Source organism: Bacillus sp. MM09(2025) (genome assembly GCF_050496725.1).
Taxonomy (GTDB): Bacteria; Bacillota; Bacilli; order Bacillales; family Bacillaceae; genus Bacillus; species Bacillus pumilus.
Window position 1 is genome coordinate 2246091 of the sequence record NZ_JBNWEN010000004.1, and the last position, 57480, is coordinate 2303570.

General features: G+C 42.0%; 51 protein-coding genes, 17 tRNA genes and 3 rRNA genes (2 of these 71 running past the window's edge). 56 read left to right on the top strand and 15 right to left on the bottom strand.

Annotated elements, in window-relative coordinates:
- The 5 genes in view from ACQYAC_RS17485 to ACQYAC_RS17505 are tightly spaced (at most 60 nt apart) and all read left to right on the top strand, a layout consistent with a single transcriptional unit that may run on beyond the window.
- Window positions 1–1010 carry the 3' portion of an ABC transporter ATP-binding protein gene (locus ACQYAC_RS17485; protein WP_061407158.1) on the top strand. Its footprint begins 13 nt before the window's first position, so 1010 of the gene's 1023 nt are visible here — the last part of the coding sequence; its start codon lies off the left edge, out of view; the stop codon is at window positions 1008–1010.
- Window positions 979–1956 carry an ABC transporter ATP-binding protein gene (locus tag ACQYAC_RS17490; RefSeq protein WP_429943788.1) on the top strand — a complete coding sequence of 326 codons (978 nt, stop codon included), beginning with the start codon at window positions 979–981 and terminating at the stop codon, window positions 1954–1956. Before ACQYAC_RS17485 ends, ACQYAC_RS17490 begins: the two co-directional genes overlap by 32 nt.
- Complete coding sequence (locus ACQYAC_RS17495; RefSeq protein ID WP_429943789.1) at window positions 1931–3517, top strand: ABC transporter substrate-binding protein; 1587 nt, start codon at window positions 1931–1933, stop codon at window positions 3515–3517. Before ACQYAC_RS17490 ends, ACQYAC_RS17495 begins: the two co-directional genes overlap by 26 nt.
- A 60-nt stretch (window positions 3518–3577) precedes the next feature.
- Window positions 3578–4579, top strand: coding sequence for an ABC transporter permease (locus ACQYAC_RS17500; RefSeq protein ID WP_003217874.1), 1002 nt, complete (start codon window positions 3578–3580; stop codon window positions 4577–4579).
- A 17-nt stretch (window positions 4580–4596) separates the two neighbouring features.
- The gene (locus ACQYAC_RS17505) at window positions 4597–5493 is read left to right on the top strand and encodes an ABC transporter permease (RefSeq protein WP_061407165.1); all 897 of its coding nucleotides are present in this window, start codon (window positions 4597–4599) and stop codon (window positions 5491–5493) included.
- Between the two features lie 29 nt (window positions 5494–5522).
- On the opposite strand, the gene ACQYAC_RS17510 is transcribed toward ACQYAC_RS17505, so the two are convergent.
- Window positions 5523–6596 (bottom strand): FUSC family protein, encoded by a 1074-nt coding sequence (locus ACQYAC_RS17510; protein ID WP_058015788.1) that lies wholly within the window; start codon window positions 6594–6596, stop codon window positions 5523–5525.
- Between the two features lie 246 nt (window positions 6597–6842).
- Window positions 6843–8138: a glutamate-1-semialdehyde 2,1-aminomutase gene (locus tag ACQYAC_RS17515; RefSeq protein WP_429943790.1), complete on the bottom strand. Its 1296-nt coding sequence runs from the start codon at window positions 8136–8138 to the stop codon at window positions 6843–6845.
- 129 nt (window positions 8139–8267) lie between these two features.
- On the opposite strand from ACQYAC_RS17515, the gene bcp reads away from it, so the two are divergent.
- Together bcp and perR are read left to right on the top strand one after the other, a co-directional pair.
- Window positions 8268–8735 carry a thioredoxin-dependent thiol peroxidase gene (gene bcp, locus ACQYAC_RS17520; RefSeq protein WP_012009346.1) on the top strand — a complete coding sequence of 156 codons (468 nt, stop codon included), beginning with the start codon at window positions 8268–8270 and terminating at the stop codon, window positions 8733–8735.
- Window positions 8736–8892: 157 nt separating this feature from the next.
- Window positions 8893–9330: a peroxide-responsive transcriptional repressor PerR gene (perR, locus tag ACQYAC_RS17525; protein WP_012009347.1), complete on the top strand. Its 438-nt coding sequence runs from the start codon at window positions 8893–8895 to the stop codon at window positions 9328–9330.
- A 34-nt stretch (window positions 9331–9364) separates the two neighbouring features.
- Here perR and ACQYAC_RS17530 read toward each other — a convergent pair whose 3' ends face one another.
- On the bottom strand, window positions 9365–9712 hold the full coding sequence (locus ACQYAC_RS17530; protein WP_003217804.1) for a YgzB family protein: 348 nt from the start codon (window positions 9710–9712) through the stop codon (window positions 9365–9367).
- 189 nt (window positions 9713–9901) lie between these two features.
- Between ACQYAC_RS17530 and ACQYAC_RS17535 the strand changes: the two genes are divergently transcribed.
- From ACQYAC_RS17535 to ACQYAC_RS17645, 23 genes are all read left to right on the top strand, one after another.
- Window positions 9902–10780 (top strand): nucleotidyltransferase-like protein, encoded by an 879-nt coding sequence (locus tag ACQYAC_RS17535; protein WP_003217861.1) that lies wholly within the window; start codon window positions 9902–9904, stop codon window positions 10778–10780.
- A 317-nt stretch (window positions 10781–11097) separates the two neighbouring features.
- Window positions 11098–12646 (top strand): 16S ribosomal RNA (locus tag ACQYAC_RS17540).
- A gap of 182 nt (window positions 12647–12828) precedes the next feature.
- Window positions 12829–15759 (top strand): 23S ribosomal RNA (locus ACQYAC_RS17545).
- A 109-nt stretch (window positions 15760–15868) separates the two neighbouring features.
- Window positions 15869–15984 (top strand): 5S ribosomal RNA (gene rrf, locus ACQYAC_RS17550).
- Together the 16S, 23S and 5S rRNA genes with 16 tRNA genes alongside form the textbook arrangement of a ribosomal RNA operon.
- 9 nt (window positions 15985–15993) lie before the next feature.
- Window positions 15994–16068, top strand: a tRNA-Asn gene (locus tag ACQYAC_RS17555).
- A gap of 4 nt (window positions 16069–16072) precedes the next feature.
- Window positions 16073–16163, top strand: a tRNA-Ser gene (locus tag ACQYAC_RS17560).
- An 18-nt stretch (window positions 16164–16181) separates the two neighbouring features.
- Window positions 16182–16256 (top strand) — tRNA-Glu (locus ACQYAC_RS17565).
- A 32-nt stretch (window positions 16257–16288) separates the two neighbouring features.
- A tRNA-Val gene (locus ACQYAC_RS17570) sits at window positions 16289–16364 on the top strand.
- Between the two features lie 15 nt (window positions 16365–16379).
- Window positions 16380–16456: transfer RNA gene (locus ACQYAC_RS17575), tRNA-Met, on the top strand.
- 48 nt (window positions 16457–16504) lie between these two features.
- A tRNA-Asp gene (locus tag ACQYAC_RS17580) sits at window positions 16505–16581 on the top strand.
- 18 nt (window positions 16582–16599) lie between these two features.
- Window positions 16600–16675: transfer RNA gene (locus tag ACQYAC_RS17585), tRNA-Phe, on the top strand.
- Window positions 16676–16681: 6 nt separating this feature from the next.
- Window positions 16682–16754, top strand: a tRNA-Thr gene (locus tag ACQYAC_RS17590).
- Between the two features lie 15 nt (window positions 16755–16769).
- A tRNA-Tyr gene (locus tag ACQYAC_RS17595) sits at window positions 16770–16854 on the top strand.
- A gap of 13 nt (window positions 16855–16867) precedes the next feature.
- Window positions 16868–16941, top strand: a tRNA-Trp gene (locus ACQYAC_RS17600).
- 30 nt (window positions 16942–16971) lie between these two features.
- Window positions 16972–17047 (top strand) — tRNA-His (locus tag ACQYAC_RS17605).
- Between the two features lie 9 nt (window positions 17048–17056).
- Window positions 17057–17128: transfer RNA gene (locus ACQYAC_RS17610), tRNA-Gln, on the top strand.
- Window positions 17129–17135: 7 nt separating this feature from the next.
- Window positions 17136–17210 (top strand) — tRNA-Gly (locus ACQYAC_RS17615).
- Between the two features lie 5 nt (window positions 17211–17215).
- A tRNA-Cys gene (locus tag ACQYAC_RS17620) sits at window positions 17216–17286 on the top strand.
- 13 nt (window positions 17287–17299) lie between these two features.
- Window positions 17300–17388: transfer RNA gene (locus ACQYAC_RS17625), tRNA-Leu, on the top strand.
- Window positions 17389–17424: 36 nt separating this feature from the next.
- Window positions 17425–17506 (top strand) — tRNA-Leu (locus ACQYAC_RS17630).
- 326 nt (window positions 17507–17832) lie between these two features.
- The gene (locus ACQYAC_RS17635) at window positions 17833–18627 is read left to right on the top strand and encodes a phosphotransferase (RefSeq protein ID WP_180309342.1); all 795 of its coding nucleotides are present in this window, start codon (window positions 17833–17835) and stop codon (window positions 18625–18627) included.
- 113 nt (window positions 18628–18740) lie between these two features.
- Window positions 18741–19175: a hypothetical protein gene (locus tag ACQYAC_RS17640; protein WP_429943791.1), complete on the top strand. Its 435-nt coding sequence runs from the start codon at window positions 18741–18743 to the stop codon at window positions 19173–19175.
- A 67-nt stretch (window positions 19176–19242) separates the two neighbouring features.
- Window positions 19243–19944, top strand: a complete 702-nt coding sequence (locus tag ACQYAC_RS17645; protein ID WP_429943792.1) for a hypothetical protein — start codon at window positions 19243–19245, stop codon at window positions 19942–19944.
- A 30-nt stretch (window positions 19945–19974) separates the two neighbouring features.
- Here the strand turns inward: ACQYAC_RS17645 and ACQYAC_RS17650 are convergent, their stop codons facing one another.
- From ACQYAC_RS17650 to ACQYAC_RS17670, 5 genes are all read right to left on the bottom strand, one after another.
- Window positions 19975–20520 carry a histidine phosphatase family protein gene (locus ACQYAC_RS17650; protein ID WP_429943793.1) on the bottom strand — a complete coding sequence of 182 codons (546 nt, stop codon included), beginning with the start codon at window positions 20518–20520 and terminating at the stop codon, window positions 19975–19977.
- A 61-nt stretch (window positions 20521–20581) separates the two neighbouring features.
- Complete coding sequence (locus tag ACQYAC_RS17655; protein ID WP_306011893.1) at window positions 20582–20773, bottom strand: hypothetical protein; 192 nt, start codon at window positions 20771–20773, stop codon at window positions 20582–20584.
- 133 nt (window positions 20774–20906) lie between these two features.
- Window positions 20907–21176: a hypothetical protein gene (locus tag ACQYAC_RS17660; protein WP_429943794.1), complete on the bottom strand. Its 270-nt coding sequence runs from the start codon at window positions 21174–21176 to the stop codon at window positions 20907–20909.
- Between the two features lie 65 nt (window positions 21177–21241).
- Window positions 21242–21931, bottom strand: coding sequence for a DUF1963 domain-containing protein (locus ACQYAC_RS17665; protein WP_429943795.1), 690 nt, complete (start codon window positions 21929–21931; stop codon window positions 21242–21244).
- 18 nt (window positions 21932–21949) lie between these two features.
- Complete coding sequence (locus tag ACQYAC_RS17670; RefSeq protein ID WP_169056161.1) at window positions 21950–22753, bottom strand: DUF2262 domain-containing protein; 804 nt, start codon at window positions 22751–22753, stop codon at window positions 21950–21952.
- 502 nt (window positions 22754–23255) lie between these two features.
- On the opposite strand from ACQYAC_RS17670, the gene ACQYAC_RS17675 reads away from it, so the two are divergent.
- On the top strand, window positions 23256–25196 hold the full coding sequence (locus tag ACQYAC_RS17675) for an LTA synthase family protein (protein WP_429943796.1): 1941 nt from the start codon (window positions 23256–23258) through the stop codon (window positions 25194–25196).
- 155 nt (window positions 25197–25351) lie between these two features.
- Window positions 25352–25918 carry a signal peptidase I gene (lepB, locus tag ACQYAC_RS17680; protein WP_060595832.1) on the top strand — a complete coding sequence of 189 codons (567 nt, stop codon included), beginning with the start codon at window positions 25352–25354 and terminating at the stop codon, window positions 25916–25918.
- A 41-nt stretch (window positions 25919–25959) separates the two neighbouring features.
- Here the strand turns inward: lepB and ACQYAC_RS17685 are convergent, their stop codons facing one another.
- A complete protein-coding gene (locus ACQYAC_RS17685) occupies window positions 25960–27255 on the bottom strand; it encodes a homocysteine synthase (protein WP_429943797.1) in 1296 nt (431 codons plus the stop codon).
- Between the two features lie 772 nt (window positions 27256–28027).
- Between ACQYAC_RS17685 and ACQYAC_RS17690 the strand changes: the two genes are divergently transcribed.
- The 7 genes from ACQYAC_RS17690 to ACQYAC_RS17720 all read left to right on the top strand — a co-directional run bounded on the left by ACQYAC_RS17690 (window position 28028) and on the right by ACQYAC_RS17720 (window position 32648).
- Window positions 28028–28240, top strand: coding sequence for a hypothetical protein (locus ACQYAC_RS17690; protein WP_003211695.1), 213 nt, complete (start codon window positions 28028–28030; stop codon window positions 28238–28240).
- Window positions 28241–28355: 115 nt separating this feature from the next.
- The gene (locus ACQYAC_RS17695; protein WP_169056164.1) at window positions 28356–29102 is read left to right on the top strand and encodes an ABC transporter ATP-binding protein; all 747 of its coding nucleotides are present in this window, start codon (window positions 28356–28358) and stop codon (window positions 29100–29102) included.
- Complete coding sequence (locus tag ACQYAC_RS17700; RefSeq protein ID WP_429943798.1) at window positions 29080–30546, top strand: hypothetical protein; 1467 nt, start codon at window positions 29080–29082, stop codon at window positions 30544–30546. Before ACQYAC_RS17695 ends, ACQYAC_RS17700 begins: the two co-directional genes overlap by 23 nt.
- Window positions 30530–31435: a PqqD family protein gene (locus ACQYAC_RS17705; protein WP_061407189.1), complete on the top strand. Its 906-nt coding sequence runs from the start codon at window positions 30530–30532 to the stop codon at window positions 31433–31435. The genes ACQYAC_RS17700 and ACQYAC_RS17705 overlap by 17 nt, the downstream gene beginning before the upstream one ends.
- Window positions 31432–31713, top strand: coding sequence for a hypothetical protein (locus tag ACQYAC_RS17710; RefSeq protein WP_058014465.1), 282 nt, complete (start codon window positions 31432–31434; stop codon window positions 31711–31713). Before ACQYAC_RS17705 ends, ACQYAC_RS17710 begins: the two co-directional genes overlap by 4 nt.
- A gap of 80 nt (window positions 31714–31793) precedes the next feature.
- On the top strand, window positions 31794–32447 hold the full coding sequence (locus ACQYAC_RS17715; protein WP_429943799.1) for a hypothetical protein: 654 nt from the start codon (window positions 31794–31796) through the stop codon (window positions 32445–32447).
- Window positions 32448–32574: 127 nt separating this feature from the next.
- Window positions 32575–32648 (top strand) — tRNA-Gly (locus ACQYAC_RS17720).
- Between the two features lie 98 nt (window positions 32649–32746).
- On the opposite strand, the gene ACQYAC_RS17725 is transcribed toward ACQYAC_RS17720, so the two are convergent.
- On the bottom strand, window positions 32747–33343 hold the full coding sequence (locus ACQYAC_RS17725; RefSeq protein WP_429943800.1) for a hypothetical protein: 597 nt from the start codon (window positions 33341–33343) through the stop codon (window positions 32747–32749).
- Between the two features lie 83 nt (window positions 33344–33426).
- Between ACQYAC_RS17725 and queG the strand changes: the two genes are divergently transcribed.
- The 10 genes from queG to ACQYAC_RS17775 all read left to right on the top strand — a co-directional run bounded on the left by queG (window position 33427) and on the right by ACQYAC_RS17775 (window position 44080).
- Window positions 33427–34575, top strand: a complete 1149-nt coding sequence (gene queG / locus ACQYAC_RS17730) for a tRNA epoxyqueuosine(34) reductase QueG (RefSeq protein WP_429943968.1) — start codon at window positions 33427–33429, stop codon at window positions 34573–34575.
- Window positions 34576–34636: 61 nt separating this feature from the next.
- Window positions 34637–35539 carry an amidase domain-containing protein gene (locus tag ACQYAC_RS17735; protein WP_429943801.1) on the top strand — a complete coding sequence of 301 codons (903 nt, stop codon included), beginning with the start codon at window positions 34637–34639 and terminating at the stop codon, window positions 35537–35539.
- A 43-nt stretch (window positions 35540–35582) separates the two neighbouring features.
- On the top strand, window positions 35583–36056 hold the full coding sequence (trmL, locus tag ACQYAC_RS17740; RefSeq protein ID WP_003211950.1) for a tRNA (uridine(34)/cytosine(34)/5-carboxymethylaminomethyluridine(34)-2'-O)-methyltransferase TrmL: 474 nt from the start codon (window positions 35583–35585) through the stop codon (window positions 36054–36056).
- A gap of 169 nt (window positions 36057–36225) precedes the next feature.
- Window positions 36226–36933, top strand: coding sequence for a YrpD family protein (locus ACQYAC_RS17745; RefSeq protein ID WP_306011902.1), 708 nt, complete (start codon window positions 36226–36228; stop codon window positions 36931–36933).
- 377 nt (window positions 36934–37310) lie between these two features.
- Window positions 37311–39206 (top strand): PrkA family serine protein kinase, encoded by a 1896-nt coding sequence (locus ACQYAC_RS17750; protein ID WP_058014461.1) that lies wholly within the window; start codon window positions 37311–37313, stop codon window positions 39204–39206.
- A gap of 139 nt (window positions 39207–39345) precedes the next feature.
- On the top strand, window positions 39346–40509 hold the full coding sequence (gene yhbH, locus ACQYAC_RS17755) for a sporulation protein YhbH (RefSeq protein ID WP_003211440.1): 1164 nt from the start codon (window positions 39346–39348) through the stop codon (window positions 40507–40509).
- A gap of 364 nt (window positions 40510–40873) precedes the next feature.
- On the top strand, window positions 40874–41506 hold the full coding sequence (locus tag ACQYAC_RS17760) for an HlyD family efflux transporter periplasmic adaptor subunit (protein ID WP_058014460.1): 633 nt from the start codon (window positions 40874–40876) through the stop codon (window positions 41504–41506).
- A gap of 39 nt (window positions 41507–41545) precedes the next feature.
- Window positions 41546–43165: a DHA2 family efflux MFS transporter permease subunit gene (locus tag ACQYAC_RS17765; RefSeq protein ID WP_058014459.1), complete on the top strand. Its 1620-nt coding sequence runs from the start codon at window positions 41546–41548 to the stop codon at window positions 43163–43165.
- Between the two features lie 17 nt (window positions 43166–43182).
- A complete protein-coding gene (locus tag ACQYAC_RS17770; RefSeq protein ID WP_012009378.1) occupies window positions 43183–43707 on the top strand; it encodes a flavodoxin family protein in 525 nt (174 codons plus the stop codon).
- A gap of 13 nt (window positions 43708–43720) precedes the next feature.
- Window positions 43721–44080 (top strand): hypothetical protein, encoded by a 360-nt coding sequence (locus ACQYAC_RS17775; RefSeq protein WP_058014458.1) that lies wholly within the window; start codon window positions 43721–43723, stop codon window positions 44078–44080.
- 114 nt (window positions 44081–44194) lie between these two features.
- On the opposite strand, the gene cspB is transcribed toward ACQYAC_RS17775, so the two are convergent.
- Window positions 44195–44395: a cold shock-like protein CspB gene (cspB, locus tag ACQYAC_RS17780; protein WP_003212277.1), complete on the bottom strand. Its 201-nt coding sequence runs from the start codon at window positions 44393–44395 to the stop codon at window positions 44195–44197.
- Window positions 44396–44612: 217 nt separating this feature from the next.
- The gene (locus ACQYAC_RS17785) at window positions 44613–45698 is read right to left on the bottom strand and encodes a GGDEF domain-containing protein (RefSeq protein WP_058014457.1); all 1086 of its coding nucleotides are present in this window, start codon (window positions 45696–45698) and stop codon (window positions 44613–44615) included.
- A gap of 98 nt (window positions 45699–45796) precedes the next feature.
- Here ACQYAC_RS17785 and ACQYAC_RS17790 point away from each other — a divergent pair, with 98 nt between their 5' ends.
- On the top strand, window positions 45797–46177 hold the full coding sequence (locus tag ACQYAC_RS17790) for a hypothetical protein (RefSeq protein WP_429943802.1): 381 nt from the start codon (window positions 45797–45799) through the stop codon (window positions 46175–46177).
- 34 nt (window positions 46178–46211) lie between these two features.
- Here the strand turns inward: ACQYAC_RS17790 and ACQYAC_RS17795 are convergent, their stop codons facing one another.
- Window positions 46212–46610: a hypothetical protein gene (locus tag ACQYAC_RS17795; protein WP_061407202.1), complete on the bottom strand. Its 399-nt coding sequence runs from the start codon at window positions 46608–46610 to the stop codon at window positions 46212–46214.
- 154 nt (window positions 46611–46764) lie between these two features.
- Between ACQYAC_RS17795 and ACQYAC_RS17800 the strand changes: the two genes are divergently transcribed.
- The gene (locus ACQYAC_RS17800; RefSeq protein ID WP_180309329.1) at window positions 46765–47271 is read left to right on the top strand and encodes a YhcN/YlaJ family sporulation lipoprotein; all 507 of its coding nucleotides are present in this window, start codon (window positions 46765–46767) and stop codon (window positions 47269–47271) included.
- Window positions 47272–47427: 156 nt separating this feature from the next.
- On the top strand, window positions 47428–48303 hold the full coding sequence (locus ACQYAC_RS17805; RefSeq protein ID WP_429943969.1) for a hypothetical protein: 876 nt from the start codon (window positions 47428–47430) through the stop codon (window positions 48301–48303).
- 29 nt (window positions 48304–48332) lie between these two features.
- On the opposite strand, the gene ACQYAC_RS17810 is transcribed toward ACQYAC_RS17805, so the two are convergent.
- Window positions 48333–48977, bottom strand: coding sequence for a spore coat protein (locus tag ACQYAC_RS17810; RefSeq protein WP_429943803.1), 645 nt, complete (start codon window positions 48975–48977; stop codon window positions 48333–48335).
- Between the two features lie 144 nt (window positions 48978–49121).
- On the opposite strand from ACQYAC_RS17810, the gene ACQYAC_RS17815 reads away from it, so the two are divergent.
- The 3 genes from ACQYAC_RS17815 to ACQYAC_RS17825 all read left to right on the top strand — a co-directional run bounded on the left by ACQYAC_RS17815 (window position 49122) and on the right by ACQYAC_RS17825 (window position 56105).
- Entirely contained in the window at window positions 49122–52502 is a 3381-nt protein-coding gene (locus ACQYAC_RS17815) for a CheR family methyltransferase (protein WP_429943804.1), read from the top strand.
- A gap of 86 nt (window positions 52503–52588) precedes the next feature.
- Window positions 52589–55492 carry a 5'-nucleotidase C-terminal domain-containing protein gene (locus ACQYAC_RS17820; RefSeq protein WP_429943805.1) on the top strand — a complete coding sequence of 968 codons (2904 nt, stop codon included), beginning with the start codon at window positions 52589–52591 and terminating at the stop codon, window positions 55490–55492.
- A 46-nt stretch (window positions 55493–55538) separates the two neighbouring features.
- A complete protein-coding gene (locus tag ACQYAC_RS17825; protein ID WP_429943806.1) occupies window positions 55539–56105 on the top strand; it encodes a class D sortase in 567 nt (188 codons plus the stop codon).
- 36 nt (window positions 56106–56141) lie between these two features.
- Here the strand turns inward: ACQYAC_RS17825 and ACQYAC_RS17830 are convergent, their stop codons facing one another.
- Window positions 56142–57050 carry an RluA family pseudouridine synthase gene (locus ACQYAC_RS17830; protein ID WP_180309325.1) on the bottom strand — a complete coding sequence of 303 codons (909 nt, stop codon included), beginning with the start codon at window positions 57048–57050 and terminating at the stop codon, window positions 56142–56144.
- Between the two features lie 109 nt (window positions 57051–57159).
- Between ACQYAC_RS17830 and ACQYAC_RS17835 the strand changes: the two genes are divergently transcribed.
- Window positions 57160–57480, top strand: partial view of a DUF5365 family protein gene (locus ACQYAC_RS17835; RefSeq protein WP_426972419.1) — the 5' portion only. The gene runs 30 nt beyond the window's last position; the window shows 321 of its 351 coding nt (coding positions 1–321); its start codon is at window positions 57160–57162; the stop codon falls past the right edge of the window.

Below are 57480 nucleotides of genomic sequence, written 5' to 3' on the forward strand. Positions count from 1 at the left end.
ACGTGCTGCTAGATGTCAAACAGCTGTCCATTGCATTTCAGCAAAAAAAGCAAAAAGTACCCATCGTCCATCACATATCGTTCTCGATTCAAAAAGGAGAAACCTTAGGAATTGTTGGCGAATCTGGCTGCGGGAAAAGTATCACATCTATGTCATTAATGGGGCTGAACCAGCAAACAGAGACAACGGGAGAGATCCAATTCGAAGGGCAAAACCTGTTGTCGCTTTCAGAAAAACAGTGGCGAGAAATAAGAGGAAATGACATTTCGATGATATTTCAGGAACCAATGACTTCTCTGAACCCATTAATGACCATCGGCAAACAAATGACAGAAGCCCTTTTCACACATCAAGCAATCGGTCAAAAAGAAGCAAAAGCGAAGGCGGTTGATCTGCTTCAGACCGTCGGATTGAAGCAAGCCGAATCATTGCTTAAAAAATACCCGCATGAATTATCAGGCGGCATGCGTCAGCGTGTGATGATTGCGATGGCGATGCTTTGTCACCCAAAGCTCATGATCGCAGATGAACCAACAACTGCACTTGATGTGACCATCCAAGCGCAAATCCTTCGCCTGCTCAAAAAGCTGAACGAAGAGATGGACACCGCGATCTTATTTATTACCCATGATCTAGGCGTTGTACGGCAAATATGCCAGCGAGTCATGATTATGTATGCTGGTCGAATCGTAGAAGAAGGAACCGTTGACCGTATTTTTCAAAAACCTCTGCATCCCTACACAAAAGGTCTTTTCGCCTCAGTTCCATCGTTCAAAGAGAAAAAAGAAAAGCTCATCTCTATTGCAGGTCATGTACCGAAGCCAGGGACCATTCGATCCGGCTGTCAATTTGCCGCGCGCTGCCCCTATCAAATGGCGCAATGTCTTGAAGAAGACCCCGTTTTACAATCCATTGAACAGGATCACCGCGTGGCGTGCTTTCTAATGGAAGGAGGAGAAGACACTGAGTCACCCACTCTTGCAAGTGAATCAGCTGACAAAACGGTATGACACAGCCGCTTTTTTTTCTAAACATAAACAATCGACTTTGGCTTTAAATCAAGTGTCCTTTCACGTGAAGGAGGGGGAAACACTTGGCATTGTTGGTGAATCAGGCTGCGGGAAATCAACACTTGGCAAAAGCTTAATGAGATTAACTGAACCGACGTCAGGCTCTATTCAACTGAAAGGGCAAGAGGTCACTCTTTTGAAAGAAAGAGAGATGCGTTCTTTAAGAAAAGACATTCAAATGATTTTTCAAGATCCATATGCTTCATTAAATCCACGAATGAAAATCAAAGATATTTTAGAGGAACCACTCATTGTTCATCGACATGGGACGAAAGCAGAAAGACGGAAGTGGGTAAAAGAGATGCTGCATATTGTCGGTTTTGATCCTTCCTACGGGGAGCGTTATGCGCACCAATTTAGCGGCGGACAAAGGCAGCGTATTGGGATCGCTAGAGCACTCATTACCCATCCAAGTCTTGTCATTGCCGATGAACCGGTTTCAGCTTTAGATGTATCCGTTCAAGCGCAAATTTTAAATTTGATGCTTGAATTGCAAAAGACGCTTTCTCTGACGTATCTATTTATTTCTCACGATCTTGGCGTTGTCAGGTATATGAGCGACCGAATCGCCGTCATGTATGCTGGCCGCATTGTCGAGATGGGGCCTGCCGAAGATGTGTTTCACAGCCCGCTTCATCCCTATACATCGCTGCTTCTGAAATCCATTCCACATATGGATCACGTGCTAGAGACGCAAGATGTGGCAGCAGAAGAGTCTGCAATGACGCCAAGCGGCGGTTGTCCTTTCTACAAAAGGTGTCCAAAAAGGTGGGAGAAATGCTTGAAAGCAGCACCTGCTTTGTATGAGGAGGAGCCGGGGCATGCGGCGGCGTGTTACTTATATCAAAAGGAGGAACACAATGAAGAAGACATGGTTGTTCAGTAGTTTCATTTTTGTGCTGATGCTTGCACTGTTTTTAGGGGGATGCTCGTCCTCTCCGTCATCAGAAGAGAAGGCAACAAAAGATACTCTCGTATTTGGCAGAGGAGGAGACTCCACTTCACTAGATCCAATCACAACAACTGAAGGCGAAACCTTCAAGGTCACAGAGAATATGTTTGAAAAGCTCCTGAATTATGGTGAAAAAGACACGACCATCCACCCAGGTCTCGCAACAGACTGGGATGTTGCAAAGGACGGAAAATCATACACATTCTACTTAAGAGAAGGTGTGAAATTTCACGATGGCACAGACTTTAACGCAGAAGCAGTGAAATTCAACTTTGACCGCTGGATGAATGGTGATGCAGAAAAATTTCCTTACTATGGCATGTTTGGCGGCTATAAAAAAGATAAAGGACATGTCATTAAAGACATCATCGTCAAAGGTGAGCATGAAGTAGAATTTCAGCTAAAGCGCCCACAGGCGACATTTCTTAAAAACATTGCCATGTCACCGTTTGGCATCGCAAGTCCTGCGGCTGTTGAAAAAAGCGGCGATTCCTTTCGCGAGAATCCAGTAGGAACAGGACCATTCAAATTTAAAGAGTGGAAACAAAACGACCGTATCGTATTAGAAAAGAACGAAGATTACTGGCAGAAAGATAAACCAAAACTGAATCAAATCATCTTCCGCTCGATCCCAGAAAACTCGGCTCGCTTAAATGCCTTGAAAACAGGCGAAATCGATTTGATGGATGGTGTGAATCCGTCAGATTTAGATGGCATTAAAACGGATAAAGCACTCCAGCTCATTGAAAGACCATCAATGAACGTAGGCTATATCGGACTGACTGTCACAAGAAAGCCGCTTGATAACAAGCTTGTTCGTCAAGCGCTCAATTACGCGGTCGATAAAGAATCCATTATTAAGTCATTTTATGGCGGACTTGCCGAACCAGCAAAAAATCCTCTTCCGCCAGCTTTAGAAGGCTACAATGACGACATTGATCCGTATCCGTATGATCCTGAAAAAGCGAAGGAACTTTTAAAAGAAGCGGGCTTTCCTGACGGCTTTCGCATCAAGCTTTGGGCAATGCCTGTACCGCGTCCATATATGCCAGATGGGATGAAGGTAGCAGAAGTCATTCAATCAAACTTTGAAAAGGTCGGCGTCAAAGCAGAAATTGTGACATATGACTGGGCGACCTATTTAGATAAGGCAAGTAAAGGAGAAGCGGATGTGTTCTTGTTAGGCTGGACAGGGGACAATGGCGATCCTGATAATTTCATCTACACACTTTTGGACAAAGACAGCATTGGCGGCAACAACTATACATTCTTCGAAAACGATAAAATGCACGACATCCTCATTGAAGCGCAAACAGACACAGATCAAAAGAAACGAAATGAGCTATATCAAAAAGCGCAGGAAATCATTCATGATGAAGCACCTTGGATTCCATTGGTGCATTCGATCCCTATGCTTGCAGCATCTAGTGATTTAAAAGGCTACCAGCCGCATCCAACTGGTTCAGAAGCTTTGACTGACGTGTATTTCGAATAAGCAAATAAGGGAGATCTTGTATCTCCCTTATTCAAACAAAGAAAAGGCGGTGAAAGCTGTTTGTTTGCTTATTGTATGAAGCGGGCAGGAATGCTCATCCCAGTATTGATCGGAATGACATTGGTCGTGTTTTCAATTATACGGTTTATTCCAGGGAACCCAGCACAGGTTATCTTAGGACAGCGGGCAACGAAAGAAGCAGTAGAACAGTTAACCATCCAGCTCGGTTTAAATCAGCCTTGGTATGTTCAATACGGACATTACATGCTCGGCCTTTTAAAAGGAGATTTAGGGACTTCGATACGAACAGGAGCGGCTATTGCCCAGGAAATGAAACCATACTTATTTGCGACGTTAGAATTAACCTTTTTTGCCATGGTGCTGGCGATCGTTGTGGGGGTAAATGCCGGAATCATCAGTGCTTGGTTTAAGCATTCTTTCTTTGATTATGTCGCGATGTTTATTGCACTCATTGGAGTGTCCATGCCGATTTTCTGGTTAGGCTTAATGGGGCAGTGGCTGTTTTCGATTGAATTAGGTATTTTACCGACAACGGGCCGTGAAAACGTCAGAAATCCAGTGGAGTCAATCACCTATATTCATACGCTGGATACGCTTTTGCAAGGCCGGTTTGATCAATTCACTGACAGCATCAAGCATTTGATCTTACCAAGTACAGCACTTGCCACAATTCCTGCTGCGATTATTGCAAGGATAACAAGGGCAAGTATGCTGGAAGTGCTTCATTCAGACTTTATTCGAACAGCAAAAGCAAAAGGTGTACGTTCATTTTTCATCATTTATCAGCATGGATTGAAAAATGCGCTTATTCCGATCTTAACGATTATTGGTCTTCAGACAGGCCTCTTGCTAGGCGGAGCCATTTTAACAGAGACCATTTTTGCATGGCCGGGCATTGGGCGGTATATATATGACGCCATTAGCTATCGTGATTACCCAGTCATTCAAACAGGCATTCTCGTCGTTGCGCTCATATTTGTCCTGATCAATTTCATTGTGGACATCTTGTACGCGGTCATTGATCCAAGGATTAAATATTAGGGAGGGAGAGTGATCACATGGAAGCACAAAAAGAGCTTGAACCACCTCAACCAAAAGAAGAACGCTCTCAATCATTGATTCTTGAATCGATGAAGCTGTTCTTTCAGCACAAGCTGGCGGTCATTGGCAGTGTGATTGTCTTTTTATTTCTGATCTTAGCAATATTCGCACCGCTCATTGCTCCTTTTGGAATCAATGAACAATCTCTCGGTGAGCGATTTAGTGCACCATCAGCTGCACACTGGTTTGGTACAGATGATTTCGGCAGAGATATATTCTCAAGAGTTGTGCATGGCGCGCGGATTTCCTTATGGGTTGGTTTCTTCTCGGTTCTCGGGTCTGTCATTTTAGGCACACTGCTTGGATTGATTGCAGGCTATGGCGGTAGAGTGCTAGATGCTGTGATCTCGAGAGTGTTTGATATTTTACTCGCTTTTCCTAGTATTCTACTGGCGATTGCGATCGTCTCCATCTTAGGCCCCTCCTTACAAAATGCCCTTATTGCCATTGCGATTATTAATGTCCCAACCTTTGGACGGCTCGTTCGTTCAAAAGTGCTGAGTATTAAACAAGAAGAATACGTGCTAGCAGCAAAGGCGGTTGGGATGTCACACCGCCGCATCGTGCTGCGTCACATTCTGCCAAATAGTATGGTGCCGGTCATCGTACAGGCGACGCTTGCAATCGGAACAGCGATTATTGAGGCAGCAGCTTTAGGTTTTTTAGGATTGGGTGCACAGGCACCAAGCCCAGAGTGGGGGAAAATGCTTGCCGATGCGAGACCTTATCTCGTTCAAGCCCCTTGGACATTGATTTTCCCAGGTGTCGCGATCATGCTGACAGTTTTAGGTTTTAATCTGATGGGAGATGGATTACGAGACACACTGGATCCTAAAATGAAGAAAATAAAATAAGACCGATTCTTGGAATCGGTCTTTTCTGTTTATGCTTCTTTTTCTTCTGTCTCAATTTCACTGTCTTTTGGGTGATACGTTTGGAAGCTTGTAATCAATGTATCTAAATGCTCTAGTTCATCACGGTATTCGATGATGCTGGACATAACATTTAGCATATTGTAATCGAGCAAGTCATTTTCTTGGTTTTGCTGATGCTGGATAAATGATTTCGTTAACGTTTCAAGACGAAGAGAGCATTCATTTTGAAATTCATCGTCCTGCGGTTTCATTTTACCGACGAATTTCATCAAGGTGCGCTCATGCCAATACAGTAAGTAATCAATTTCATCTGTTAAGCTTTCCCTGAAATGCTCTGGCATCAAATGAATTTCATTTTCTAATTTATGAAGCTTTTTCAGCAAGTAAAGAGCGCGATTCGATGCCATAATGGCCTGTCTAAACAAAACGAGCTTTCTTGATTTTACATAGGTTGTTTTCTTTAAATAGCTTCGTTCCTCTTTGTATAACAAGTAAATGTGATCTAATTTGATCATGCGTTCTTTTATTTGATCGATGTCATCCTTTAAAGTGGAATGATCAGTAGACTGTCTGGAGCTCAGACGGATCCATTTTAAAATCTCCTCCGTATTTTCCATAATGTGATGAACAAGCTTTGTTTCATACTTTGGCGGCAGGAAGATTAAATTCACTAAAAATGAAGAAAGAACTCCTAACACCACAGTAGCTGTTCGAATTAAGGCAAAGGAAAGGAAATGATCCCCTGCACTTTCTAAAATCGCAATGACGGTTACAAGTGCAATTGGAATCGTGTGTTCAATCTTCAGCTTTAAATTAATGGCGATGACCATGACGGCGGTTAAACCGATAATGACTGGTCCAGTGCCAAAAAGCAGACCGAACGTAATGGCAAGTGCTGCTCCGATAATATTGGCTTGCACTTGATCAATAATCGTTAAAAAAGATCGATAAATAGATGGCTGGATAGCAAATACAGCTGCAATTCCCGCGAAGACGGGCGTTGGCAACCCAAGCCATGTTGCCAGGTAAAGCGCGAGTACAATGGCAATACCGGTTTTTAAAATACGGGCTCCAAGTTTCATTGGTTTTGTCCCTGCATTCCTTTCTTTTAGATAATAGATGATCACTCGTCATTTATTATAAATATTTTGATGAACAACTAAGTAATATACAGCGGTCTTCCGAAATATTCAAGTGATTTTTGAAAGTTCATGAAAACATCAAAAGAAGGTATTGAGAAGAAATGTAACAGATTCACACGCTTTTGACAAACAAGAGCTGATAAATAAAAAAACAGGCGCATCTTTTTACGCCTGTTTTTGACCCTATTATGATTGTTTCAACTGTTCAAACGCATGATCTACTGCTTGTAGCGTCTTAGAAATATCTTTTTCAGTATGTGCGATCGTTAAGAACCAAGCTTCATATTTAGAAGGAGCGAGGTTAATCCCTTGCGAAAGCATTAATTTAAAGAAGCGGGCGAACATTTCGCCATCCGTATTTTCAGCCTGCTCATAGTTTACAATGGTTTCTTTTGTGAAGTAGACAGTAAGAGCCCCTTTTAAGCGGTTCACTGTAATATCTACTTGATGTTTTTTGGCATGGGCTAAAATGCCTTCTTCTAGCATCGCGCCAAGCTGATCAAGACGCTCGTAAACACCATCTTGTTTTAACACTTCCAAGCAGGCAATACCAGAAAGAATGGATGCAGGATTTCCTGCCATCGTGCCAGCTTGGTAGGCTGGTCCAAGAGGAGCGACTTGCTCCATAATTTCTTTTTTACCGCCATAAGCACCGATCGGAAGTCCGCCGCCAATGATTTTTCCTAATGCAGTGAGGTCAGGTTTTACTTGAAGCAAGTCCTGTGCCCCTCCGTACATAAAGCGGAAAGCTGTAATCACTTCATCATAGATAACAAGTGCGCCCTTTTCATGAGTGAGGTCGTTGACCTGCTGCAAGAAACCGTCCTTAGGCTCTACGATGCCGAAGTTCCCGACAATCGGCTCGACAAGGACAGCTGCGACTTCATCGCCCCATCGATCCAATGCTTCTTTGTAGCTGTCAATATCATTAAATGGAACGGTAATGACTTCATTGGCGATGCTCTTTGGAACGCCCGCTGAATCAGGGGTTCCTAAAGTGGAAGGACCAGAGCCAGCTGCCACAAGTACAAGATCAGAGTGACCGTGATAGCACCCGGCAAACTTAATGATCTTTGTTCTGCCTGTATATGCACGTGCCACACGAATCGTTGTCATCACTGCTTCAGTACCTGAATTCACAAAGCGAACTTTGTCCAAAGCAGGCATGGCTTCCTTCAGCATTTTAGCAAAAGTGACTTCATGCTTCGTTGGCGTTCCGTAAAGGACACCTGTTTCAGCCGCTTTTGTAATCGCTTTTGTAATATGAGGGTGGGCATGTCCTGTAATAATGGGGCCGTATGCTGCTAGATAATCGATATAGCGATTTCCGTCAACATCCCAAAAATAAGCGCCTTCTCCTTTTTCCATAGCCACGGGTGAACCGCCGCCTACTGCCTTATATGAACGAGAGGGGCTGTTGACACCTCCAACAATATGCTCCAGCGCCTCTTGATGTAATTTTTCTGATTCTGTGAATTTCATAAATAGCCTCCTATCTCAACGTATCACGTCGTCTATCATTATTTTAACATGCCGATGCAAGCGTCCTTAGTTGAATATCCTTTCAAAATTGGATAGGCTATTTAAAAAATAGGTTGGAGGGATTGTGTCATGACAATCGAAGTAGGCCAGCAAGTACCTGAAATCGAATTAACCGGTGACAACGGGGAGAAAGTAAAGCTTTCTGACTTTAAAGGAAAACATATTGTCCTTTATTTCTATCCAAAAGATATGACACCCGGCTGTACAACAGAAGCATGTGATTTCCGCGATCGCCATCAAAGCTTTGCAGAATTAGATGCTGTCATTATCGGCGTAAGCCCAGACAGTCAGGACAAGCATCAGAAGTTTAAAGAAAAACATGATTTACCGTTCTTACTTCTTGTAGACGATGAACAGAAATTGTCTGAAGCCTTTGGAGTATGGAAGCTGAAAAAGAACTTTGGCAAAGAATACATGGGCATCGAACGTTCAACGTTTCTTATTAATAAAGAAGGAACGCTTGTGAAAGAGTGGAGAAAAGTTAAGGTGAAAGACCACGTAGAAGAAGCGCTTGAGGAACTAAAAGCTCACGCTTAATATCATCACATGATAGGACCGGCACACATGCCGGTCTTTTTTGTGAAGAAGAATAGGTAAAAAAGAGGATTGTAATTGACAAAGATTCGGCTCTGGGGGTACACTATTTATAAAGATTATAATATAAGAATATTTTTGAAGAGAGGTGCATGATGAAATGGCTGCTCACGAACTAAAAGACGCTTTAGATGCTTTAAAAGAAACCGGTGTTCGAATTACTCCGCAGCGCCATGCCATCTTGGAGTTTCTCGTAAATTCTATGACTCACCCAACCGCGGACGATATATATAAAGCACTTGAAGGTAAATTTCCAAATATGAGTGTCGCAACGGTTTACAACAATTTACGAGTCTTCCGGGAATCTGGATTAGTTAAGGAATTAACGTACGGTGATTCCTCAAGCCGATTTGATTTTGCGACATCTGACCATTACCATGCGATTTGTGAAAACTGCGGAAAAATAGTGGACTTTCATTATCCTGGCCTTGATGAAGTTGAACAGCTTGCATCCCATGTGACGGGCTTTAAAGTCAGTCATCATCGCTTGGAGATCTATGGGACTTGTCAAGAATGTGCGAAAAAAGAAAATCATTAATGAAAAAGCTGACCGGTTAAATGGTCAGCTTTTTTTATGACTTTTTTCGATTGTAGGATTCATCAAACTCTTTGCCTTCTAATGCTGGATCGAGTGTAAGCGGCTCTCTGCAATGCATACACATGTCCACCCGCCCAAGCACTTTTGTTTCCTTCTCACAGCCTGGACATACGACACGGACTGCCTTCGTAGAAAGCATGCCGATCCAAAAGTAAACCACTGTACTCAATCCGATCGATAAGACGCCGAGAAGCATAAAGAAAGTCGACAGCCAAATCGATTCCTTGAAGAACACACCGATATACATGATTAGAAAGCCAACAAAAACCAAACTAAGTGCAAATGTTCTGATTTTATTAATCTTACTGGAGTATTTCGCCATCCCTAGTCCCCCTTGTCTCCAATATAGCACATTTTACCTTTCCGTTTGAATTAGTTATAGAGTTTTGTGAATAAATTGCTTATAATGGTTCAATGATCTTTTTTCTTGAATTGAAGGAATTTTGATTCTATGAGGAGAAATACATAGCATTAGAGAAGAACTTTACACCCGAGTATTGGAGGAATCACTATGGAAAATCTTCTCCGTCCTATTTATCAAGAGAGAGCAAGTCATCCAGACACATTGGCTGTGATTATAGTAGAAAGAAGACACAAGGTATCTTCTGAGACGGATAACTTTGATGCAGCACTTCTAGTCATTGTAAAAGAAGCAGAAGAGCCGTTATTTATCAAACACTATGAATCCGATCACCAAACAGCTTCTTTAAATGTTGTCACAGATGAGCAGTTGAAGGAATGGATTACCCTTGGCACGAACCGCCGAATCATTGATTGGATTTTGAATGGGAAAGTCCTATTTGACCGAAATGAATATATTTTCAACTTAATTGATGACCTGAGTACATTCCCATTTTCAAACCGCAAACTTAAAATCGGTTTAGAATACGGCAAGCTAATTCGCAGATATATAGAAGGAAAAGCATTTTTTGAGTCAAATCAATTCCTTGATGCATATAATTCAATTGTGCATGCGCTGCATCATTTGGCACGTATTGAAGTAATCGATAAAGGCTTCCATCCAGAAGTGACAGTTTGGAATCAGGTGCGACATATGGAACCGGAAGTTTATAAACTTTATTCAGAACTCATTGAAAGCCACGAAAGCCTTCATAAGCGTTTGGAACTTTTATTTTTAGCAAATGACTTTTTGATCCATTCAAAAGCAGAAATTGGTGCCGCTCATTTGCGTCATGTCATGGAACAGCAAGATATATGGCTTTTTGGCGAGCTGCTCGCGCATCCTGACCTCAAGTATTTCACGCCTGACCTTAGCGTCATGATTGATTTCTTTGTGGAAAAAGGAATTGTCCAAGTGGAGCCGATTGAGACAAAGGGACAAAAAATCTATCATCGAGGATATTTTGTAAAAAAAGATATTGACGCCTGAATATTATGATGGTATATTATTATACGTCGCTAACGAGCAACCAAGTTGCTTTGAAAGAAAAGCTGACAAAAAGAAATTCTAAAAAACACTTGACGCACACAGCGTCGAAATGTTATATTGAGAAAGTCGCCTCTGAGAGATGGCGAAGATGATCTTTGAAAACTAAACAAGACAAAACGTACCTGTTAATTCGAGTTTTTATAAAAAATCCTATGAAATATCATAGGTAGTCAGTCAAACGCTGACGAGGCAGGAAATGATCACATGCTAAGTTCGCTACATCGTGTAGAAACGCATGTGTGATATGCATCCTGCATACCTCGGAGAGTTTGATCCTGGCTCAGGACGAACGCTGGCGGCGTGCCTAATACATGCAAGTCGAGCGAACAGAAGGGAGCTTGCTCCCGGATGTTAGCGGCGGACGGGTGAGTAACACGTGGGTAACCTGCCTGTAAGACTGGGATAACTCCGGGAAACCGGAGCTAATACCGGATAGTTCCTTGAACCGCATGGTTCAAGGATGAAAGACGGTTTCGGCTGTCACTTACAGATGGACCCGCGGCGCATTAGCTAGTTGGTGGGGTAATGGCTCACCAAGGCGACGATGCGTAGCCGACCTGAGAGGGTGATCGGCCACACTGGGACTGAGACACGGCCCAGACTCCTACGGGAGGCAGCAGTAGGGAATCTTCCGCAATGGACGAAAGTCTGACGGAGCAACGCCGCGTGAGTGATGAAGGTTTTCGGATCGTAAAGCTCTGTTGTTAGGGAAGAACAAGTGCGAGAGTAACTGCTCGCACCTTGACGGTACCTAACCAGAAAGCCACGGCTAACTACGTGCCAGCAGCCGCGGTAATACGTAGGTGGCAAGCGTTGTCCGGAATTATTGGGCGTAAAGGGCTCGCAGGCGGTTTCTTAAGTCTGATGTGAAAGCCCCCGGCTCAACCGGGGAGGGTCATTGGAAACTGGGAAACTTGAGTGCAGAAGAGGAGAGTGGAATTCCACGTGTAGCGGTGAAATGCGTAGAGATGTGGAGGAACACCAGTGGCGAAGGCGACTCTCTGGTCTGTAACTGACGCTGAGGAGCGAAAGCGTGGGGAGCGAACAGGATTAGATACCCTGGTAGTCCACGCCGTAAACGATGAGTGCTAAGTGTTAGGGGGTTTCCGCCCCTTAGTGCTGCAGCTAACGCATTAAGCACTCCGCCTGGGGAGTACGGTCGCAAGACTGAAACTCAAAGGAATTGACGGGGGCCCGCACAAGCGGTGGAGCATGTGGTTTAATTCGAAGCAACGCGAAGAACCTTACCAGGTCTTGACATCCTCTGACAACCCTAGAGATAGGGCTTTCCCTTCGGGGACAGAGTGACAGGTGGTGCATGGTTGTCGTCAGCTCGTGTCGTGAGATGTTGGGTTAAGTCCCGCAACGAGCGCAACCCTTGATCTTAGTTGCCAGCATTTAGTTGGGCACTCTAAGGTGACTGCCGGTGACAAACCGGAGGAAGGTGGGGATGACGTCAAATCATCATGCCCCTTATGACCTGGGCTACACACGTGCTACAATGGACAGAACAAAGGGCTGCGAGACCGCAAGGTTTAGCCAATCCCATAAATCTGTTCTCAGTTCGGATCGCAGTCTGCAACTCGACTGCGTGAAGCTGGAATCGCTAGTAATCGCGGATCAGCATGCCGCGGTGAATACGTTCCCGGGCCTTGTACACACCGCCCGTCACACCACGAGAGTTTGCAACACCCGAAGTCGGTGAGGTAACCTTTATGGAGCCAGCCGCCGAAGGTGGGGCAGATGATTGGGGTGAAGTCGTAACAAGGTAGCCGTATCGGAAGGTGCGGCTGGATCACCTCCTTTCTAAGGATATATGGAGCAGCGTGCGTTTTCGTCTTGTTTAGTTTTGAAGGATCATTCCTTCAAAACATGTCTCTAGCGAGACAGGATTGTTCTTTGAAAACTAGATAACAATAAGTAATACATTCACATTGAATGCAATGCAAAGTTCATCACACATAGTGATTCTTTCTAAAGTAAGAAATGGTTAAGTTAGAAAGGGCGCACGGTGGATGCCTTGGCACTAGGAGCCGATGAAGGACGGGACGAACACCGATATGCTTCGGGGAGCTGTAAGCAAGCTTTGATCCGGAGATTTCCGAATGGGGAAACCCACTGCTCGTAATGGAGTAGTATCCATACTTGAATACATAGAGTATGAGAAGGCATACCCGGGGAACTGAAACATCTAAGTACCCGGAGGAAGAGAAAGCAAATGCGATTCCCTGAGTAGCGGCGAGCGAAACGGGAACAGCCCAAACCAAGAGGCTTGCCTCTTGGGGTTGTAGGACACTCTATACGGAGTTACAAAGGAACGATATAAGCGAAGAGGTCTGGAAAGGCCCGCCAAAGAAGGTAACAGCCCTGTAACTGAAATGTTGTTCTCTCCAGAGTGGATCCTGAGTACGGCGGAACACGTGAAATTCCGTCGGAATCCGGGAGGACCATCTCCCAAGGCTAAATACTCCCTAGTGACCGATAGTGAACCAGTACCGTGAGGGAAAGGTGAAAAGCACCCCGGAAGGGGAGTGAAATAGATCCTGAAACCGTGTGCCTACAAGTAGTCAGAGCCCGTTAAAGGGTGATGGCGTGCCTTTTGTAGAATGAACCGGCGAGTTACGATCCCGTGCAAGGTTAAGCAGAAGATGCGGAGCCGCAGCGAAAGCGAGTCTGAATAGGGCGCATGAGTACGTGGTCGTAGACCCGAAACCAGGTGATCTACCCATGTCCAGGGTGAAGTTCAGGTAACACTGAATGGAGGCCCGAACCCACGCACGTTGAAAAGTGCGGGGATGAGGTGTGGGTAGGGGTGAAATGCCAATCGAACCTGGAGATAGCTGGTTCTCTCCGAAATAGCTTTAGGGCTAGCCTCAAGGTAAGAGTCTCGGAGGTAGAGCACTGATTGGACTAGGGGCCCCTACCGGGTTACCGAATTCAGTCAAACTCCGAATGCCGATGACTTATCCTTGGGAGTCAGACTGCGAGTGATAAGATCCGTAGTCGAAAGGGAAACAGCCCAGACCGCCAGCTAAGGTCCCAAAGTATACGTTAAGTGGAAAAGGATGTGGAGTTGCTTAGACAACCAGGATGTTGGCTTAGAAGCAGCCACCATTTAAAGAGTGCGTAATAGCTCACTGGTCGAGTGACTCTGCGCCGAAAATGTACCGGGGCTAAACGTATCACCGAAGCTGCGGACTGTTCTTACGAACAGTGGTAGGAGAGCGTTCTAAGTGCTGTGAAGTCAGACCGGAAGGACTGGTGGAGCGCTTAGAAGTGAGAATGCCGGTATGAGTAGCGAAAGACGGGTGAGAATCCCGTCCACCGAATGCCTAAGGTTTCCTGAGGAAGGCTCGTCCGCTCAGGGTTAGTCGGGACCTAAGCCGAGGCCGAAAGGCGTAGGCGATGGACAACAGGTTGATATTCCTGTACCACCTCCTCACCATTTGAGCAATGGGGGGACGCAGGAGGATAGGGTAAGCGCGGTATTGGATATCCGCGTCCAAGCAGTTAGGCTGGGAAATAGGCAAATCCGTTTCCCGTGAAGGCTGAGCTGTGATGGCGAGCGAAATTTAGTAGCGAAGTTCCTGATTCCACACTGCCAAGAAAAGCCTCTAGCGAGGTGAGAGGTGCCCGTACCGCAAACCGACACAGGTAGGCGAGGAGAGAATCCTAAGGTGATCGAGAGAACTCTCGTTAAGGAACTCGGCAAAATGACCCCGTAACTTCGGGAGAAGGGGTGCTTCTTAGGGTGTTAAAGCCCCGAGAAGCCGCAGTGAATAGGCCCAGGCGACTGTTTAGCAAAAACACAGGTCTCTGCGAAGCCGTAAGGCGAAGTATAGGGGCTGACGCCTGCCCGGTGCTGGAAGGTTAAGAGGAGCGCTTAGCGTAAGCGAAGGTGCGAATTGAAGCCCCAGTAAACGGCGGCCGTAACTATAACGGTCCTAAGGTAGCGAAATTCCTTGTCGGGTAAGTTCCGACCCGCACGAAAGGCGCAACGATCTGGGCACTGTCTCAACGAGAGACTCGGTGAAATTATAGTACCTGTGAAGATGCAGGTTACCCGCGACAGGACGGAAAGACCCCGTGGAGCTTTACTGCAGCCTGATATTGAATGTTGGTACAGCTTGTACAGGATAGGTAGGAGCCTTGGAAACCGGAGCGCTAGCTTCGGTGGAGGCATCGGTGGGATACTACCCTGGCTGTATTGACCTTCTAACCCGCTGCCCTTATCGGGCAGGGAGACAGTGTCAGGTGGGCAGTTTGACTGGGGCGGTCGCCTCCTAAAATGTAACGGAGGCGCCCAAAGGTTCCCTCAGAATGGTTGGAAATCATTCGCAGAGTGTAAAGGCACAAGGGAGCTTGACTGCGAGACCTACAAGTCGAGCAGGGACGAAAGTCGGGCTTAGTGATCCGGTGGTTCCGCATGGAAGGGCCATCGCTCAACGGATAAAAGCTACCCCGGGGATAACAGGCTTATCTCCCCCAAGAGTCCACATCGACGGGGAGGTTTGGCACCTCGATGTCGGCTCATCGCATCCTGGGGCTGTAGTCGGTCCCAAGGGTTGGGCTGTTCGCCCATTAAAGCGGTACGCGAGCTGGGTTCAGAACGTCGTGAGACAGTTCGGTCCCTATCCGTCGCGGGCGCAGGAAATTTGAGAGGAGCTGTCCTTAGTACGAGAGGACCGGGATGGACGCACCGCTGGTGTACCAGTTGTTCTGCCAAGGGCATCGCTGGGTAGCTATGTGCGGACGGGATAAGTGCTGAAAGCATCTAAGCATGAAGCCCCCCTCAAGATGAGATTTCCCATTCCGCAAGGAAGTAAGATCCCTGAAAGATGATCAGGTTGATAGGTCTGAGGTGGAAGCGTGGTGACACGTGGAGCTGACAGATACTAATAGATCGAGGACTTAACCTTTATTCTATTGTGAAGTTTGAACATTGTTATCTAGTTTTGAGAGAACATTTTTTAAATATCTCTTGATTTATTTTCAATACATAGTATAATATCTTTTGTCACTAAATTGTCTGGTGATGATGGCGAAGAGGTCACACCCGTTCCCATACCGAACACGGAAGTTAAGCTCTTCAGCGCCGATGGTAGTTGGGGGTCTCCCCCTGTGAGAGTAGGACATCGCCAGGCTTTCTTCATTCCGCAGTAGCTCAGTGGTAGAGCTATCGGCTGTTAACCGATCGGTCGTAGGTTCGAATCCTACCTGCGGAGCCAATTTGGAGAGCTGTCCGAGTGGCCGAAGGAGCACGATTGGAAATCGTGTAGGCGGTAACCCCGTCTCAAGGGTTCGAATCCCTTGCTCTCCGCCACAAATTTACATAATAAAGGGCCCGTTGGTCAAGCGGTTAAGACACCGCCCTTTCACGGCGGTAACACGGGTTCGAATCCCGTACGGGTCACCATTTTATAGAATATATACCAGTATTTTTTATTCGGAGGATTAGCTCAGCTGGGAGAGCATCTGCCTTACAAGCAGAGGGTCGGCGGTTCGAGCCCGTCATCCTCCACCATATCTTTTATATCATCGCGGGGTGGAGCAGTTCGGTAGCTCGTCGGGCTCATAACCCGAAGGTCGCAGGTTCAAATCCTGCCCCCGCAACCAAATTATTTTATACACCAATAGGGAGTGCTCATTGAGTGCAACCAAAATGGTCCGGTAGTTCAGTTGGTTAGAATGCCTGCCTGTCACGCAGGAGGTCGCGGGTTCGAGTCCCGTCCGGACCGCCATTTTTAAAATGAATACATGGCTCGGTAGCTCAGTTGGTAGAGCAACGGACTGAAAATCCGTGTGTCGGCGGTTCGATTCCGTCCCGAGCCACCACTATTTGCCGGTGTAGCTCAATTGGTAGAGCAACTGACTTGTAATCAGTAGGTTGGGGGTTCAAGTCCTCTTGCCGGCACTGTTTTTCAAATGTGGAGGGGTAGCGAAGTGGCTAAACGCGGCGGACTGTAAATCCGCTCCCTCCGGGTTCGGCGGTTCGAATCCGCCCCCCTCCACCATTTTTATTTTCATAGGGGCATAGTTTAAAGGTAGAACAGAGGTCTCCAAAACCTCCGGTGTGGGTTCGATTCCTACTGCCCCTGCCAATTTTCTTAATATGATTCATAACATCTATGGCGGTTGTGGCGAAGTGGTTAACGCACCAGATTGTGGCTCTGGCACTCGTGGGTTCGATTCCCATCAATCGCCCCATTTTATTATTGGGCTATAGCCAAGCGGTAAGGCAACGGACTTTGACTCCGTCATGCGTTGGTTCGAATCCAGCTAGCCCAGTTGATTTGCGGAAGTAGTTCAGTGGTAGAACACCACCTTGCCAAGGTGGGGGTCGCGGGTTCGAATCCCGTCTTCCGCTCCAATAATGGCGGCATAGCCAAGTGGTAAGGCAGAGGTCTGCAAAACCTTTATCCCCGGTTCAAATCCGGGTGTCGCCTTTTTGAAAAGACTGCCGGGGTGGTGGAATTGGCAGACACACAGGACTTAAAATCCTGCGGTAGGTGACTACCGTGCCGGTTCAAGTCCGGCCCTCGGCACCATGTTTTTTATCATAAGTTGCGCTCTTTAATGATCATGCCGGTGTGGCGGAATTGGCAGACGCGCACGACTCAAAATCGTGTTCCTCACGGAGTGCCGGTTCGACCCCGGCCACCGGTATCTATTAATAATTTCATGATTGGTTTTTCCCGTCAATCTAACGTTTCACCCTCGTGGTGAAACGTTTTTTTGTGGTTTAAATGAGTTATTTAGATAAAAAATAGAAACCTATTAGAAAAGAATGAGCATGTACTTCTTTTAGCAGAATAATCTTTAGATGATTTGCAACATTTGATAAGATACATTTAACCATGTAAGGATACAAAATGAGGCAGCACATTCACATAAAACAGTGTACTACCTTTGTATAACTAAATGAATATTTGTGGGTACATACACATCTTTAGCTGACATCATCATTGTGACCCAGTTTGAGGGGAGAATTTATGAAAAAACAAAATGATCATGAGGAGTTATTGACAGGTGGAAATGTCTCGAACGTATATCGTTCGGGAGATACGGTTCGTCGAGAAGTAAATTCAGACAATATCAATACACGAAAGCTGCTAAAGCATTTAGAAAAAAAGAATTTCTCCTATGCTCCAAAGTTTTTAGGGGTTGATGAACAAGGTAGAGAGATCTTATCCTTCATTGAAGGCGTAGCCGGTCATGATCCTTTAAAAGAATACATGTGCTCTCACCATGCCTTAAAAGAAATAGCGAGAATGCTTAGACTGTATCATGATGCTGTTTGTGATTTTCCCATTTCAGACGATTGGGAACGAATGGACAATACGCCTAACAACATAGAGGTTGTGTGCCATAATGATTTTGCGATGTACAACATCATTTTCAAAGATAAAAAGCCAGTGGGAATCATTGATTTTGATGTAGCTGCTCCTGGTCCAAGACTTTGGGATATCGCTTATACCCTTTATACATGTGTGCCTCTCAGTAGATTTTTTCGCACTGAAAAGGGGGAGATCGTGAATTATCATTCATTAGAACATGCAGGCCATATCAAGTATAGAGTCAAATTGTTTTTTGAAGCTTATGGTGAGGAAATAGCAGAAGATTATGTGGAGATGGTGCTGCTGCGTTTAAAAGGGTTATGTCAGTACATGAAACGAAAAGCGAGTGACGGGGATACAGCTTTTCAAAAAATGATTGATGAGGGGCACCTTGAGCATTACCAAAAAGACATACAATTTATTCATGAACATAGAAAAGAATGGGTTTGAGGATACTAGCGGCTTTCTAAAGCGAAAGAACAATTAGGTGTTTATACCACTCTAATCACGCTTAAATGAGATGGACTTACCTTGAAGTACAGAAGAAATGAAGGGAGCAGGAAATGCTGTTTGAAGTAGTCGTTTATGATAAAGCAAAATATCATTATGATGGAAAGTTTCCAAAGGACTTATCTATTGATCAAGCCTTTGTACATACAGGCATGTTTTTGGGGTGGATCATTGATAATGATTTGTTCAGTGAAGAATTTGAAGAAGACATTGAGGGTGAAATTCAAAAATTTAAATCACGAGAAGTGACAGGGACTCAAATCTATATGGACTGTGATGGTGTGTTTTCAAATGATATGCTGAATGATGAGGGAAATGAATTTACCCAAAAATATTTCGATTTTGATAATGGTTTATATTTAGATGACTATGAGGAGACATTTCCAGAAGCTGAAGGCGTATATTATGTTAAAGATAGTTGGGAGAACTACGATAAAATCAAAAAAGTGATTCAAAGACGTTATTTAAAATGGGTAAATCAGCGTTAAGGAATCAGATTTATGATTCAAAGATAAATGAGAAATAGAATAAATGTAAAAAGGCGGAGTTGTTAACTTGCAAAAGACGATATTACAGACCATCATTGAAGACGAGGGGTCCCATGATTTTCCGCTTTTTAGACAGTACTGTGTGAAGAAAGAACAGGGTCTGCGTAAAGATGCGTTAAAGGTTCTTCAGACTTTTGTTGAAGAAATGAAGGAGAACGAATTTGCAGCACGGCGTTCATTTGTTGCTTGGCTGTTTGAAAAGATTGAACGGTTTGAGGATGGACATCATTTGCTTGTATATCCATTGATCATTGGGGTGATTCAGCCTGTTCTGCAAGAGTGGGAGAAAGTTGATCCGATGGATGTGAGACCGTATCGCTGGCAGGGCTTGTTTGTGCATTGGGGAGAAGGGCTGCCCTATTTATTGAAGGCACTAGAGCTTGGAGGCAGCAAAGAGCAGCGTGTCATTGTTCAAATATGCGAAACCTATTTATCGGCTTTATGGTATTCGTTTCATCATATACATGAAGATCTTTATTTGAGCATCTATGAAAAAGACCAAGAGCGAATTCAAGGTATTGAAGATGTCATGATGCTGATCGAAGATAAGAGAATTCGCATTAATGTTGAAAAACAAGTAGCCTATTATGATCGGCTTTTATCAGACTGGAAGAAATTTCGGCAAACGGAGACAACAGGCTTCGTGAAATGGTGTGCGGAGCGTAAGAAGCCGTATGAGTGGGTAGAGGCTTTTTATTACCAACAATAGATAAGGAAACGGCAGAATTCATTCTGCCGTTTATTTATGCCATATTCGCTCTATTTCTATATGATCTGGTTTAAAATATTTCAGGACATAGACATCTGGATTGCTTAGTTTCTCCCACTCTTTGAATCCAATCATGGGATCGGCATGTTTAAGAAGCAGGCTCATAAGATTGCCATGTGTGACAAATAGGGTATGATCGTTTTCTGAATTTATTTGTTCGTAGAGTAATTCTACAATGCGGTTCATGGCTTCGAGGCTTGATTCTCCGCCCTCACAAGTCAAATGTAAGTCCGTAAAACTGAGCTTTAGTTTCTCGTACCAATCGTCCATTGGTTTGCTACTTAGCACACGTTCAGCGAGACGCTGATCAATTTTCACCTCGAGTTGTTTTGCATGAGCAAGAGGATCAGCAGTTTGGAGCGCTCGCTTGTAGGGACTTGAGATGATCTGATTGAGGTGAATGCCATTAAAGAACTCTGCTAGTGCGTGAGATTGTGCAATGCCTTGTGGCGTTAAAGACGCATCCTCGGATTGTCCATTTGCTTGGCAGTGTCTCGCGATATAATATGTTTTCATGGGCCACACCTTTCATCGAGTATAAAAAAATCATCCGGGATTGGATGAGGTTAGGTTAGGTTCATTTGTTCGGGTCTGTTTCTTTATAGGGATCTGTGAGCTTCGAGGTAAGGTCTAAGTTGAACAAAAAATCATCTATGGTGTCTGAGCCAAAGGGAAGTGCGGAGAAGTTGATTGGGATGCTGTCTTCCTGTTTTTCAGTGGTGACCTGCTGTCTTTGCTGCTTTTTTTTCCAATAATTAAACAAGCGCATGTGAAGCCCCCTTTTCTATGAAAAAGATGGATTTATACATAATATACGGGGAGAGTTGTCCAGGCGTCAAATGTTTTCTTCAAAAGGATATATGAAAAGAGCCACACAGGATAGTGCGGCTCTTTGTGTATATTTACATAGCACGACGTAAAGCTTTCAGTAATTTACGTTCGCATTTTAAGTTGTATCGCTTGCGATGGAGTTTATCCGTGTGACATCTGCCAATGACGTGTCTGACATCTGGATGATAAATGATAAGGTGTCTGTAAGCTGGATCATTTAATAATGCATGAAACCAGCTATACTTTTTGAGCTCGCTTGCGTTTCTAGAGATATCCTCTTCATCTACCTGTAGAAAAGGAATATACACAGCTAGTGAGAAGATATCAAAAATGAATCCCATGTTGGTTCCTCCTTCCATATTATTTCCTACGCTTAGAAGGAGGGAAGGTTTCATTCAATAAAACGTTAAAAACAATCCCAATGCATAAACCATTCTTTTGTGTCTTTGTCGTAATAGAAATACATCGTGCCGTTATCCCCAATCATAAATCGAGGTTTTTCTTCTGAGGCGATTTGCAGCATGAACTCGCCTGGTTGATGATGGGGTGGGGATTGAATATATGCTCCATATCCACCGATTTTTGTGAACGAATAATGGGTGTATTGATCAAAGAAGTGTTCTGTCGCTTCATCACTTTCATTCACTTCTGATAAATCAACATATGACCAAGCTTCTTCCCAGCAGGGGAAGTCCTTTTGCTCATTTTCGTTCCATTGGATTTGAAAGGGTTTTAGTCCTCTCACTTCGTCGGGAGTCTCAACTACTTCTAATCCATCCATAGTTGAATATTCAATGAGTTTCCAGCCTTCGCCGTTTTTTGTGATATCCATCGGAAGTGCTTTCTGATTGAGAAAGATTTGAATCAATTGACATTCATTGAATCTGTTTAATCCTCCTGGCACTTCAGGTAAATGAATTTGTAAGATCGGAATCATGACACCATCTTGATCTATGGGCCAGCCTTGATCAGGGTGGATGAAGAAATGACCGGCAAACCAGCTATATGCTGCTGGATCAGGACGAAAGCCACCAATCTTAGCTACGATGGGTGTTTTTCCTAATTGTTTTAATTCATGAAAAGCTTTGAACTCCATTACTTACCCCTCCAATTGTTAGCCTGCAATGTGGGCATCTTGAAAGGTGCCATTGATATTGCCAGAGACAATAATGACATGTCCCCAAAATAAATCACCGTCATGACAGTAGACCTCAAACTCTCCATCTGGGTAGGCATGCAAGCTTTCGAGTGAGATTCGGCTTATAAAGTGATCCAGCGTAAGCTCTTCTTGTGTTTCAGCGGAGTCATCTTGTGCCTGCCAGTCTTTAGCTAATTCAAGCAGCTGATTTGCTGCAAATGATTTAATAGAAGCATCCCATGTAGTCTGCTCTTTCATGAGTTGTCTAGCGGTTCGAAGAGAGTCGTTTACTTTTTCATCTTCTTCGAGGTTGAAGTAGAGCAGGCACTCTTCATTACTCCACTGGATCGTTGTTTCAAATAAGTCTAGTCCTTTCACTAATTCAAAGGTCCCCAGCATGTCATCATGATAAAAAACAGGTTTTTGGGCTTCTTCTAGTATCACTTGCAGCTCTTCATCCTGTGTATCTGTATCGATGAGTGATACAAGCATGAACTCACCTTCACCTTTTCGGACCTGAAGTGTCACGATTGATTCTTTATGTAATTGTGCCTGCTTTTCCCTTAATCCCTCTTCATCTGTTAACCAGCAGAGTCTTATGTTTTCTGTTGTGATGAGGTCTTTATCTTTCCATGCAATGAGTGGAATTGAAGCGGTCCAAAGAGATTCCTGTCCGGCTTTTCCTGCACCTACTCCTGAGGGTCCTGTGACAGCAATGATGTGGTCTATTTCTTCTGAAAATCGTTCTTCAAATGCGTTTATTTGTTTGTTATGTTTCATGTGATGTCCTCCAGCCTGATTTGTTGAAAATCTATATCTTTATCACACCGCATATGAGGAGGAGAAATCAAGCTTTTTTGCTTAAAACTTTTTTAGATTGTCAGAAGGAGAGAAAATACAGGGATGGTGGAAGTTATCGAATTTTGTATAAATTTAGATGAAAGAGTCGAAAGACCTAGGTGATTCTTCCTTTTCTTTATAATTACTTTGACACGAATAGATGAAAAAAGTAAAGTAGTACTGAGTGATTTACAAACCCTTCTTCATCCATTGAATTGCAAAGTGTGTGTAAAAGAAATGTAAATGGATATTTTTCCTTTTATTTACTCGTATTTTTTTTGAAACCTATAATGCTTCTCATACGTTATATTAGAGGAGCACACATATCCGACGGCAACAGAGCATCGGAATGCTTGGTGAAGAAGATTTACATTTGCAAAATCAATGTAAATTTTTTATGATTTCATTTATATCAGAACGATAATAAGAAAGAAGAGGTTTTATGAAAAAAATATTTGCGAACAAATATAGCTTTTTTGTATTGGCTGTCCTTTTATTTTGGGCGAAATCGTATGCAGCCTACAAAATGGACTTTAATTTAGGAGTGAAAGGTTCTTTTCAAGAGGGTCTTCTTTTATTAAATCCATTTAGTTCAGCCATTGTGTTTTTGGGACTGGCTCTCTTTTTGAAGGGTCGTAAATCTGCCATTGTTTTAATTGTGATTGACTTTATTATGACCGCACTTTTATATGCGAATGTAGCGTACTACCGTTTCTTTGATGACTTTTTGACTTTCTCCACAATGAAGCAAGCAGGCAATCTTGGAGGAGGCATGACTGGCGGTGTGTTATCTAGTATTAAGCCGCATGACCTTTTGTATTTCCTTGATATTATGATCTTGATTGCGATTGTGATTTGGAGACCAGAAGTGAAGAAATTCCAAATGAAAAAGACATTTGCACTGCTGATTGTGGCTGCAGGTGTAGGGCTGTTCTTCGTAAACCTTCATTTAGCTGAAAAGGACCGTCCAGAATTGTTAACAAGAACATTTGATCATAAGTATGTTGTCAAATATTTAGGTGTTTATAATTATACGATTTATGACGGAGTACAATCAGCACAAAATGCAACACAGGTAGCAAATGCGAGCAGTGAAGATTTAACAGATGTTGTAAACTATACAGCTTCTCACTATGCGAAGCCAAACGCAGAGTATTTCGGTAAAGCAAAAGGGAAAAACATCATTAAAATCCATTTAGAAAGCTTCCAGTCTTTCTTAATTGACTACAAACTAAATGGAGAAGAAGTGACACCGTTTTTAAACAAGCTGGCTCATGGGAAAGAGGACTTTACGTATTTCGATAACTTCTTCCATCAGACAGGTCAAGGAAAAACAGCTGATGCTGAACTGATGATGGATAATAGTATGTTCGGCTTGCCAGAGGGAGCAGCGTTTGTAACAAAAGGTGAAAACACTTACCAATCACTCCCTGCCATCCTAGATCAAAAAGCAGGCTATACGAGCGCAGTGCTTCACGGGGACTATAAATCTTTCTGGAACCGTGACACGATTTATAAGCATATGGGATATGATCAATTCTTCGATGCTTCATATTACAACATGGATGAAGAAAATCTTGTGAATATGGGTCTGAAGGATAAACCATTCTTCAAAGAATCAATCTCGATGCTAGAATCAATGAAAAAGCCATTTTATGCACATTTAATGACATTGACTAATCACTATCCATTTAATTTAGATGAAAAAGATGCGACGATTGCTAAGGCAACAACTGGTGACAAAACAGTAGATAACTACTTCCAAACAGCAAGATATCTAGATGAGTCATTAGAGCAATTCTTTAAAGACTTGAAAAAATCAGGTATGTATAAAGACTCTGTCATTTTATTATATGGTGATCACAACGGTATTTCTGAAAACCATAACCGTGCAATGAGCGAAATTCAAGGGAAAGAAATTACACCTTATCAAAATGCACAAAACCAGCGTGTACCACTCATGATTCGTATTCCTGGCAAACAGGGCGGCGTGAACCATACGTATGGTGGTGAAGTAGACGTGATGCCTACGCTTCTTCACTTACAAGGTATTGATTCAAATGAGTATGTGAATTTTGGAACAGATCTATTCTCTAAGAAGCATGATCAAACTGTTGCATTCCGTAACGGAAACTATGTGACACCAAAATATACACTTGTAGATAACACTGTCTATGATACAAAAACAGGTAAAGTTGTGAAACAAAATAAAAAGACAGAGGCGATTAAAGCCCGTGTCGATAATCAGTTAAGCCTATCAGATAAAGTGCTTTATAGGGATCTTCTTCGATTCCACAAGCTGTCTGATTTTAAACCAGTGAATCCATCTGATTATTTCTATGGTAAATCAAAAGAAAAAGAAGAGAATTCTACTGCTAAGTAACTGAGTTTTGGGCAAGCACAGAAGGGTGCTTGCCTTTTTCTCTCTCATCGCTTGATTTGTTGGCAAAATATGTTTATATTTAGGGTGATACAAGCGTGATGCTGGCGTACAGCTAGCGGAACTCATTTCGTCCTAGGGGATTTCAGGAGGAGCTTATGACAACAAATACAAAAACACAAAAAAAGAAATCAGAAGTATGGGGCTGGCTCAAAGCGATCTTAATCGCATTCATCGCCGTTTTTATCATTCGCAACTTTTTATTCGCACCGTACATTGTAAAAGGGACCTCTATGGATCCAACATTGCATAATACAGAGCGGGTTTTTGTGAATAAAACAGTTGATTACTTTGGTGATTACAAGCGGGGACAGATCATTGTTCTTGATGGTGAAGACCGCAGCACTCATTATGTTAAACGGTTGATTGGTTTACCTGGTGATAAAATTGAAATGAAAAATGACCAGCTATATGTCAATGGTCAAAAAGTGGCAGAGCCTTATTTAGCGTCAAACAAAAAGAAAGCAGCTGCAGATGGGACCTTGCTTACGCCTGATTTTGGCCCTCTTACCGTTCCAAAAGGCAAGTATTTTGTCATGGGTGACAATCGTCAAAACTCAATGGACAGCCGCAATGGCTTAGGTCTTTTTACAAAGAGTGATATTCAAGGAACGACTTCATTTGTGTTTTATCCTTTCCAAGACATTCGACTACTTAATGATTAATGACACATAAAAAAAAGCACACTGAGGTGTGCTTTTTCATTTCATTCAGCCTGGCTTTTTGTGATCGCCTGTTCAAGATCTGCAATAATGTCTTCAATCGCTTCTGTTCCGACAGATAAACGAATAAGCTCTGGTGTGACACCTGTCGCTTTTTGTTCTGCTTCACTTAATTGCTGATGCGTTGTGCTGGCAGGATGAATAATCAGTGATTTAGAATCGCCCACATTTGCAAGGTGTGAGAACAGCTTAACAGAATCAATGAGCTTTTTACCAGCTTCTCGTCCACCTCTAATACCAAATGTGAGAATGGCGCCTTGTCCTTTTGGTAAATAGGTTTTAGCAAGCTCATAAGATTCATGGCTTTCAAGACCTGGGTAGCTTACCCAATCTACTAGAGGATGATCTTGTAAGAATTGCGCTGTTTTTAACGCATTTTCACTATGTCGCTCGAGACGCAGATGCAAAGTTTCTAAGCCTTGCAGAAGTAAAAATGAGTTGAAAGGTGACAAGGCTGCTCCTAAATCCCGTAAGAGCTGTACACGTGCTTTTGTGATATATGCCGCTTCTCCAATTGCTTCGGTATACGTCAGGCCGTGATAACTTGGATCTGGTTCAGTCAGTCCTTTGAACTTATCACTGTCTTCCCAAGGAAACTTGCCGCTATCGACAATGACACCGCCAATCGATGTACCATGACCGCCAATGAATTTCGTAGCGGAATGGACAACAATGTCTGCACCAAACTCAATCGGTCTTAATAAATAAGGACTTGCGAGTGTATTATCCACAATAAGCGGAATATGGTGCTTGTGTGCAATGGCTGAGATGGCTTCAATATGTAGAATGTCGCCTTTAGGATTCCCAATGCTTTCTGCATACACTGCCTTCGTTTTGTCTGTAATCGCTGCTTCGAGTTCTTCTAAATTGGATGAATCAACAAATTTCACTGTAATACCGAGTTTTTTGAGTGTATGAGCAAATAAATTGTACGTGCCTCCATATAGGCTGCTGGAGGAGACAATTTCGTCACCAGCTCCTGCAATGTTTAAAATAGAATAAGTGGTCGCTGCTTGTCCAGAAGAGACAGCTAGTGCACCAATGCCGCCCTCAAGCTCAGCGATCCGTTTTTCAAAGACGTCATTTGTAGGGTTCATAATGCGAGAATAAATATTTCCGGGTTCCTGCAGTCCGAATAAATTCGCAGCATGCTCACTATCTCTAAAACCGAAAGAGCTTGTTTGGTAAATAGGAACGGCTCTTGAATAGGTTGCTGAATCAAGCTCCTGACCTGAGTGAATGGCTTTTGTTTCTAAACGGAATGGACGTTCTTCTGACATGTGTGTATCCTCCTTTTGTTAGATAAAACCAACTACTTTGATAAGAAATATTTAATATGACTATAAAACTTGTTTCATGCTTGGTCAATCATTTTTTAGATAAATCTGAAAAAATAATCAATAAAGTTGATGGGCTTTTTTTATTTCAATGAGAAAGGGTGTAGATATGCTGAGGAAAAGAGAGATTGTGTTATTAGAGAGTACGGATCAGTTTTTTTTTTGAAAGCAGTACAGCTAGTGAAGTCATTGGAATGCCAATGCTGTAAGTTGCTTTTTCATAGAAAGAAGCGAATCATATGTTGGATGTTACTCAAGAAAAGAAAGGGCTTTTTTCCCAATGGGCTTTCTTGTATATACATATTTTAAGTGACAAGAGAAGAAGGAAAATAGGCTCACTCTTTTGTCGGAATTATCAGTAAATATTTCACAAATGGTGTTTTAACGACATATAATCAGGACTTTTTTATCTGATATATCGGGGGAATGCTTTCTATTTCACAAAAAAGAAAGCATATATAAAGGGATTGATAAATAAGGACTATTTCAAAAAAGGGAGAAAAAAGATGGTTTCATTGCCATTATATGGGTTTTGTGGTTCTTAAGGGGTGGGAAAATCTAGATAATAAGATAGGGTTTCTACACTTAAAAGTGAAGAATTGAATAAAAAGTCACATTTTACTCGAAAGTACGTTTGGTCAAAAATGGGATCTTCTGTTGATGTTTGGAGAGTGAAGCCTATGATACGATCATCATAAGCTGGGAGGTGAAAAGTATGACTTATGCAGCGCCGCAAGTTGACTATTCCACTATGGAACCTGCTATTATGGACCAAGCTTGGTTCTTAGTATTTGTTGCTGTCCTTCTTGGATTGGGAGCAACAGTTGTTCTAGGAGCAGCAGTTTGGTGTTTAGCAAACGGCAAGGGTAGCTTTACAGGAGCCGTTCAGTGGGAAAGTGGCTTAAAAGTCCAAATTGAATGTAAGTAGCTATATTTAGGATTCATCTTTTTACTTCTATGAAATGACACCAGGGCTAAACCGTCTGTGGCGGGCGGTTTAGCCTGATCTGTTTTTAAAGAATATGCAGACACTTGGAGGTTATATGTTTACGATCGAGAAATTAACCAAGACGTATAAAAATAACGTGACTGCTGTCAATGATTTTCATTTAAAGATCGCCCCCCATCAAATCGTTGCAGTTGCTGGACCGAATGGTTCCGGTAAAACAACGATGATTAACTGTATACTCGGCATCATTAAGCATACAGAAGGAACGATTCTGTTGAAGGACGTCACAAATGACGAACCATCCTTTAAAAAACAAGTAGCCTATGTTCCAGATGATCTGCTGCTTCCTGAAGCATTGACTGGTGCTGAATATTTAGATTTTGTTTCTTCTATGTATGAATGTAAAACAATTCATAGAAGAAATCAACTAATTGAACTGTTTGATATGGACTCGGCTTTATCAAGACCGATTGAAACCTATTCACATGGTATGAAAAAAAAGACACAGCTGATTGCCGCCTTTATGCTTGATAGTCAATTGGTGATCATGGATGAGCCCTTTAGAGGACTTGATATTGAAGCGGTTATAAACACAAAGAAACTGATGAAGCGTTATGCCGAGCACCATGGTGCGATCTTGCTTTCAACGCATGATATGCTTTCAGCGGAAGAGCTGTGCCACAAAATCGCCATTATTTCTAAAGGAAATAAAATGGATGAAGGAACGGTCTCAGCCTTAAAGGAGAAATATCAATCAAGCACATTGGAACAGGTGTTTCTGAAAGCTTCAATGTTAAGTGATAGGGGTGCACATTTTGATGAAATCATTAATCATTTCTAGAATGATGCTTAAAATGTGGCAGCAGGAGATGTATAAGCTCTTTGATACTCAGACGAAGCGAATCATTGTGATCTTATTCTTTTTATTTGCCGTCACAATGGGCGCCATCATCGGATATAGTTTTACGGGGGTCTTTATGAAGGCTTTCTTAAATGGAGATGAACGTTCACTTGGATTACTTGTTGTATCAATGGCGATCAATGCATCCATCTTTACAAGCTTGTTATTCATTTTGATCAAGGTCAGAACGCCTGAGCAAGACCGTTTTTCTATGCAGCTCAGCTGGTTCCCGCTTTCTACCTTTCAGAAAAGCCTTGGATACTTTATCCCGATGGTGACAGTGGTGGCAGGGCTTGTTTTATTTTTTATCGGTATTCTGCTGCTACCTAATTTTATTGCCCAGGGAATAGGTATTTTCTTTATCTTTACGTTCTTTTTGATGGTGATTTTGCAATCGCTTTTTGTCTTAATGCTTTTACAGCTCATTTATAATATGACCTATTTGGTCGTACTGAAATTAAAATTACCGTTGCAAAAATTTGCAGCGATCTTTGTTTTATTAGCACTAGTTGTGGCGTATGGAATGACGCACTTTGATATCAGCCAAATTCAGCAATCATATATACAGTTTGATTATCATTTGATGTATTTTACAGCACCGCTTTTCTTAGCGGCTCAAGGAATGCCTCCTGAAGGGGTAAACTATGTAATTTTGATTCTGTTTATCCTTCTATCGGCGGGCGGCGCCTTTCTTTCTCTTGCGATGATGCCGATTATGGCAGAAAAAAAAGCGTTAACCTTTTTAAACAAACTGCCATTTTCTTCTTCAAAAAAATGGTCACTTATTGTAAAGGAAATGAAATCACAGGTGCGAAATGAAGAAAACATTTTAAACTTTCTCATTCTCCTCATTGTGATCTTATTCGTCCGTTATCAGTTTGGATTCCGCTTTGAAGAAGAAGCATTTTTTATTCTCTGCGCTCTTGCTGGGTTAACCGCCTTCAATTCATTTGGCAATGATAAACGAATGCTGGGGATGTACAAAACGTTTGGCCTAAGATCTTGGGAAGTGGCTCTGTATAAGTTTATCGGGCTTTTGCTTGTTGGTGTACTGCAAATTGCAATATTTATGCTGACAACGCTGACGCTTCCTGATCAGGTTTGGAACGTATTGATTGGGACCGCTGTCTTATGCAATGCCACTGCGCTCTTTTATGTGGTAGGTATTTTACTTCCGCTTGATCGGAACAATCCTTACACAGGCATTTTTTCATTTGGAGCACTTATTTTACTCATGATTCCGATTGTTTTTATTGGAAACTATGTCATAGGGGAGTCGAGTCAAACACTTCAGTGGCTGCTTGTAGCTGCATTTGAAGGTCTGCTCATCTTTGCCATATATAAAGGTTTTTCATGGAGGTATTCGCATGATTCAACTTCTTAACAATAAGCTAAAGATAGAGCGGGTTCCGGCACTCGCGCCGTATGTGACCTTACAAAAGAGACATCTCACGGATACGCAGTATGGAAGCACACTCCCGATTAATGAAAGTGCCTATCATATGTTAACGAAAGTAGATGGCAAAAGAACAGAAGCGAGTATTACCGCAGAGCTCGCTGATTTGTTTCAGGTCGATGAGTCTGTGATTTCTCGTGACTTTTATCAACTGATGATGGGGTTGAATCAGCACCACTTAATGTCTATTCATTATCAATCACCATATCGGGTTGTAACAGCCTGCTGTCAATTTTTTAAACAGTATCAAGTGAAAATGAAGGAACGATTTGATTGCACTGGTCACTCGTTCCTTCACATTTTTGGGACAGCATTGCTCATGGTGACGCGTAAAATCATTTTTTTCTGGATGCTTTTTATGGTCATGGCAGGGCTCGCTTTTTTATTCATTCCTGACCGGTCGATTGCAGCCATTGCGATTTATTTTACAATTATTTATTTTGGATTAATTACCGGGACCGCCTTACATGAGGCAGCACACGGCTATGCGCATCGGAAATTTGCGGGACGGGATGGTCCACAAGGTTTTTTTGCGAGTGATATGATGTCTGTGAAATTTGTGAGACCCGTATTAGATCCGTTTCAGAAAAAGCAGGTATGGATTACCTTGCTTGGGCCGCTTGTCCCAGGTGTGATCGGGGCAGCAGGGATCATTGTGACCGTATTATGTCTAAAAGAAAATCCAATTTCAACAGGTTTCTTTATTTTTTCAATCACGTATTTTATTCAATTACTCTATCTTCTTCCGTTTATGGGGGATGGTAAATCCATTATGAAGCAACTATTGCTTGGGGGAATGGGAGGACAACGATCATGAACGTACAGGCGATGAAACAAGGTGCTATTGTTGGTGGTTTCTTGGGGTTTTTAGGCTTTCCGATGCTGACAATCGGTGTATTGTTTTATCATTTATTTCAATCAAAAACGAATGATGCTTTATTATTTAACAGTCTCGCTTTTGAGATGGAAGGTTCATCCGCATTTACTTTTCAAATCAAGCCAAACTTTTTTATTTATATGATTGTGATTTTTGCCGCGAGTTTTCTCATTGTGGCTTTCTTATCAGCCATGAAGCAGAAAAAAGCGAAAGGTTAGGAGAATTCTCCTAATCTTTTTTTGTATGTAAAACCAAATTTTAGTATAATAGAAAATAAAAAATATCAAAGGGGATCTCAATGTTAAAAAAATGGAGTGTTCTTATATTCACTGTTTTTCTATTAGCAGGATGCGGCGAGAAGGCCGAAGAAACCACGCAAACCGAGAAGACGGTATCTACAATAAACACGGAGTCTACTAACAAGAAAGTAACCATTGAACAAATGAAACTGACAAAAAAAGAAAAGAGCTTACTAGAAGCATCAACCACTAATGAAACGGTGGCTTTAACAATAAAAGGATTAACGAAGAAGGATAAGAGTATTACGTTTATCGGGAGTCATTATAAAAATGGCCGATTAGCTAATAAGGAAGCATCATCTGCCACCTTTACTTTACATCAGGATGGAACCGACCAAACGATGAATGTGCTCTTACAATTAAGACATGAGAAAGATACATATGAATCACAATTTAGTATGTGGTCAGACAACAAGAACGAGGGAATGACGAAAGCGACAGCAAGCTTTCCGTTCAAAGTAAGTGACTATGTTTTCTCTGCTCAATCTGAAACTGTCAAAGTCTCTTCTGGAGGAAAGGCACTGATTGCGTACACAGCGGCAATGGGGAAAAACGGTAGTTCAACTATATTTAGAGAAATTGAGAAAAATCCTAAGCAAGCGTTGAAGAATACATCCCAAGCCTACTTATTTTATATTCAGCTCGATAAATAACTATCGTAATATATACGGAGAATATGAAGTTTTTTGACGAAAAATCTTCATATTCTCTTGACGAATTGTTAAGAAAGTTGTAACATAATAAAAGTCAACGCGATGACGTTGCTTTTTATAAATTGATGCGGGTGTAGTTTAGTGGTAAAACCTCAGCCTTCCAAGCTGATGTCGTGAGTTCGATTCTCATCACCCGCTCCAATACATAATTTTGTTTATAACGCAGTATTTCGTTTCTTAGATAAACGAAGTGTTGCGTTTTTTATTATGTCAGTATAATGTGAAAAAGCACTGTCAAGCTACAGTGCTTTTTCAATAAGTTCATATTTACTTTCTCCACCATGTATTTGTACAAACATCTTCGTCAAGGATTGAATGAGAGCTTCACTCTTTTCCCGGGAAATAGATGGCGGAAACAGGATGATTTGCAAAATGTTTTTTGTTTCTTGAGAAATGTGAGCTTTACTTGGTTGAGAAAATAATCCCTTAAGTCCTTCGTTGTCCTGCCATTCAATGTGACCACTCTCATGTTTTGCTAGTGAAAGCGGCTCTTCTATTCGATCAGCATCGAATGTCAGGATAGGCAAGAAATATTTTAAAGAGAAAAAGATCGACAAATCCTGTACGGAATTGGTCGAGTCAATAAATTGTTCCTTTTGGATATCAGAAAGAATTGGCAAGAAAGGGATGTCTTTTAAAAGGTCCGTCCATTCTTTGATTGCTGGTACTTCCTCTAAAACTTTATCTTCATATTCAAAAAATAAAGATTCTTGAAACAGGCGGAGCCGGCCTTTTAACATTTGCGGGGAAGTGCCAACTTCAATATGCGAATATTCAATCTGTCCAACATGGATAGCCGGGTTTTCAGGATGAGAAATTTCCATATGTATCTTCACAGTGACTCACTCCAATCGGTCATGATACACTCGTATTATACTGAAAACAATAAGATAAACAAAGAAAGGAGGTTTGCAAGGTGATTCATGTTGGAGAATTAAAAGAAGAATTGATTCAATATGCGAAAGAAATTGGTGTTGATAAAATCCGATTTGCAAGTGCTGATACATTTGATTCATTAAAAGACCGCCTCATCTTACATGAATCGTTAGGGTATTTGTCAGGCTTTGAAGAGCCTGATATCGAAAAACGAACAAACCCTTCTTTGCTGCTTCCGAAGGCCAAATCAATTGTTGCGATAGCGCTCGCTTATCCTTCCAAAATGAAAGATGCTCCTCGAAGTACAAAGGATGCAAGAAGAGGGATCTTTTGCCGTGCTTCTTGGGGAACAGACTATCATGTTGTGCTGAAAAAAAAGCTCGATATGCTCGAAGAATTCTTGCGAAGCAAACATGCCGATATACGAACAAAGTCAATGGTGGACACAGGGGAACTGTCTGATCGTGCAGTAGCAGAACGTGCTGGCATAGGTTTTAGTGCGAAGAACTGTATGATTATCACGCCAGAGTTTGGGTCTTACGTGTATTTGGCTGAAATGATCACAAATGTCCCATTTGAACCGGATGAAAAAATTGAAGACCAGTGCGGAACGTGTAATAAATGTGTAGATTCATGTCCAACTGGTGCACTTGTGAATCCAGGACAGCTGAATTCTCAACGGTGTATTTCCTTTTTAACGCAAACAAAAGGATTTTTGCCTGACGAATTTCGTTCGAAAATAGGAAATCGTTTATATGGGTGTGATACGTGCCAAATTGTCTGCCCGATCAATAAAGGGAAGGACTTTCACCTGCATCCTGAAATGGAGCCGGACCCTGAAATTGCGAAGCCGCGCTTAAAGCCGCTTCTTACGATCAGTAATCGAGAGTTTAAGGAAAAATACGGTCATGTTTCAGGTTCATGGCGGGGGAAAAAGCCGATTCAGCGAAATGCGATTTTGGCACTTGCACACTTTAAAGATACATCTGCCTTACCCGTGTTGATTGATTTGATGCACAAGGATCCGCGGCCTGTTATTCGGGGCACGGCTGCTTGGGCAATAGGGAAAATTGGTGATGTGGAGCTGCTCCCAGAGCTGGAAAAAGCCCTTGAGCGGGAAAGTGATGAAGAAGCGAAACAAGAAATTGTTAAAGGGATGGATCTTTTACAGACACCTTTAAATACTAAATAACATCCCTATGAACATAGAATGAACCAAACAGAGATTTTAAAAAAAGTTTGGTGGTGTCTGTGTGAAACAATTATTAGAGCAAACATTAGAAGACAGGCTTGGTTATTTATTAAATGGGAGTGCAATCAAACAGCCGCAGCTGATGTCTGATGTGGAAGCAGTCGAACGGAAAAAAGAGCTTTTTGCTAGAAGACAGGTGGAGATTGTCAAAGCGAAAGCCAAAGCAACACTCCTAGATTCATCGATTCAGGATGACGGTGCTCAGCATGTGCGGTATCTCGCTCATCTCACTTATGTATGCAAGGATGTAGACGATTCTTTTTATTTAGAGGAACAGGTAGAAAAAAGAGAAGCGTTCCTTTACAACGATATGCTTGTAAAAGATCGATTGATGATAGAAGAACGTCAAATGGAAGAGCAAGTGGATGAGCGCTTTCAGACCGAAGAACAGTTTGGGAGAGCCTTTCACTATGACCGGCGGGCAGCCGTGCAATATGCGGAGACGTACTGGAATAAACGAAATCCTGCCTATAAAAATTTTGAAGATAACTGCACAAATTTTATTTCACAATGCTTGAAGGCAGGGAATGCGCCAACGAGAGGATATCCGAACCGCGGATCTGGCTGGTGGGTGAGGCCGCATACGTGGAGCTATAGCTGGACAGTAGCTCATTCGATGAAAAATTATTTAGCGAATTCGAAAGCGGGTTTAAGAGCAAAGAAACTGAAAGAAGCGCAGGAGCTTCAAATTGGTGATGTCATTTGCTACGATTTTGAGGGAGATGGCAGGTATAATCATACAACCATTGTCGTCGATCACGATAAAGGCGGGATGCCTCTTGTGAATGCTCAGACATATGACAGCCGTATGCGCTATTGGTCGTATGAGGATTCGACCGCCTATACACCAGCTATTCGTTATATGTTTTTTCACATTTTGGACGATGCCGCAAAGGATAGTTAATGGTATAATGTTGAGCGGAAAAGAAAATTAGAGGTGAACTTTTTTGGGACTTCATGTCGTTTTATATCAACCAGAGATTCCAGCTAATACTGGAAATATTGCGCGTACATGTGCAGCAACAAATACAACCCTTCATCTGATTCGTCCGCTTGGTTTTTCGACAGATGATAAAATGCTGAAGCGTGCAGGACTCGATTATTGGAAATATGCCAATGTGGTCTATCATGACTCGCTTGATGAATTGTTTGAGGCTCATCCGAAGGGACAATTCTTCTATATTACAAAATTTGGCCAAAAGCCGCATACGACATTTGATTACTCTCAGCTAGATGAAGACTATTTCTTCGTTTTTGGCAGAGAGACAAGTGGATTGCCGAAGGATTTGATCGAGCGGAATATGGACCGCTGCCTTCGTTTACCGATGACAGAACATGTTCGTTCTCTGAATCTATCGAATACGGCAGCAATTCTTGTGTATGAGGCACTTCGCCAGCAGCAATACCGTGATCTGATTTAAGGTCATCATGAAAGCCGGGATACTGATCTCGGCTTTTTTATATGAAATAAGAAACAAAAAGAAGGAAAATACGACACTTTTATACTTTTTTTGACATGTAAAAAAATAGGTAGTATGATAGGTTGTGATAACGTTTTCAAAAAATGAATCCATTAGGAGGAAAAAAGAGATGAAAAAGCTACTGATCACTAGTGCCATTAGTTCAGCTATTTTAATGGGGACGATTCCAGTCAGTATCCCAGGTCTCTCTCTAACGCAGGAAATAGAAGCAGCGCAACTATCGAAAGGTATCGGCGGGCGCACTTATATCAATAGCAATGGATCTATATTGGTCACAAAGATTCAACTCCCTTCCGCAATGAGTGTGTCAAATGGGACAGCTTATATTTATTCTGGGTTCACAGGATCAAAGGAAGCGGATATTGGTCTTCAATACAGTTCAACTTATAATGTATGGAAACCTACGATGAAAGTAGGAGCAAATAATCAAGAGACATATATCGAAGGGAAAAATGACTTTACGTATACAAAAGGATTTAAGCCTGGAAGTACTGTACAAATGACCATTTACAAAAACTTGAATGGACATACAAGAGCAACGTTCTGGGGGACAAATAATGTTGGTTATACTGGGCGTATCATCACGGAAATCCAAAACTCAAACATTGGCTCTGTGACGAAGTGGAAATTACTGTCCACAGTAGCAGTGACTGACGATATCTACCGGAAAGATATTCGTGCGAACTTCTCTACTCGTTTTACTGACATTACATTAGACAGTCGTGCCGTCACACCTGTGATTGATACGCAAGACTTTACGTCCATTCAGGTATCAGGAAATACAGTGAATATGCAGGTGCTAAAAACAACGAACTAAATGAAAAAAGGATGTTCCGCTAATGGAACATCCTTTTTTTCATTTACCAGGCTTGCCTTCGTAGCCAGCTGTGAAAATGGATACTAAAAACGTAATGATGACGCCCATCATAATGACCGTTCTCATATAAGCTCCCCCTTATCCCTTTGTGTCGATCGCTGCCTGTTTCATATGATGTGAAGTTCGCCTCTGAAAAGCAGGAGAAGAAGATCATTTTTCTCCTGTTTTTCCTTTATTATGAAGGGTCTTGCGGATGGTTGTCAATTCAGTTTGCCAATTCGTCATTTTGAAGAACGAAAGCATGTAATAGGACGCCTCCGCATAGATTGTAAAACAGTATCTGATTACTTGCTTCAATCTTGAAAGAGGAGGTTCATATGGATATTTTAAAGAAAATCGAACAGCACAGAGAAGAAGAGCAGCGTCTTAAATGGGAAGGCACATTTGGCGAGTATTTAGACATAATAAAGGAAAATCCACTTGTCGCTCAATCTGCTCATTCTCGCGTTTATCATATGATTAAAGACAGCGGGATTGAAGAGGAGAATGGGGTCAGAACGTACAAATTTTTTGATCAGGAGCTTTTTGGATTAGAGGAATCACTCGAAAGATTAGTGGAGGAATATTTTCACCCTGCTGCCAAGCGGCTCGATGTGAGGAAGCGTATTTTGTTATTGATGGGACCAGTGAGCGGGGGGAAATCTACGCTTGTTACTAGGCTGAAAAGAGGACTAGAAGAATATTCACTGACAGATAATGGCGCAGTCTATGCGATCAAAGGCTGCCCAATGCATGAAGATCCGCTTCATCTTATTCCGCAAAATCTGCGGGAGGATTTCTATAGAGAGTATGGCATTCGTGTGCAGGGGAATTTGTCTCCTCTCAATACGATGAGACTGGAAGAGGAATATGGCGGACGGATTGAGGATGTAAGGGTTGAACGGATCTTTTTCTCAGAGGATAAACGGACCGGTATTGGTACCTTTAGTCCGTCTGATCCGAAATCTCAGGACATTGCTGATTTAACAGGGAGCATCGATTTTTCAACCATTGCTGAATTTGGATCAGAGTCAGATCCAAGGGCCTACCGCTTTGATGGAGAACTCAATAAAGCAAACCGCGGGATGATGGAGTTTCAGGAGATGTTAAAGTGTGATGAGAAATTTCTATGGCATCTTCTGTCATTAACGCAGGAAGGAAATTTTAAAGCAGGCCGTTTTGCCTTGATTAGTGCAGATGAATTGATCGTTGCTCATACGAATGAAACCGAGTACAGGTCATTTATTTCAAATAAAAAGAACGAGGCCTTGCATTCAAGAATTATTGTGATGCCGATTCCTTATAACTTGAAGGTAACAGAGGAGGAACGCATTTATCATAAAATGATTTCAGAAAGTGATGTCGCAGGTGTGCATATTGCCCCGCATACACTGAAGGTGGCAGCGATGTTCTCCATTTTGACAAGACTCAAAGAGCCGAAGCGTTCTGATATTGATTTGGTGAAAAAAATGCGTCTGTATGACGGAGAAAGTGTCGAGGGCTTCCAATCTGCTGATATTGATGAGATGAAAAAGGAATTTCATGATGAAGGGATGAGCGGAATTGATCCGCGGTATGTCATTAACCGTATTTCCTCTACTATCATAAGGAAAAATATGGAATCAATCAATGCGCTGGATGTCCTTCGTTCGTTAAAAGAAGGACTCGATCAGCATCCATCTATCTCAAGCGAGGACCGGGAGCGCTATTTGAATTTTATTTCTGTTGCGCGAAAAGAGTATGACGATATTGCGAAGAAGGAAGTACAAAAGGCATTTGTATATTCCTATGAGGAGTCTGCGAAAACGCTCATGGATAATTACTTAGATAATGTCGAGGCCTATTGCAACAAAAACAAGCTGCGTGATCCATTAACCGGTGAAGAAATGAATCCTGATGAGAAGCTTATGCGTTCAATTGAAGAGCAGATCGGGATTTCTGAAAACGCCAAAAAGGCATTTAGAGAAGAAATTCTGATTCGTATTTCGGCTTATGCGAGAAAGGGCAAACGCTTTGATTATAATTCTCATGAGAGATTGCGTGAGGCGATTCAGAAGAAGCTGTTTGCTGATTTAAAAGATGTGGTAAAAATCACGACGTCAACGAAGACGCCGGATGAACAGCAGCTGAAGAAAGTGAATGAAGTAGTGGCAAGATTAATTGATGAACATGGCTATAATTCAACAAGTGCAAATGAACTTTTAAAATATGTAGGCAGTCTTCTCAATCGTTAATAAATGAAGGAGGCATTATTGGCGCACCTGCACCGGTAATGTCTTTTTTAGAAATGACCGTCAACTTGGGTGACGAGCAGCATAAGATAAAGGAATCGGTGGTTAGAAGAATAGTGCAAACAGGTGAGGAGGGGGATGGATGTCCCGGCAAGAAAAAAGTCAGTTTATTGTATCTCAGGAAGACTGGTCCCTCCATCGAAAAGGCTATGACGACCAGCAGCGTCATCAGAAAAAGGTCAAAGAAGCGATTAAAAACAATTTGCCGGATCTTGTCACAGAAGAAAGCATTATCATGTCTAATGGAAAAGATGTTGTTAAAATTCCAATTCGTTCGTTAGATGAATATAAAATTCGGTACAACTACGATAAAAATAAGCATGTGGGTCAAGGCGATGGAGACAGCGAGGTAGGCGATATTGTCGCACGTGATGGATCAGACAGTAAGCAAGGGCAAGGAAAGGGACAGAGCGCAGGAGATCAGGCTGGAGAGGATTATTACGAAGCTGAGGTCTCATTAATGGATCTTGAGGAAGCGCTGTTTCGGGAATTAGAGCTGCCAAACCTTAAACAAAAGGAGCTTGACGACATCATTGTCGAGCAAATTGAGTTTAACGATATTCGCAAAACCGGGCTAACAGGGAATATTCATAAAAAACGAACGATGCTGTCAGCATTTAAACGAAATGCAATGACAGGCAGTCCTTCCTTTTATCCAATCTACCCAGAGGATATCAAATATAAGACGTGGAATGAAGTGACCAAACCAGAGTCGAAAGCCGTCGTTTTGGCAATGATGGATACGAGCGGAAGTATGGGACTTTGGGAAAAATATATGGCGAGAAGTTTTTTCTTTTGGATGACACGTTTCTTACGGACAAAGTATGAGACGGTCGATATTGAATTTATTGCTCATCATACAGAGGCGAAGGTTGTAGATGAAGAGCATTTCTTCTCACGCGGTGAGAGCGGGGGGACGATTTGCTCCTCTGTCTATCGAAAGGCGCTAGAGCTCATAGACGAACGTTACCCGCCGTCGCGATATAATATTTATCCATTTCATTTTTCTGATGGAGACAATTTGACCTCAGACAATGCACGGTGCGTGAAACTTGTTTCTGAAATTATGAAAAAAGCCAACTTATTCTGTTATGGAGAAGTGAATCAATACAACCGGCATTCCACATTAATGTCAGCATATAAGCATATACAGGATGAGAAATTTAAGCATTATATTTTGAAGCAAAAATCAGATGTTTTTCTCGCCCTAAAAAAATTTTTTCAGCAGGAAGAAGTTCTTTCGTAAATAGCACATTTGAAAAAACCTTTCAGTATAAGGGCTGAAGGGTTTTTTGTATGGAGAAGGAAGGGATCACCAGAAAAAAAGTAAAACTTTCTCTTTGACATTTCAATTTTCATTTATTAATATTTAATCTTGTTAAATATAAGTTTTTCAAAAAAAGATGCCGATCGTCTTTTCTTCTTTTTCTACTCTTTGCTCATGAGTGAACAATAAGTATAAATGGGCTGCACACCATTATTCATGCGGGGAAGATGAAGGGGAAATAACAGTTTTATGAGCTTACTTCATATTCTGTCAGATGATGGGCATTCTAAGTTTGCTAAAGCAGATGACACTATATTTTTATACATGAAAGGAGAAACAAAACATGAACAGAGGGCGTTTATTGCTAACGAACATTATTGGCCTTATTGTGATTCTTGCCATTATTGCCGGAGGTGCTTATTACTACTACGAAAGCACAAATTTTGTCAAAACTGACGAGGCGAAAGTAACAGGTGACATGTATCAAATCACAGCACCAGCAGCTGGACAAATCAAAGGCTGGGATATCAATGAAGGTGACGAAGTGCAAAAAGACAGCACAGTTGCAAAAGTTGAAGGAGAAACAAAAACAAACGTTAAATCAGTGGCTGATGGCACATTAGTCAAAAAGGAAGTACAAAACAATCAACAAGTGCAGCCTGGTACAGTTCTTGGTGAAACGATTGATTTAAGCAAGCTTTATATCACAGCAAATATCAAAGAAACAGATATTAAAAACATTGAAAAAGGCGACAAAGTCGACATCGTGGTAGATGGTGATCCTGATACAACATTTGAAGGAACAGTTGAACAAATTGGTTATGCGACAAATTCAACATTCAACATGCTGCCAGCAACAAACTCAAGTGGTAACTATACAAAAGTGACACAAAAAGTAGCAGTGAAAATTTCAATTAAAAATCCATCAGACAAAGTACTTCCTGGTATGAATGCTTCTGTCAAAATTTCATCTTAATGATGATTGATATCAAAAAATGAAAGGAGGTTGTCTGAGATGGCAAATCAACCTGCAGCAACAAAACAGGGAGCAGGCTCCTTGTCTTTACTGATCATTTTAATGGCCGGCTTGTTCGTCGCGATTTTGAACCAAACACTTCTGAACGTAGCTATGCCCCATTTAATGACTGAATTTAATGTGAGTGCAACGACGATTCAGTGGCTTACAACAGGTTATATGCTTGTCAACGGTGTGCTGATTCCGTTATCTGCGTTTTTAATCACACGCTTTGGACAGCGCAGTTTATTCCTAGTTGCCATGATCTCGTTTACACTAGGGACCTTTATTTGCGGGATTGCACCGAACTTTTCGACCATGCTCATCGGCCGTTTGATTCAGGCAGTCGGCGGCGGTATTCTGCAGCCACTCGTAATGACAACAATCCTTTTTATTTTCCCTCCAGAAAACAGAGGGAAAGGAATGGGGATTTTCGGTCTTGCGATGATGTTTGCTCCTGCGGTAGGACCAACTTTATCTGGTTACATTATTGAACATTATTCTTGGCGTATTATGTTTTATGGACTTGTTCCAATCGGAGCAATTGTCATTATCGCGGCTTTCTTTATGTTTAGAAATATTGTAGAGCCTAAAAAGATCAAGCTGGACAGCCTTGGTGCGATTCTTTCCATCGTTGGTTTTGCTTCGCTCCTATACGGAGTGAGTGAAGCTGGAAGTGATGGCTGGACAGATCCGATTGTCTTATCGACGATTATTGTAGGTGCGATTGCGATCATTCTCTTTATTTTCCAACAGCTGAAAGCTGATAATCCGATGCTTGATTTCCGAGTGTTTAAATACAGCATTTTCTCATTATCAAGTGTCATTAATATTATTATTACAGTTGCCTTATACACTGGGATGTTCTTACTTCCGATTTATCTGCAGAACCTCGTTGGGTTTACCGCATTGCAATCCGGGCTATTAATGCTTCCAGGAGCACTTGCGATGCTGATTATGTCCCCGATTTCAGGTATTTTGTTTGATAAATTTGGACCTCGTCCGCTTGCGATTGTGGGGATGCTCATTACCGTTGTCACCACATTCGAGTTTACAAGGCTGACTATTGATACATCATATAGTCACATTGTGCTCATGTATGCAATTCGTGCATTCGGTATGTCACTCCTTATGATGCCGGTGATGACAGCTGGGATGAACCAACTACCACAGCACTTAAACAGCCATGGGACAGCGATGTCTAATACATTAAGACAAATAAGCGGTTCGATCGGTACGAGTTTGATCACAACGATTTATACGAATCGGACAACATTCCATTATTCCAATATGGCGGATCAAACAAATACAGCGGACCCGTTCTTTATGAATTCATTCCAGGCGGCTGTGTCGAATGTGATGCACCATATGGGCATGACAGCTGAAGCTGCTCAAAAATATGTATCTACCCAGCTCTTTACGAAAGCACAGGTTGATTCAAACGTAATGGGTATCAATGATGCTTACATGTGGGTAACGTTATTCTGTGCCGCTGGTGTCATTCTCAGCTTGTTCCTGCGTGATGTACGTAAGGATAAAAAGCGAAAAGATCAGCAGCATAAAAAACAAGAAATGACACTGCTTCCAGCACCTAAGGAAGCAAATCAAGATGCAAGATAAGTGTGGAGGGACCGTACATGAAAATTTATGTCGTATACGATAGTGAAGGTGACCATACGAAAGCACTGGCAGAAGCAATTGCAGCGGGTGCAGGTGAAACAGAGCAGGCAGAAGTATTCGTTGATCACGTAAAAGATGCTGATATTCGCAAGCTTGATCAAATGGATGCAATCATTTGGGGCTGCCCTGGTCACTTTGGGACCATTAGTGCTGGATTAAAGACATGGATTGACCGTCTTGGCTATCTATGGGCAGAGGGAAAACTAATCGATAAAGTCGGTGCCGTTTTCTGTACAACTGCTACAACGCACGGCGGTTTAGAAATGACAATGCATAATTTGATTACACCAATGTTCCACCAAGGGATGCTTGTCGTTGGTCTTCCTGGAAATGTGCCAGAAAATGCTTTATACGGCTCTTACTATGGAGCAGGTGTGACATGTCCGATTGATTCTGATGAAGTGATTTCGACAGAAGGCATTGAACTCGGGAAAGCATTAGGAAGACGTGTAGCATCAGTCACTGCGTCATTTAAGCGATAAGGAGAGGGTTCTTTTGGCGACGATTATTGTAGCGTTAGTAGCTGCTGTTCTAGTCATTATCGGATTAGTAGCATTCAATGTTAGACACGCTTCGGTCGAGAAGAAAGAGATCAATGAAGATGTGCCCAATCAGCCTGACGTGGCCCGTAGCGAGTCAGAAGTTGCGGCGAGACCTGTAGAGCCTGAAGTAGAAGAGGAAGCGTCAACGCCTCTTCAAACGGATGAACGAGTGTCTGGAGATGATTTCTATAGACAGGCGCTTCAAAAGTTTAAGCAGCCAGAACCACCTGTCAAAGAAGAAGAACCAGAGACAAAAATGAATGATGATATGTATCGTTCTGCTTTGCAGAAGCTAAAGCAGAAGGACAAATAAAAAAGAGAACCTCTCGTCAGGTTCTCTTTTTTATTATGGCACAAAAAAACCGCCGGCAGAAGCCGGGCGGTTTTCCTTCACTCTATAAAGTGCTAAAGAGCAGATGCTCTTAAATTACGCTTTGTTAACGTTAGCAGCTTGTGGTCCACGGTTACCTTCAACGATTTCGAAAGAAACTGCTTGACCTTCTTCTAAAGTTTTGAAGCCTTCGCCTTGGATAGCAGAGAAGTGAACGAATACATCGTCTTGACCTTCTACTTCGATGAATCCGAAACCTTTTTCAGAGTTGAACCATTTTACTTTACCTTCTAACATGAAATTTCCTCCTAAAGCGATCATAACGCTTAAATTCACTATTCTTGCTCTTACACAAACTTCAAAGACGAAAACTCTTTCAAAACTTTCTTCTTAAAGATGATACGAACAAAAATAATTACCTTTACTTTACCAGTGTTTGCGGGAAAAAACAACTGTTATACGAAAACTTTTTTAAAAATAATTAGCGATAACAAATTGAGGAAAAAGCCTATATTCATTGGCCTCTTTTTCTCCCTGAGAAGCTCACTTGATTTCGGCCAGACTGCTTCGCTTTATAGAGCTCCTGGTCAGCTATAATCGGTAATTGTTTGATATCTGGACTTGTCCCGGGGTAATACGCACACCCAAGTGATACTGTAATATGAATGGACATGCCATTTTGTAAATAAACCGGCTGATCTGCTATTTTTCTCCGTAAGCGTTCTGCAATCTGCCATGTTTTTTCAACTGTACAATTTGGTAGAAAGACTGCAAATTCCTCGCCGCCGATCCGGCCAATATAATCAGAGCTTCTTGTGTTTTTGATCAGCCTTTTTCCGATTTCTTTTAAAACCATATCTCCCTCATGATGTCCATATTGGTCATTGATGGATTTGAAGTAATCAATGTCTAAGTAAATAAGGGACATTTGATGGATAGGCTGCTTAAATTTCATCGAAAAAGCATCATTTAAGACCTCATCGAACTTCCGTTTATTTAAAACACCTGTTAAAAAATCATAATGAGCTTGGAATTTATACAAATTCAGCAGCTGATATGCTTTAGTTTGATGCTCAATGACGTAAAAGTTAAACAATCCTGCAATAAATGAGAACATCCAATAAGCAAAATGCAGTTCAAATGATGTCTCATGCACGATTAAGATAAATAGGCTTGTGGCAATCACATTACCTAACGTAATGGACAACAGCATTTTCACAACATGATTCATATGCCGTTCAGCAATTAAAAAAGAAGCAGTTGCGATGATCATCATGGAAAAAATATTGATGAAAGAAGCGACGTTGGCTTCGATTAATAATCGACCAATGATCACAACAAAGGCTGCAATGATGGTTTGGGCGATGCCTCCGTAAAAGGCCGTTAAAATAAGGGGGATATGTCTTAAATCGATGATGGCTGGTCCTGCTTTGATAGAGAAGAACATTAAAAGGACACCGAGTAACCCAGAAAGAATGCCTTTGCATAGTTGTCTGAGCAGGGTATCTTCTTTCTTAAGGAAATTCTCTTTAAACACAAGCATAAATAAATAATGGAAAGTGACAAGAATTGTTAAATTAATAAAGAGGTCTCTTAGCAAAATTAAATCACCTTTTTAAAATTACTAAAATTTGTTGCAAAAGAAAAGGGGAAAAAGGATAATTAATAAAAATTTCACTTATGAGGGGAACGAAACACATGCGAGGAAAACGTTTCCCAGATGAAACGGACTGGCTTTCTTTTTTTGAAACGGAGCCTGATGAAAGGTTCGAGAAAGGGATGCCTATTGAATATCAAAGCCTGACATTTCGATTTGAGAATCAAGACGAGCGCTTCGTTGTCACGATGTACCTTGGAAGACAAGAATTTACGTTAAAAGCTGTTCGAAAAAAAGATGGATCTGTTTTAGGCATCTATGATTTTAAAACTGTGCAGCATGTAGAGATCAAAAAGGACCGGCCGAACGAAAAAGAGCTTTTAATCATAATGGAAGCTTATCACGATTTTATGGCAACAGTTGAAATCACCTTTTTACCTTTCTTCTCTGTGATGGTGAAAGAACATTTTTCAGGAGAATAAACAGGAGCCTCTATACATGAAGGCTCCTGTTTTCTTATTTGTGCTCGATGTCATTGATCACTTGCTGGATTGATTCATCATCCATCACATTCATGACACTTTCATCAATATGGAGAGACTGTGCATAAGACTCTCTTGGCTGATGGTTTCTTGATGTTGATTGGTGCTGATTCGAATGGTTTGGCTGTACAGCAGTGAATGCTTGCTTCATCATTTGTCCGATTTCTGCAGTGCCCTTTGATTCTTTCTGTGCGTGTGACTCGTGTCGAGTCGAGTCATGGTGCTGTTGATCTTTTCCCTTCATCATTGAAGACATATTCATTTGCGTCATGCTTTTCAGTCTTCTTCGTAAAACCGGGGAAAATAATGCAATGATGGCTGTTGATGCTGCGATCATTGCGCCAGTGCTCATGCCTTTTCTTTTTTTAAACAAACGAATCCCTCCATTTGATCGTGATGATACTTCTTCATCATGTTTAGGATGACCAAACAAAGTCGAATTATGAATTCATTTCGCTGAAATAGAGGATGGATGCATAAAAAGCCGGCTGGATGAAAAACCTAAGAGCAAAAGGAGGGAATAATTGATGAATAAGAAATGGATGCTATCTTTACTACTCGTTCCAGCATTGATCACCACTGGATGTGGTATGAACAACCAAGGAGACGAGCGAAGAGGAACAATGAAACGACAGTATGAAAATGTCACATATAAGAATGACAACATGAGGCAGGATCAGCAAAATGTCCAAACACCTCAGAAGGTCAAAGTGGCAGATAAAGCGTCAGAGCTTGTAGCCAACATGTCTGAAGTAAAAACAGCGAACGTACTTGTTACAGGAAAGAATGCATTTGTTGCCGTTATGCTTGAAGGCGATAAAAGTGGTAATGTGACAGAAGATTTGAAAAAGAAAATTTCTGATAAAGTCAAATCAACGGATCAACAAATCGACAATGTGTATGTATCTGCCAATCCAGACTTTGTCGACCGCATGGAAGGGTACGGAAAACGTATTAGAAGCGGAGAGCCTATCTCAGGATTTTTCGATGAATTTACTGAAACGGTCAGACGTGTCTTCCCTGAATCAAAATAGCTACGACAAAAGCCGTATGTCATATGCGGCTTTTTTGTTTGGAACCGCACCTTGCGCACCTGACTGCATAAAGTAAAAAATATATCACCTCTTGTTGATCTTTGTTTCTTCATAGAAAGAGAAAGAGGCTGCAGGATGAATTCAGGTGGGGAGCAAATGAAAGCCAAGTCGTCTTTGATTCATAAAAAACTTGTAGGCGGAATGATAGCAGCAGGTCTCATTTTTTATGCTTTCACCGCGTACTTGATTTATGTTGCGTTTCAGTTGACAGGACAATATTTAGAGCAGCAGTCTTCTCCTAAAACAATTTTAACGGAGGGACTCAATAAGCAAGTCTATGAACATATTAGAATATACTATGCAGAGGAAGAGGACGCTTTTGTTGATTTGACAATCGAGGCCATGGATCAGGCAAAGAAGAGGACAGCGTCAGTGTTTCAATTTGAAACTGACAAACCTTTAGACATTATTTATTTTGATGATAAAGAGACAATCGAGCAATTTGCCGGGATCAAGCATATTACAGGTTTTTACTCTGATCATGATCAAATGATAGGGTTATATCCAGATAAACGGGAAGCATTATTGAAGAAAGAGACACTCCCTTTATATTTTTTCAACACATTATTGATTCATGAATATGCTCACTTTGTTTTCTATGAAAAAGTTCATTCTTACGAAGTGTCTCCGGTGATCTTTCCCCTTTGGTTCCATGAGGGAACAGCAGAATGGACGGCCTATGATGTGTTAAATGCTACGTCTGAACGGTTCGACGTCATTCCCTTTCAGTCTCTTCATTCCGATCAAGATTGGCAGGACTCCCGGGTGACGTATGAGACAGATGTTTATGTGCAAAGCTACTATATGATTTATGAGCTCGTGCAGCTTTATGGACGAGACGTCATACATGAAATTATGGAGGAAACGGCGAAGACTGGCCGTTTTGATAGAGGTTTTGAACAAGCGACAGGACAGCGGCTCGCAGATTTTGAAGATCAGTTTAACAAGATATATCAAATAAAAAACGGCTGACCTGAGGATATAGGTCGGCCGTTTTTTATTTAATGAAGCGGTTTTTGCTGATTGGTTTTGTTTGGCGGCATTTGAACTTGGCCCTTCATTGGGGCAAATGTAGACGTCATCGCCTGCATATCTTGAGCTGTAAGCTGCGGAACTTGATAATAGCTATGTTTATTTTGATATAAGAAAATTTCATACGCCATTTCAATAAAGTTCGGAATTTGCGCTGCAAGCACACGTCGCACCACAGGGTTTGTTACCTCTAGTGCAGTCATTGAAAGTAATCCAGCATGTGATTTCACGAGACCTAGCATATGTCCTGTAATTCCCGTGTCTTTTACATCCTGTAACGATTGATTTGGCTTCTTAGGCTGAGATGGTTTTATTCCGTATGTCACCTGTGTTTGTTCTTTCATCATATACGTAGATGTTTCTTCACTAGGCTTTTGACCAGTAGAAAAACAATCTACCGTGACATTATACTGTGACAATACAAATTGATATTGTCGATCTAAAATGTCGGATAATGCGGGATCTTGGATGAATTGGCGAAAGATCATGTATTGATCCAAAATATTAATGGTCCCTGCTAATACTTCATGTAAATCAAATAACTCATGCCCGCCATGATTGAATTGTGGCTGCTGGACATTTCCTTGAACGTTTGTCTGCTGATCGTTTTGCATTGAGATTCCTCCTTCTATATATACATTCTGTTTTAATGTGAGGATGTTTTCCTTCTTTCATGCAAAAAACATTATTTACAATTAGAGGGTTTTCTTCCTTTTTGTCGAAAAAAAGTATCAGACGAATGAACATGGGGGTACCAGATGCAGGACAAAATCATTAATCGTTTGATAGAAGACGAACATGTGCAGGCACCAGTGATTGGCATCGGTGTTTCGCCGTTTGAACAGCATCATCTTGAGGCTTTTTTTCAATCATTTCCACATGAATTAAATGCCTCTTTTATTGTTGTGCAAAATCATGTGACAGGCGATTGTATAACTGATTTGGAAGCACTTGTTTTACCGATTGGCTACCGGGCAAAAACGATTAAACATGGTGAGAAAGTCATGAAGAAGACGATTTATTTTTGTCCACAGCATGCGGTGGTGACGTTAACGGAAGATCAGCGGCTGCACCTATCAGAGCAGCTGCCGGCGTGCATGGCTTGCTCTGTGGACTTGCTTTTTCAGTCTCTTGCCAGCGTTCAAAAAGAGGAGGCTTATGCGATTTTCTTTCAAAAAGGTCATTGCGTGGGAAGTGGCTTGCTTCAGTTGGTTGAGCAGGGCGGTACAGCTTTATCGTGCAGTGAGGAAGAAAGTGGTTTTGACACCTTGTATCAACAAACATTCAAGGATCCTACCACCCTTGCGGCATATATCTCCAATATCATGAATGTTCCGCACATCGATGAGGTAGATCCTGTTTTATTGAGAATTATTGAACGACTTGAAATGTATAAAGGCATTGCCTTTTCAACCTATGAAAGGAAAAGGCTGCTATCTGTCATTCAAAAACGAATGAAGGTTGCAAAAAAACGGATTTCATTGTTATCAGAGTACGACAACTTATTAGAAAGAGAACCAGATGAGCTTGACCTTCTGCACGTACAGCTTCTAAGCGGTATGACATCTTTTTTTAGAGATATGGAGGCTTTTCATGTATGTGAACATCAGATCATTCCGTCGATCATTGAAAATGCGGTGAAAAACGGGAAATCTCGATGCCGTATTTGGATTGCTGGATGTTCGACAGGAGAGGAAGCCTATTCTTTTACGATCTTATTTTTAGAAGAAATGAAGCGAAGACAAGTGACCATTGAACTTCAAGTATTTGCAACAGATATCAACCGGAAAGCCATTCAAACAGCTAGTAAAGGTCTTTACTCAGTAGAGTCTATGGCAAGGATGCCGGAAAAATGGCGGGCGCGATATTTCGAAAGGAAAGGTGACGCTTTTATTGTGAAGCAGTCGCTTAGAAAACATATTGTCTTTGCACCTCACAATTTATTGATCGATTCACCTTTTATCCACCTCGATTTTATCAGTTGCCGAAATGTTCTGATGTACTTCCAGCCTGAAGTGCAAAAACGAGTATTGTCCCGATTCCAATATGCTTTAAAAGACCAAGGGATGTTGATATTAGGGCCAAATGAAACTGTACCCAATATCCCTCGTTTGTTTCATTTGTTCAATGAAAAATGGAACATTTACACTCATTCAAACGTTTCAAAACCACATGTCCCTTGGACACCAGACGCTCGTGATATCGAGTTGAAAGCGCGAGCCGAACAATATATGCAAGAAGTAAGCAAGGATTATGATGCATGTATGGTCATCAACGATAGTGACAAAATCCTGGCAGTATCAAAGGGTGCGTATTCTTTTTTAGATCATACAGAAGTGTCAGATCAATCATGTGAATATGTGACACCTGATTATATGAAAGAGATGTTGAGTCAAACCTTTCAAAAGGTGTGGACAGACGAGACAGAGGTTGTGTTTCAGCATGTTCTCATTTCGGAAAAAGGTAGAAAGCAGTATGCAGATTTTACCGTGAAAAGTTTTGACCGCCGTTTTAAGGGAGTTTACGTCATTCTCATTCGAATGAATGAGAGAGGGAAAAATCAAAAGAACGGCAGGGACATAGGGATGTCAGATCAGAATTCAGTCTATCAACAGCGTATTGTCGATTTGGAAAATGAACTCAATGAAGTCAAACAAAAGGAGCAGGAGGCAAGGGCTCAATTAAAAGCAAAACACACGCAATTAGAGGAGTTTGAGAAAAAACACGAGCATTATATAAATATCATAAACAATTTAAGGGTGACGAGAGAAGAACTGTACAGTCCCTCTGTCAAGCCGGAGCTGGCAACGCTGTTTGTGGACAGGGACATGAATATACACTATTACACTCCTACAGCTGCCTCTTTATTTACTTCTGCGAAAATCAGACATCAGCAATCCTTTCAGTCGATGGCTAAAAAGCTTACGCAGGAAACGCTCTATCATGATATCCAATCCGTCATATCGAATAGGCGCGCGATCGAACGTGAAATTGAAACGAACGAAGGCGAGCAATTCACTGTTCACATCACACCCATCTACGATGAAGAACATGAAGGCGCGGTGATGACTTGGATTAAAATGACTGAAGTAACGAAAATCAAGCAGTCGCTTCATCTAGCGGTAACGGCACTTGATAACAGCCATATTCATATTGTTGTGGCAACTGAGGAAGGAGTCATCCAATGCGTGAACCAGCGTTTCTGTCAGTTTGTCCAGCAACATGAATATGACCTGATCGGCAAAGATATTTTTTCTGTCTATCATTCACTATGTCAATGTGATGATTTAGAGAAGCAATGGAAGGTTTGTTTAAGAGAGGGCAGTTGGACAGGTGAGCTGTACTTTCAAGATTTATCTGGACGTGAACGATGGGAGAGAGTCTCTTTACATCGAATTGATGACCCTGACAAAATGCAGTCAACCGTCATGCGGATTTCAGAGGATATCACCAATCAAAAGCAGTCAGAGAAGATGCTGATGAAATCAGAGATGCTGTCAGCAGTAGGGCAGCTTGCAGCAGGCATCGCTCATGAGATACGGAACCCGCTGACCTCATTAAAAGGATTTTTACAGCTGATGATTCAAAGTAAGAAGTATCAGAAAGATTATGCAGATGTGATGATGTCAGAGTTTAATCGGCTCGAGTCGATTATTAATGAATTCCTCGTTCTTTCTAGAAGCAAATCGGTGAAATTTGAACCGGTACATGTCAATCTTCTGCTCGAAGAAGTGATCATGGTCGTTGAATCTCAGGCGGTCTTAAAAGGCGTGTCCATTCAGAAAAAGCTGTCTCCGTCGCTCCCTAACATTCAAGGCATTCCGAATGAACTAAAACAAGTCTTCCTAAACATCCTTAAAAATGGAATAGAAGCGATGGATGGTGTGACAGGCGTCATCAAGGTGGCCTCTCTCATGAAAGATCAGCAAATGATGCTGATCTTTGAAGACCAAGGAAAGGGAATACCAGAGGACGAAATAGGGAAACTCGGTGAACCATTTTATACAACAAAAGAAAAGGGGACAGGCCTTGGTTTAATGATGACCATTAAAATCATCGAAAGCCATGGCGGCACCATTCGTTTTGAAAGCAAAAGCTTTGAGGGGACACGAGTGATTATTACCTTTCCGATGAGTTAAAAAAGACAAGTTTTACATGAAATCCATTCAACATCAATATTTACTTTGTACACTATGAGAGATGAAGCGCAAAGGGGAGAGGTCTAATGAGACGAATGCTATCTATTCGAATGATTTGTTGTTTGGTTTTGGTGATCTTTAGTTTGCAATCCTTATTGCCTGGTATGTCCGCAGGGAGCGAGGTCAATGCATCTGAAAAGAAAGAAATGGTGTGGAAACAAAAAAAGATTGTGCAGATCAAAAAAGCCCGTCAGCTCATAGGAGAGACGGTGACGGTGAGCGGAATTGTGACAGCAGATCAATCAGCTGTTGGCAATGGGAAACTGTCCACATACATTCAAGACAAATCAGCTGGAATCAATGTTTATTCAGCGCAGCGCAATCACTTCCCGGAACTAAAAGCAGGGATGAAGGTGACAGTGACTGGTAAAATCACGTCTTATAAAGGACTGATTGAAATTGTGCCAGATCAAGGCAGTCTGAAGATAGATGCTGTGAACCAAACCTTGCCAAAGGCGAAGCGAGTGTCTGTGAAGCAGCTAGAAACGGAACAAGCCGGTAAACATGAAGGAAGACTAGTAAAGCTCAAAGGCTATGTAGAGGCAAAACCAGCGCAGCCGGCTGGCGGTGGATACAATGTGGTGATCATTGATAAAAAATATCACAGCACTACTCTGAGAGTGATGGTCGATACAAATGCGATTGATAAAGTAAAGACAGGGAAATGGTACGAGTTTACAGGGGTGTTAAGCAGGTATGATACGCTGCAGGTGCTACCAAGACATAAGGATGATATCAACCTGCTGAAACGCCAGCCAAAGCCGCCAAAGATGAAGAAAGAATACAAAGCAACGGTTGACCGTGTGGTGGATGGAGATACGATTCATCTAAAGAAGCCCGTTCTAGGTACAACAAAGGTGCGTTTTGTGAATATGGACACGCCGGAAACGTATCATCAGCCAAAAAGCGAATTAGACAAAAACCAATTGCGTTTTGGACAGCAAGCAACTGACTATTTAAAAACACTGCTTTCGAGCGGTGACCAGGTCACATTAAAGATTGGTCCTGAAGCAAAGGATAACTATGGACGTCTTTTAGCTCAAGTGAAAACCAAAAAAGGGTTAAATACAAATCTAGAGCTTGTGAAAAAAGGATATGCTCCTACTTATTTCATCTGGCCAGTAGGAGAAGAAAAGGACTATCATACGTATCAAAAAGCAGTAAAGGAAGCAAAGGAAAAAGGACTGGGCATATGGAACGAAGCGGACCCTCTGCTGGAACAGCCGTTTGAATTTAGAGCACGTGAACAGAAAAAAGGACTGACACGCTATGTTGGTGACTCATCTGTCAAAACCTACGTGTCCCCTGACAAATGGAAAGAAATCGATGTGGACAAACGGATCTTTTTTGCTTCCAAAGAAGAAGCAGAACAGGCTGGTTATCAGCCTGTAAAGGATGCGGACGACGTACCATTAACGATTTTAAGTATGAATGATTTACACGGTAAAATTGATCAAGAATACGAGCTGGATCTAAAAGGTGATGGCAATAAAGGCATGTATGGACGAATGGATTATGTCGCGGCCTATATGAAGCAAAAACAAGCAGCGCACAAAAATACGATTACGGTCCATGCCGGAGATATGATTGGCGGGAGCTCTCCAATATCTTCTCTTCTACAGGATGAACCAACCGTTGAACTCATGGAGAACATTGGATTTGATGTGGGCACGGTTGGCAACCATGAATTCGATGAAGGGGTAGACGAGCTATTGCGTATCTTAAATGGCGGAGATCATCCTAAAGGCACAAAGGGGTATGACGGACAGAACTTTCCGCTCGTTTGTGCGAACTGTGAATACAAGGATACTGGCAAACCGCTTTTACCAGCTTATGAAATCATCGATGTCGATGGAATCCCAGTCGCATTTATCGGCGTTGTGACCAAGTCAGCCGCAGGAATGGTCATGCCAGAAGGGATTAAAGACATTCAGTTTACAGATGAAGTCAAAGCCGTGAATGAAGCCGCGGAGGAATTAAAACAAAAAGGAATTAAAGCCATAGCGGTTTTAGCTCATATGACAGCCTCTCAAAATGGAGATATAATCACTGGAGAGAGTGCAAAGCTTGCCAAAGAAGGTGATGATGAAATTGACGTCATCTTTGCAGGGCATAATCACGAAGTGGTCAATGGAGAGGTCAATGGTAAATTAATTGTGCAAGCCTTTGAATATGGAAAGGCGATTGGCGAAGTCAATGTGACACTTGACCGTAAAACGAAGGATATCGTCAAAAAGAGTGCGGAAATCCAGTATATAGATCAAGCTGGTATAGAAAAGGACAAGGAAGCAGCAGACATCTTGGCTCATTACGGGAAAGAAGTGGAGCCGATAATTAGTGAGGTTGTTGGAGAAGCCGGGGTCCAAATGGAAGGCGGCTATTCAAATGATGGAGACACGCCGCTCGGTAATTTGATTGCGGATGGTATGAGATATTCAATGAAAAGTGACTTTGCCATGATGAATGGAGGCGGCATTAGGCAAAACCTTGAAAAAGGGCCGATAACGTGGGGAGATCTCTTTAATATTCAGCCATTTGGCAACGTTTTAGTCAAACTAGAGATCAAGGGAAAAGACTTAGTAGAGATCATAGAAGCACAAATTTCTCCACAATTTGGACCAGATTATAGCATTTCAGGCTTTTCATATTCCTATGATCCGGTAACATATAAAGTAGTCGACTTAAAGCTGCCAGACGGTTCAGCCGTAGCTCTTGATCAAACGTATACACTCACTGTGAATAACTTCATGGCAACTGCAACTGGCAGTAAATATGCACCAATAGGCAGGCTGGGGCAAAACCCTGAAACAGGCCCAGAAGACTTAGAAGCGACTGTTGATTTTGTGAAAAGCTTTGAGGGAGCTTCCATTGTGTATCAAAAAGAGGGACGAATTCAAAAAGCAAAACAAGAAGAAAAAGCAGCAAGCTAAAGAGCGTATCATCTAAGAGAAATGGAACAAGCAAAGGAGTTTAAGCATGAAAAAGTGGCTTGCACTGACTGTGATGACAGCTGGGATTGTGCTGCTCGGCTGGGGAATTTGGCAAATCGCATCGACTCATCTTCAAACAGCCCAATCATTAGACGAAGCGAAGAAGGTCGTGGCGGACGATCAAGGGATGTCCAAGAAGCAGTTTGCTCCTGAAATGGGGAAAGCCTCTGGCATCCTGACGATTCCAAAATTAAAAGCAGACCTTCCCATTGTCGAAGGGACGGATGCGGATGACCTTGCAAAGGGAGTAGGACACTACAAAGACAGTTATTATCCGGATCAAAATGGACAAATCGTCCTTTCTGGCCATCGTGACACGGTGTTTCGCCGGACAGGCGAACTGGATATTGGAGATCAACTGAAAATCACTGTGCCGTATGGTAAATTTATATATGAAATCACACATACAAAAATTGTCGATCAGCATGATACATTCATCATTACATTGCAGAATGAAAAGGAAGAGCTGATATTAACCACATGCTATCCTTTTCATTTTGTTGGCAATGCGCCAGAGCGGTATATTATTTATGCAAAAAGAGTGTCTGAATAAAGAAAAAGAGCCTGCGTATGAAAGCAGGCTCTTTTGTTAATGGATGATTTGACTCATGAGCTGGTCCATATCAGGTGGTAGAGGTGCTTCTATGATTAGATGCTCGCCTGTAAAAGGATGTTTCATGTCTACTTGCTTGGCGTGAAGAGCACACCTGTTGATGTATTCACGAACTCCGTCATATAATGTATCCCCAGCTAGTGGATGCCCGATACTGCTCAGGTGAACACGAATTTGATGCGTTCTACCCGTCTCTAGTTGAAGTTTAACCGCTGTTAGTTGCAGACGTTTATTTATGTCCATGACCTGAAAATGAGTCACAGCTTTTTGCCCTGTAGGGGAGATTCTTCGTTTGACTGCATGGTGTTTGTCACGGCCGATCGCTGCATCGATGGTGCCTTTCTTCTTTTTGAAAAGTCCCTCTGCGATGGCGATGTATGTACGTTTGATTGTTTTTTTAGAAAGCATTTGATCAAGAGCCGCATGGGCTAATCTATGCTTTGCAAATATGACGGTGCCGCTCGTGTCTTGATCAAGTCTGTGGATATGTCTTACCCGCTTTTCTTCTCCATTTGCTTGAAAATGGAACGCCACAAGATTTGCCAGTGTGCCTGTTTGTCCTTGTTCATTCGGATGAGTTGGTCGTCCGGCAGGTTTTTGCACAATTAATAAATGCTCGTCTTCGAAGAGTACCTCTAATTCACCGTATTCCGGTGTCACATCACTTTCTTCTGTTTCAAATAAATCAATGATGATCTGGTCGCCTTGACTGACTTTAGCCGCGTGATGGGCAGGCTTTTGATTTAAACGGACTTTTTGATGCTCCATCCAAAAATGAATAATTGGTTTTGATGCAGATACGGCCGTCTTTAAAAAATGACTGAGTGATGTGTGATGATACTGCTCGTCTACTTTGAGTGAGAGCGTGTGTCCTTTTATGATCATGATATCCGTTCCTCTCTATGGGTATATATAGGAAACACTTACCTTGGCGAACGCCTTTTTTTCTGTGCTATTCTGAATGGAGAAATAACGACAGAGAGGTAGATGTCACGTGAGATTAATGAAAGCTGCTACAGACCTGCAAGAGCAGGCAATTGAAGAAATATCAAAGGATGTTGAAGATCTTCTTTCTCATGCTGTCAATGGACAGCAGCGGGATATGCGTCAAAAAGATCGTTCCCTTACCTTTATTGATGGCGTATATAACGGGACGATGGATGATGCTTTTCGTATTTTATCGGGACTTCAGCTATTACATACCATTATTGTAAAACCGAAACGTCATATCACCAAACGTGATCGTGAGTTATTCGAGCGAAACCGTGAGCAGGTCAATGCCTGCGGCTTTTCTTTCCCTTTTGATCTAGACGAT

What these genes read in the sequence shown, in the direction of transcription:
- ACQYAC_RS17495 (WP_429943789.1), top strand. Translation starts at nt 1,931, where the DNA reads ATGAAGAAGACATGGTTGTTCAGTAGTTTCATTTTTGTGCTGATGCTT.
- ACQYAC_RS17505 (WP_061407165.1), top strand. Translation starts at nt 4,597, where the DNA reads ATGGAAGCACAAAAAGAGCTTGAACCACCTCAACCAAAAGAAGAACGC.
- ACQYAC_RS17510 (WP_058015788.1), bottom strand. Translation starts at nt 6,596, where the DNA reads ATGAAACTTGGAGCCCGTATTTTAAAAACCGGTATTGCCATTGTACTC.
- ACQYAC_RS17515 (WP_429943790.1), bottom strand. Translation starts at nt 8,138, where the DNA reads ATGAAATTCACAGAATCAGAAAAATTACATCAAGAGGCGCTGGAGCAT.
- bcp (WP_012009346.1), top strand. Translation starts at nt 8,268, where the DNA reads ATGACAATCGAAGTAGGCCAGCAAGTACCTGAAATCGAATTAACCGGT.
- perR (WP_012009347.1), top strand. Translation starts at nt 8,893, where the DNA reads ATGGCTGCTCACGAACTAAAAGACGCTTTAGATGCTTTAAAAGAAACC.
- ACQYAC_RS17530 (WP_003217804.1), bottom strand. Translation starts at nt 9,712, where the DNA reads ATGGCGAAATACTCCAGTAAGATTAATAAAATCAGAACATTTGCACTT.
- ACQYAC_RS17535 (WP_003217861.1), top strand. Translation starts at nt 9,902, where the DNA reads ATGGAAAATCTTCTCCGTCCTATTTATCAAGAGAGAGCAAGTCATCCA.
- ACQYAC_RS17635 (WP_180309342.1), top strand. Translation starts at nt 17,833, where the DNA reads ATGAAAAAACAAAATGATCATGAGGAGTTATTGACAGGTGGAAATGTC.
- ACQYAC_RS17640 (WP_429943791.1), top strand. Translation starts at nt 18,741, where the DNA reads ATGCTGTTTGAAGTAGTCGTTTATGATAAAGCAAAATATCATTATGAT.
- ACQYAC_RS17650 (WP_429943793.1), bottom strand. Translation starts at nt 20,520, where the DNA reads ATGAAAACATATTATATCGCGAGACACTGCCAAGCAAATGGACAATCC.
- ACQYAC_RS17655 (WP_306011893.1), bottom strand. Translation starts at nt 20,773, where the DNA reads ATGCGCTTGTTTAATTATTGGAAAAAAAAGCAGCAAAGACAGCAGGTC.
- ACQYAC_RS17660 (WP_429943794.1), bottom strand. Translation starts at nt 21,176, where the DNA reads ATGGGATTCATTTTTGATATCTTCTCACTAGCTGTGTATATTCCTTTT.
- ACQYAC_RS17665 (WP_429943795.1), bottom strand. Translation starts at nt 21,931, where the DNA reads ATGGAGTTCAAAGCTTTTCATGAATTAAAACAATTAGGAAAAACACCC.
- ACQYAC_RS17670 (WP_169056161.1), bottom strand. Translation starts at nt 22,753, where the DNA reads ATGAAACATAACAAACAAATAAACGCATTTGAAGAACGATTTTCAGAA.
- ACQYAC_RS17675 (WP_429943796.1), top strand. Translation starts at nt 23,256, where the DNA reads ATGAAAAAAATATTTGCGAACAAATATAGCTTTTTTGTATTGGCTGTC.
- lepB (WP_060595832.1), top strand. Translation starts at nt 25,352, where the DNA reads ATGACAACAAATACAAAAACACAAAAAAAGAAATCAGAAGTATGGGGC.
- ACQYAC_RS17685 (WP_429943797.1), bottom strand. Translation starts at nt 27,255, where the DNA reads ATGTCAGAAGAACGTCCATTCCGTTTAGAAACAAAAGCCATTCACTCA.
- ACQYAC_RS17690 (WP_003211695.1), top strand. Translation starts at nt 28,028, where the DNA reads ATGACTTATGCAGCGCCGCAAGTTGACTATTCCACTATGGAACCTGCT.
- ACQYAC_RS17695 (WP_169056164.1), top strand. Translation starts at nt 28,356, where the DNA reads ATGTTTACGATCGAGAAATTAACCAAGACGTATAAAAATAACGTGACT.
- ACQYAC_RS17700 (WP_429943798.1), top strand. Translation starts at nt 29,080, where the DNA reads ATGAAATCATTAATCATTTCTAGAATGATGCTTAAAATGTGGCAGCAG.
- ACQYAC_RS17705 (WP_061407189.1), top strand. Translation starts at nt 30,530, where the DNA reads ATGATTCAACTTCTTAACAATAAGCTAAAGATAGAGCGGGTTCCGGCA.
- ACQYAC_RS17710 (WP_058014465.1), top strand. Translation starts at nt 31,432, where the DNA reads ATGAACGTACAGGCGATGAAACAAGGTGCTATTGTTGGTGGTTTCTTG.
- ACQYAC_RS17715 (WP_429943799.1), top strand. Translation starts at nt 31,794, where the DNA reads ATGTTAAAAAAATGGAGTGTTCTTATATTCACTGTTTTTCTATTAGCA.
- ACQYAC_RS17745 (WP_306011902.1), top strand. Translation starts at nt 36,226, where the DNA reads ATGAAAAAGCTACTGATCACTAGTGCCATTAGTTCAGCTATTTTAATG.
- ACQYAC_RS17750 (WP_058014461.1), top strand. Translation starts at nt 37,311, where the DNA reads ATGGATATTTTAAAGAAAATCGAACAGCACAGAGAAGAAGAGCAGCGT.
- yhbH (WP_003211440.1), top strand. Translation starts at nt 39,346, where the DNA reads ATGTCCCGGCAAGAAAAAAGTCAGTTTATTGTATCTCAGGAAGACTGG.
- ACQYAC_RS17760 (WP_058014460.1), top strand. Translation starts at nt 40,874, where the DNA reads ATGAACAGAGGGCGTTTATTGCTAACGAACATTATTGGCCTTATTGTG.
- ACQYAC_RS17765 (WP_058014459.1), top strand. Translation starts at nt 41,546, where the DNA reads ATGGCAAATCAACCTGCAGCAACAAAACAGGGAGCAGGCTCCTTGTCT.
- ACQYAC_RS17770 (WP_012009378.1), top strand. Translation starts at nt 43,183, where the DNA reads ATGAAAATTTATGTCGTATACGATAGTGAAGGTGACCATACGAAAGCA.
- cspB (WP_003212277.1), bottom strand. Translation starts at nt 44,395, where the DNA reads ATGTTAGAAGGTAAAGTAAAATGGTTCAACTCTGAAAAAGGTTTCGGA.
- ACQYAC_RS17790 (WP_429943802.1), top strand. Translation starts at nt 45,797, where the DNA reads ATGCGAGGAAAACGTTTCCCAGATGAAACGGACTGGCTTTCTTTTTTT.
- ACQYAC_RS17800 (WP_180309329.1), top strand. Translation starts at nt 46,765, where the DNA reads ATGAATAAGAAATGGATGCTATCTTTACTACTCGTTCCAGCATTGATC.
- ACQYAC_RS17805 (WP_429943969.1), top strand. Translation starts at nt 47,428, where the DNA reads ATGAAAGCCAAGTCGTCTTTGATTCATAAAAAACTTGTAGGCGGAATG.
- ACQYAC_RS17810 (WP_429943803.1), bottom strand. Translation starts at nt 48,977, where the DNA reads ATGCAAAACGATCAGCAGACAAACGTTCAAGGAAATGTCCAGCAGCCA.
- ACQYAC_RS17815 (WP_429943804.1), top strand. Translation starts at nt 49,122, where the DNA reads ATGCAGGACAAAATCATTAATCGTTTGATAGAAGACGAACATGTGCAG.
- ACQYAC_RS17820 (WP_429943805.1), top strand. Translation starts at nt 52,589, where the DNA reads ATGAGACGAATGCTATCTATTCGAATGATTTGTTGTTTGGTTTTGGTG.
- ACQYAC_RS17825 (WP_429943806.1), top strand. Translation starts at nt 55,539, where the DNA reads ATGAAAAAGTGGCTTGCACTGACTGTGATGACAGCTGGGATTGTGCTG.
- ACQYAC_RS17830 (WP_180309325.1), bottom strand. Translation starts at nt 57,050, where the DNA reads ATGATCATAAAAGGACACACGCTCTCACTCAAAGTAGACGAGCAGTAT.